This is a genomic window from Ruficoccus amylovorans, from assembly GCF_014230085.1.
Taxonomy (GTDB): Bacteria; Verrucomicrobiota; Verrucomicrobiia; order Opitutales; family Cerasicoccaceae; genus Ruficoccus; species Ruficoccus amylovorans.
Genome location: NZ_JACHVB010000052.1, coordinates 115,344 through 171,713, shown reverse-complemented (window position 1 = coordinate 171,713; position 56,370 = coordinate 115,344). Strand labels below are relative to the sequence as shown.

The following is a 56,370-nucleotide window of genomic DNA, read 5'->3' as shown; positions in this document are numbered from 1 at the left end:
CCATCACCGGGGTCGTGATCTCGATCTACTACTACTTTGGCTGGATGCGCGAAGCCTTCTTCCAGGAGCAATCCTGGCCCGAGGGCAAGGAGGAGAAGCTTGAACCAATCAAGGTTTGCCTCCCGCACAAGGTCACGCTGGCCGCGCTGGCCATCATCACCGTTGCGCTCGGCGTCTATCAAGGCAGCTTCGGCGGCTTCTGAAGGGCGCACCCTTCACCCGGGATGCTGCGTATCTGGATGGGGCTGTGCCCCATCGCTCGCAGTCAATACTAATTTGCCTACGGGTTTCGCCCCCTACCTGTGTGGGATATGCGAAGTTCGTTTGAGTTGGCGTCAATCACCGTTGCCCATGCCGTCGCCAAGGCGACGGCATCAGTGATGCGTGAGCATCACAGGTGCAGGACTCTGTCCTGCCTAGGCGCCGATGATTTTGATGAGGGCGCGCTTTTTGCGTTTGCCGTCAAATTCGCCGTAAAAGATCTGCTCCCACGGGCCGAAGTCGAGACGGCCCTCGGTCACGGCGACGGTGACTTCACGGCCCATGATGGTGCGCTTGAGGTGGGCGTCGGCGTTGTCCTCGTAGCCATTATGGGCGTATTGGTCGTGGGGCTTTTCGGGGGCGAGTTTTTCCAGCCAGCGCTCGAAGTCGGCGTGGAGGCCGGATTCGTCGTCGTTGATAAAGACGCTGGCGCTGATGTGCATGGCGTTGACCAGACAGAGGCCCTCCTGGATGCCGCTTTCGCGCAGGGCGGCTTCGACTTCGCCGGTGATGTTGATCAACTGGCGGCGTTGCGGGATGTTGAACCAGAGTTCCTTGCGGTAGGATTTCATGGGCGGTGGGGGCTGGCGGCTAAATGACGGCAACGGCCGGGACGGCGTGCGGGCGCGACCGGTCTGTGGTGCGCTTGCTTAACTCTCCGGCAAAAGCGCCTTGTTGCGGTAGCGGATGATTTTGATCTCGTCGTCTTCCTGCAAGGTTTCGACCGGATCAAAAAGCTGCTCGAAGGGCGGCAAAAAGGTGTCGCCCGCGTAGTCACCCTTGACGTGGGTGAGAAAGAGCGTGGCGCACATGGGCAGGGTCTCGGCGTAAAGCTGGGCGCCCCCGATGATAAACAGGTCACCCTTGGGCGCGAGGCCGTCGAGCTCGTCCAGGCTGTGGATAATCTGGAAGCCCGTTGCGGGCAGGCCCCGCTGGCTGGTGATGACTACGTTGTCGCGGCGGGGGAGGGGCTTTTTGATTTCCTCCATCGTGCGCCGCCCCATGACCACGGTGTGGCCGAGAGTGGTTCGTTTGAAAAAAGCGAGGTCGGCCGGAATGCGCCAGGGTAACCCGCCGTTGAGGCCGATGGCACGGTTCTTGTCGGCCATCGCGACGATGGCTTTCCAGGGCTTGATGGCGGAGGCGGGCAGCGGCATGAGTCGTTCGCGGGTTGAGGTTGGGGCTTAGACGGAGATCGGGGCCTTGATCCCGGGGTGCGGGTCGTAGCCGAGCAGTTCCACGTCGGCGTAGTCGAAGTCTTCCAGCCGGGTGATGGCGGGGTTGAGCTTGAGGCGGGGCAGGGGGCGCGGCTCGCGGGCGAGCTGTTTTTCCACCTGCTCGAAGTGGTTGCTGTAGAGGTGCAGGTCGCCGAAGGTGTGGACGAACTCCTTCGGGCGCAGCCCGGCCACCTGCGCGACCATGCAGGTGAACAGCGCGTAGGAGGCGATGTTGAAGGGGACGCCCAGAAAGAGGTCCGCGCTGCGCTGGTAGAGCTGGCAACTGAGGCCGCCGTCCTGTGAGACATAGAATTGGAACATCGTGTGGCACGGAGGGAGGGCCATCTTGCCCTCGGCGGCGTTGACGTGCGGCGGCTTGCTCTCGTCGGGCAGGTCGGCCACGTTCCAGGCCGAGACGATGTGGCGGCGGCTGTGGGGCTTGTTTTTTAAATTGTCTATCAACTCGTCGAGTTGGTTGACCTGGCGCCCGTCCGGGCACTGCCAGCGGGTCCACTGCGCCCCGTAAACCGGGCCGAGGCTGCCGGTTTCGTCCGCCCACTCGTCCCAGATGGTGACTTTATTGTCGTTGAGGTAGCGGATGTTGGTGTCGCCCCTGAGAAACCATAGCAACTCGTAAACGACTGAGCGCCAGTGGATTTTCTTGGTTGTGAGGAGGGGAAAGGTGTCCCGCAGCCCAAAGCGGGCCTGCGCGCCAAAGACGCTGCGGGTGCCGGTGCCGGTCCGGTCGGAACGGTCTTCGCCCTGGTCCATCACCAGCCGCAGCAGATCAAGGTAGCCTTGCATGGGGAACAGGTTTCGTTCAAAGCCGGCCAAAGTCAATAGAGCGTGTGGGCTTGCCGGAGTAATCGAGTACCTCAATGCTTGGAGCTCGCTGCCCCGGTCATTTATATCAAGGATTTGGCTAGCGGTGCCCTAGGGGAATTGCCGGATTGCATTGGGCGGCGGTTTAGGTGATAATGGGAATTATGTTTCGTTGGTTCCCCATTGTTTTTCTCTGCCTGACAACCCCGTTGTTGGGGTCGAACGCCTTGAAGAAAATCAACTACGGCCAGCGCAGCTCCCTGGAGGATGACAAGGCCGAGTTCGACGTGCAGAAGCCGGAAATGAGCACGCAGTTCGGCGGCACCAAGATGGACCTGACCCAGTGGCACTCGCAGTTCTCCACCCTCGGGCAGAAAAAATCCTCCCTGCTGACCGGAGGCAACCGCTTCTCCGGCGAGCAGATCGAGTACAGCATGCAGGACAAGAAGCTCAAGAACACAAACATGGCCCCGGGCAACCGCAGCATGGCCCAGATGCGCAACTGGAACAGCGCCATGGATACCGTCATGGCGAACAAGTTCCAGATGGGCGAGGTGACGGCCCCCGCCGGGCGCAAGATGCAGAATTTTATCGACGATGTGAACTTGCGCGACATCAACCGCTACATGTTCGCGAACAACAAGACTGAGGACGGCATCCCGGTGCAGCGTGCCGGTGAAGGCGCGTTGAACGAAATCCCGACCCAGATGCGTGACCGCGGGCGGATCGTCGCCCCTGACAGCGAAGAGGGTGACCCCTCGCGCCTCTTCCGCAACCCCTTCCAGCGCAACGGCTCCGAAGCCGAGGCCGAGGAGTAGGGCGGGTGATTTGCTGGTTTGCCTGATGCGGCCATGATCGAGCTTGAGTACACCTATGACCGGGCCTACGTCATTGCCCTGAACCGGGTGCTGGCTCGCCGCTACAACCGCTTTACGGTTCCGGCTTACTGGTTCTTTCTCGTCTTGGTCGCAGTTGGGGTTGTTTTCGTGACGGTTATGAATCTGCGCAACGGCACGGAATTCGATTCCGGCTATTTCGTGTTGGTGGGGATTCTGGCCTGGTGGGTGGCGGTCCCGTGGCTGGTGCGGATGCGGATTGTTGCGAATTTTAAAAAGTCACCTGCCGCCGGGGGCACGGTCAAGTGGGCCATCGACGAGTCCGCGCTCTGGAACGGCGTCGGCAACAGCGAGGGCAGGCTGTCCTGGCAGGATCTGTACCGGGTGGAAGATGTCCGGGCGGGCTTCCTGATCTATACGCAGCCGCGCTATGCCGTTCTGCTGCCTGCCGAGTCGTTTGTGACCGAGGCGGACCGGGAAACGCTGCGCGGCTACGCCCGTGCCGCGGGCAAGCTCAAGTAGGGCACGCCCGTTTTTAGCCCGGACCGCTATTTCATGATCTCGTTGATCTGGTTAAAATACCCGGCGTAGAAGCCGACGACCTGCACGACGACCAACCCCGCCACGACGAGGAAAATCAGCATCGGGTACAGGATCATGGTAACGGTCAGTCCGGTGTTGGCCTGGTCCTGATAGCGGCGGGCGAGCGCCGCGAGCGAGGAGTCGAGGTGGCCGGTGCGTTCGCCGGTGGTGTAGAGGGAGACGAAGTCCGCCGGAAAGCAACCCAGCCGCGCCAGATGGGCCGAGGGGGCTTCGCCGCGGTTGACCGCCTCGCGGATCGCCAGTCCGGCGGCTTTCAGCCGGGCGTTGCCGGTGACGGCCCCGGCCGCGGCCCAACTTTCCCCGATGGGCAGCCCCGCCTCGACAAAGCCCTTCAGCGCGGAGGCCAGGTCCGCCATCCGCTGCCCTGCGCCGTAGCCGCGCAGGCCGGGGAGAAACTTCATCACGAAGGGAATGGCCGGGCTGCCGGTTTTGACCAGAAAAACGACCAGCGCGATCACTGCCCAGAGCACACCCAGCGGCAGGAGCAGGGCTTTCAGGAAAACGACGGGCTCGAACTGGAACCCCGACTGTGAATCGACCAGCTTGAGCACGGCGCGGGCGAGGATGCCCAGGTGCAGTACGGCCAGCGGGTAAAGACAGGCCAGCAGGCACTTCATCTGTGTACCGGCGATGCGCTGGTGGCGCTCGGCGAGGTTGCTCAGGGTCTGTGGGAGCTGACCGGTCAGCGCGGCCGCCTTGAGAAAGAGCCGGTCGGCCCGTGGCAGCCATCCGTCGGTCTGCCCGAGAGCCTCGTCGAGGTTCTGGCCGCTGCGCAGGCGCGAGGCGAGAGCCGCGCGTTCTCGCCCGGAAGGGCCAGACGCGGTCTCCACGGCGTCGCTTATCAGCAGTCCGGCCTCCAGCATTTGTCGCAGTTGCAGGTACCACGCACTCAACTGTTTATGCGATAGGGTCATGGGGAGGGTGAAAATTGACAGCCGGTGGATGTGACTCCGGCCTTGACCCGGCGGCAAAGGCGGACAAGATGCGGAATCTTTTTCTCAACGATCCGCAATTCCCGTGAATATACAAGTCGCAGATATCAACGACACCCGCAAGCTCGTAACGGTTACCGTCACCCGTGACGAAATCGCCGAAAAAGAAGTCAGCCTCCTGGGCGACTTCGCCAAACAGGCGCGTCTGCCCGGGTTCCGTCCCGGGAAGGCTCCCAAGGACATGGTGAAAAAACGCTATGGCAAGGAGATCCAGAAGGAAGTTCGCCAGAAGCTCGTCAGCGAAGCCTACCAGAAGGCTATCGACGAGGCCGGTTTCACTGTGCTGAGCCTGGTCGAGCTGGCCGACCCCGAGTTTTCCGACGAGGCCGACACCGAGCTGAAGTTCACTTTCGACATCAAGCCCGAGTTCGAACTGCCCGAGTACAAGGGCCTCGAACTGAGCGTGCCCAAGTCCGACGTCACCGACCATGAGCTGGAGCACGCCCGCGAGCACCTGCTCAACCAGCGCGCCGAGTACAACGTCGTCGAGCAGCCCGCCAAGAAGGGCGACTACGTCAAGGTCTCCTACGAAGGCAAGATCGGCGACGAACTGGTGGCCGACCTCCTGCCCGAGCAGCCGATCTTCGGCACCCAGAAGAACACCTGGGAAGAAGCCGGTTCTGAGCAGGGCCCCGGCGTCAAGGCCGTGGTCGAAGGCGTTGTCGGCATGAAGGCCGGTGACGTGAAGGACGCCGACGAGACCTTCCCCGAGGATTACGAGCTGGAAGCCCTCAAGGGCAAGACCGTCACCTACCACATCGAGGTGCACGAAGTTCGCGAAAAGGTCCTCCCCGAGATCAACGAAGAGTTTCTGAAGACCTTCCAGGTCGAGACCGAAGAAGAATTTAACAACCGCATCCGCGACGACATCAAGTCGCAGAAGGAGCAGTCCGCCGAGCAGCAGAAGCGCGAGCAGGCCGCTGCCAAGCTGGCCGAGAAGGTGGACTTCCCGCTGCCCGAAAGCCTGATCGAGGGCGAAACCCAGAGCCTCCTGCGCGACTTCATGCAGCGCAGCATGGCCCAGGGAGCGACCCAGGAGCAGTTCGAGGAGCGCAAGGAAGAGCTCTTCAACGGTGCCAGCGATGCCGCCCGCGCCCGCGTCAAGGCCCAGCTCCTGCTGACCGAAGTGGCCAAGAAGGAAGAGCTCAAGGTCGAGAACGAAGACCTCAACCGCGCCATTTACATGGAAGCCATGTCCCAGCGCATGAAGCCCGAGGAACTCGTCAAGGAGCTCCAGAAGGATCGCCAGCGCGTCGTCGAGATGCAGCGGAACATCCTTATTAACAAGGCGCTTGATTTCCTGGTCAAGGAGGCTACCGTTACCGAAACGGAACCGGAAGAGGCTCACTCGCACTCGCATTCGCACTGAGCCGTTCCGGGCCAGCACCGAAGATAACCTGTGAGCTACATCATCCCTTTCATCACCGAGCGCGACGGACGTACTGAGCGCCGCGACGACATCTACAGCCGCCTGCTGCGGGACCGCATCGTCTTTATCGGCACGCCGATTTACGACGAGGTGGCCAACGCCGTGGTCGCGCAGCTTCTGTTCTTGCAGATGGATGACCCCAAAAAGGACATCCACATCTACATCAACTCGCCCGGCGGCAGCGTCACGGCGGGAATGGCCATCTACGACACGATGAACTTCCTGCACTGCGACGTGGTCACGTACTGCGTGGGCATGGCCGCCAGCATGGGCACCGTCCTGCTGGCCGCCGGCACCAAGGGCAAGCGCTACGCCCTGCCCAACAGCCGCGTGATGATTCACCAGCCCACGGGCGGAGCCACTGGTCAGACCTCTGACATCTCCATCGCCGCGAAGGAAATCCTGCGCTGGCGGCAGACGATCAACGGCGTGCTGTCCAAGCACACCGGCCAGACCGAGGATAAGATCAATCAGGACTCCGACCGTGACTTCTACATGACCGCGCAGGAAGCCTGCGACTACGGGATTGTGGACAAGGTGATCGAAAGCAAGCCCGCCCAGTAAGCGTCCGGACTGCGTTATTGCAGTTGCACAGCCAGGGGCTTTCCCTAAAACATCGGAATAACGCCTGATTCCGCAGGCTCTTTTTATCCATGGCCAAATCGACCAAGATGACCTTCTGCTCCTTCTGCGGCAAATCGCAGAACGAAGTGCGCAAGATGATTGCGGGCCCGGCCGGAGTGTACATTTGCGACTCCTGCGTGACAGTCTGCAAGACCATCATCGACCGCGAACTGAAGGAGGGCGGCGGCACGCAGGCTCCGGCCAGCGAACAGCAGTTCAACCTGGTCCGGCCCGCCGAGATCAAGGCCCATCTGGACGATTACATCATCGGCCAGGAGCACGCCAAAAAGGTGCTCTCGGTCGCGGTATATAACCACTATAAGCGCCTTCAGTCTCTCTCCGGTAACGTCGGTATCGAGATCCCGGAGGAGTTTGACGACGTGGAGATCGAGAAGAGCAACATCCTGCTCATCGGCCCGACCGGCAGCGGCAAGACTCTGCTTGCCCGCACCCTGGCCAAGCTTCTCGACGTGCCCTTTGCCATCGCCGATGCCACCACGCTGACCGAGGCCGGTTACGTGGGCGAGGACGTGGAAAACATCGTCCTGCGTCTGCTCCAGTCGGCCAACTTCGACGTGCGCAAGGCCGAATGCGGCATCATTTACGTGGATGAGATCGACAAGATTGGCCGCAAGACCGATAACGTCTCCATCACCCGCGACGTGTCCGGTGAGGGGGTGCAGCAGGCGCTGCTCAAGATCCTCGAAGGGACCGTGTGTAACGTTCCTCCGCAGGGCGGGCGCAAGCACCCAAATCAGGAATACATCCAGCTCAACACCTCGAACGTCCTCTTCATCTGCGGCGGGGCCTTCGTCGGGCTGGAAAAGCTCATTTCCGACCGCGCGGGCAAGAAAGTCCTCGGCTTCGATCCTGCGGCTGAAAGCGGCCGCACGCAGATGACCGAGCGCGATGAGCTGATGCACCAGGTGCAGCCCGAGGACCTGGTCCGTTTCGGGATGATTCCGGAGTTCATTGGCCGCCTGCCGATGATTTCCGTCCTTGACGAGCTGACCCAGGCCGACCTGGAGCACATCCTGCAAAACACACGCAACTCGCTCGTGAAGCAGTTCTCCAAGCTCTTTTCGATGGAAAACGTCCGCCTGCGCTTCACCAAGGACGCGGTCGGAGCCATCGCCAAGAAGGCGCTCGAACTCAAGACCGGTGCCCGAGCCCTGCGTGCGATCATGGAGCAGATCATGCTCGATATCATGTACGACATCCCGCAGGACGATACGATCGAGGAGGTCATCATCTCCGCCCCGGTCGTGCGCGGCACGCGCAAGCCCCAGATCAAGCGACGCGGCGAGGAATCCCCGGAAGCTGACGAACCGGCGGCGTAGTCGCTGTTCGGAGGCGGGGTGGAAATGATGCGCACGCGGCATCGCTCTGATAGGGCCGAACACGCGCTAAAGGCATAGGGCTTAAGCCTGGCTTTTTCTGCGTAAAACCTTCACTAATGATTTGCGCAGATCGTCTCTTTCGCTTTATCTGCGCCGAATGTATGTGCGTGCTGCGGTTTGGTGTCTGCTCCTGTGGCTGTCGGCAGTGCTGCCGGCGGCAGGGTTGGTCAACTGCGGCAACCCGGGCGGCAACCGCAACTGCCCCACGGGCGAGAATGGCGAACCGGCTGACCCCGGTTTCGCGTATGTGGGCTTTGTTGGAGGAGCGACGGGGGTTTACCTCGGCAATGGTTGGGTGCTAACAGCCCGGCATCTGCCCGCGCGCGATGTTCGCATCGAGGATACGGTTTACCCCTGGGACGGTGCCAGCGACTATAAATTTCCCAACGCCGAGCTGCGCCTGTTTCGGCTCTCCGAGTGGCCGGATATGCCCGCCTTGCCGATTACCAGCAGCACGCCCAAGCGCGGGCAACTGGTCGTCATGGTCGGGGTGGGGCGTGATTGCGCGGACCAAGTGACCTACTGGCAGGTGAACCGCGCGACTGAGCCGTGGACCTGGACCGAGGTCCCGAGCCGTGAGCAGGCTGACGCCGCCGGTATCCTTTCGCACCCTGCCAGTGCGAAAAGCTGGGGCACAAACCGCATTTCCGGGCTCACCGAGCACCCGAAGCTGGGAGCGCTGATTGTGACCGATTTCACGGAAGACCCGTCCATACGTACTCCCTACGAGGCGCAGGCCGTTTCGCACGATTCGGGAGGAGCGGTTTTTGTCGAAGACGAGGACGGCTGGAAGCTGGCCGGTATCATCGCGACCGTGACCAAGCTTTATCCCGGCCAGCCCGGCGTCGAGAAATCCGGCAAGGGTACGCTCCAGATCGGCTCCGGTGTCTTCGGCAACCTCACGCTCGCCGTCAACCTCGCCCCGTACCGCCACAAGATTCTCGAAATCACCGGCCTGGAAGCCGAGTAGGAGCGTTGTTTCAAGCTGGGATAAGAGATTGCCCGCGAAGAGACGCGAAGGAAGCGCGAAGATGAGGGAAGGGGAGAGGAGAACGCGAATCGCCGGTTTTTATGGAGCGCCAGAGTCGTTGGTTCTCCCTTCAGGGGGAAGCGGACGTTTTTTTTATATGAACCGCAAAGACACAGAGGCGCAAAGGGTGGGGCTCGACTCTATTTTCTCCTCCTTTGCGCCTCTGTGTCTTTGCGGTTAATAATTCTTATTCTTTATTGGGCGAAGGTGGCAGAGGAGGCGGGGGAGTGGCGGATGCGGTCCCAGATCAGGCTCAGAGACCAGCGGTCACCACGGGCTTCGCGGGGGAGCATGCGGGGCTGGATTTCCTTCCAGGGCGAGTCCGGGCCGTCTCGTTCGGCGACGGCAAAGTTGAACGCGTAGGAAGGCTCGGCCCCCATGCGCAGATCGCTCAGGACGAGCCATTGTCCGCCGTCGGGGGCGTGGTCGAGGATGTGGGCCTTGATGAAGCCGTTGGAGAACCACAGGAGCCGTTGGACGTTGGGGAAGTCCTGCACCGTGTCCAGTGCCGCCGTGTCCGAGGAATAGCGGCGGAAGCGGGTCGGCCCCTCGTCGGCCAGGAGGGAGCGTTCGGCTTCGAGGAAGCCGTCTTCGGTCAGGGCGACTGAGCGCCAAAGGAGAGTGTTCAGGGGCGTGGGGACGGAGAAGTAAGGAGCGTCGGCATAACCGAGCCGGGCCAGCTCCTCGCGGGCGTTGTGGTCGGCCTGGGCCTTGGCGGCGAAGGCCCACACCAGGTAGGCAGAGCTGAGAACCAGTCCCGCGATCAGCGCCTTCTGGGCGATGGGGCGGGCTCCGGCGATGAGCGCCACCACGCAGCCGAGCAACAGCCAGATCGTGTAGAGCGGGTCGATGATGAACAGGCTGGCCCACATGATCGGGGGAGGCGTGAAGGGCCACAGCAGTTGCGTGCCGTAAACAGTGCAGGCGTCGATCAGCGGGTGCGTCAGCAGGGCGGCCTGAATGGCCCAGAACCAGCGCGTCGGGGCCGCCTTGATGCGGTGCCCCCGCAGTTTGCACAGCCACCAGATGAGCCAGCCCAAGAGCGGCAGGATGAACAGCGAATGCGTGAAGCCCCGGTGGGAGGTCATGAGGGTGACGGGGTTGTCCGTGGTCAGGAGCAGCGGGATGCTGTCCAGGTCGGGCAGCGTGCCCAGCAGTGCGCCCGCCAGCAGGGCGGAGCGACGGTTCCTGGCCGGGGCGATGGCAGCCGTGAGAGACGAGGCCAAGACGATCTGAGTGAGGGAATCCATTGAAAAATCAGGCTTACCGGGCGGTGGACATGTGGTTTACGCTTCCGGTTCCCGCTGAGGTAATTCCGGAATGGCGCACCCTTGCCAGCTTGGATAGTTCACGGGCGGCGGCAATCTTCGAGCGAAGAAGCTTTCGTCTGCCGGTCGTGTGGGCGTTTTTTTCGCAGAGGGTGATGGTTAACCTATTCTTACAGTTCTCCAAAAATACCGGCCATTTTCCACTCGGGACAATTTTTTCCGCTCTTAGAGTCCTTTAATCTTGCAGGAGGGCGGCAGGTATTGTCTGCGTGGTAGGGGTATGGACGCGCAAACCCGGAGCAACCTGCGATATGGCATCGCGGATGGAGTTCTCGCCACGCCCTGGACCATTCTTTCGCTGCCGGCGGGGTTTATTATCTCCGCGCTTTTGAACCTGCATTACGGCATCCGACCGGGGATGTTCGGGCTGATCGTTTCGCTCCCGGCCTGGGCCAATGCCTCCCAGATCCTGCTCTTGCCGTTTCTGGCGCGTTTCTTTACCGCCCGCGACATGACGCTGGCCATGTCGTGGCTCAATGTCGGGCTGTGGGGCATGCTGGCGGCGGTCTTGCCCTTTTTGCCGGATGATAACCGGGTCGCCGCCGGACAGATTTTTCTGATTTTCTATATCCTGGCCAGTGCGAGCGCCTCGTTTCTGGGATTGGGCTGGCTGGCCTGGATTCGGCAGTGGGTGCCGCCGGAAATCCGGGGCGTGTACTTCGGGCGGCGCAACCGCTACATCGCGTTGGTCACGCTGGCGTTCCTGATCGTGAGCATGGTGCTGCTGGGGCGGTATCCCGATAGCGTCGCGACCTATCAGGCGATTCTCATCATCGGGGCGGGCATGCGTTTCGGCTCTGTGCTGATGCAGCATCGGATCATCGACGACCACTCCACTCACGAGCCGCTGGTACAGGGCCAGTGGTGGTCGCAGCTTCGGGTTGCACTCCGGCACCCCGGTTTTATCGCTTTCATCGGCTTCAATGCCTGGGTGAACTTCTGGATCAACATGACCGGCCCGTTCGGTACGGTCTTTGTCTATGAGCAACTGCACCTGAGCCCGGGGCAATTCGCGGTCTTCAACATTCTCTCGACGCTGACCGGCGCGCTAACGATGCCCTTGTGGGGTAAGTTCATCGACCGGCGCGGCTGCGTCCCGGCCATCGGGCTGGGGCTGCTCATGTGGCAGACGCAGAACTACCTCTGGGCGGTACTGACTCCAGAGACTTCCTGGATATTGTACCCGATGTGGCTCTGGGGTGGGGGGACCGCGGCGGCGTTCCTGCTGGGGTCGTTTAACCTCCTGCTGAAGATCATCCCGCAGGAGGCGAAGACAGCGGGTATCAGCCTGAACCTGGCCGCGACCTCGGTGGCGGCAGGGGCGGCCCCGATCATCGCGGGGGTTATCCTCGACCTGGGGCAGGACCGGGGGTGGTCCGAGTTGCTCATCTACCGGATAGGCTTTGTTCTCTGTCCGACAGCGATCCTGCTCTCGCTGCTGCTGCTCAAGCGCATTCGGGAGCCCGATTCTGACCCGCGCTACTCCACCGTGTGGGGGGCGACGCGCATGCTTCGCCAGTCGCTACAGAGCTTCGGGCTGGCCGCGCTGGCCAATACGACCCTTGTCGGTCGCAAACCCCGGCAGCCCGGCCCCGGTCCGGACAATTCCTCACCTGCGTCCCCGGAAAAAGGGGAAGAATAAATACCGATATAGGCTTGACGCAGGAGGGGGGAGAGGTCAATTTTCTCCACTTTTCACGAATAACCCTTTCCTACGATGGCACAACCCAAACGTAAGCAGTCCAAAATGCGCAGCGCGAAACGCCGCGGCGCCAATCGTTTCAAGGCCCCCTTGCTCGCCAAGGACCCGACCGACGGCACCGCCCATCTGCCGCACCGCGTCAATCCCGCCAACGGTATGTACCGTGGCCGCCAGGTCATCGAAGTCGATCTCTAGGATCGAACGGCTTTTTATGGAAACCGGTGCCCATGCGGTGCCGGTTTTTTTGTGCCCGGATGGCTGGGCGGGCGATGGTCTTGTTCAGTTAAAACGGGTGGCCAGCGATGCCACCCAAGAAGCGGGACGCTTATTTGCATGAGGGCTATTCAAAGACCGAATGGCTAAAATAGTTAAATGGCTAATTGTTGTTTTCTACGTTTCGCATCCAACAATTAACAATTAGCCATTCAAATGCTGTGGCTACAGTATTTTTTGAACAGGCCCTAATGTCCCGTGAGTTAAGTTACTCGCATAAGTTTTTGGGGTGCAACCCAGTTTGTATGCTCCTCAGGGATTGTTGCTTTTAGCAAAGCTAAAAGCAACAATCCCTGACGCGATGCGGCAGCATCGAAAGTGCAGGCTATGCCTGCTGCGGGGCTTGGGGGCGCACAGCCCCCAAAAATTATATCAAGAACTTAGCTCACGGCACACTAAGATAAAAACCGTTCGGTTTCTACGCCTTGATGACGGAGGAGAGCTGGAAGATGGGCAGGAACATGGCCATGACGATGCCCCCGATGATGACGCCGAGCACGCAGATCAGGATCGGCTCCATCAGCGAGGTCAGCGACTCGACGATGTTTTCAACCTCGGTGTCGTAGAAGTCCGAGATCTTGTTCATCATGCCGTCCACGTTGCCGGTCTGCTCACCGGCCCGGGCCATGTGCTTGACCATGGGAGGGAAGTACGGGGTGAGCGCCACAATGTCGGAAAGCTGCCCCCCCTGGCTGATGTGGCGGCTGATGTTCGTACAGGCCTTTTCAATAAAAACGTTGTCCGAGGCGCTTGAGCAGATTTCCAGGGCGCGCAGGATGGGCACGCCGCTGCGCAGCAGGATGCCATAGGTGCGGCAGAAGCGTGAGACGTTGATCTTGCGACTGAGGTTCCCGATGATGGGGAGCTTGCCGACGATGGTGTCGCGGGCCTCGCGACCGCGCGGGGTCTGGGTGACTTTTTTATAGAGGAAAAACAGCGCGACCCCCCCCCCGATGATGAGCAGGATATAGCTTTGCAGGAACTCGCTCAGGTCGATCAGCATCTGGGTCGGCTTGGGCAGCTCGGCCCCGAACTCGCTGAACATGCCTGCGAAAACCGGGATGACCTTGATCAGCAGCACCGAAACCAGGCCAACAGCGAGCAGGATCACCGCGACCGGATAGGTCATGGCGCTTTTGACCTTTTTTTGCAGGGCGAGGCTGTCTTCGAAATAGACGGCCACCTTGGCCAGAATGTCGGAGAGGGCACCGGAGGCTTCACCGGCCTCGACCATGCTGACAAAGAGGTTGGGGAAGGCGCGGGGGAACTTGCGCACCGCGTCGGAGAAGGAGGTGCCACTGGAGATGTCGTTGCGCACCTCGCGGATGATGATGCGGAATATCGGGTTCTCAGTCTGCTCCTGGAGGGCTTCCAGTGCCGAGACCAGTGGCAGGCCAGCCTCAAGCATGGACGAGAGCTGCTGGGTGAAGACCGTCAGGTCGTCGAGTTTGATCTTTTTTCGACGAGCCTGTTTTTCATAGGCCCGCTGCTTGGCCAAGCGCTGCTTTTCGGCAAAAGTCAGTTTCTTTTTTTTGCCTGCCGCCGGCGTGGCGGCTGCGCTTTGCGATAACATGGCCATGGGCGTTGCCTGGGATAAAGAGGGAGTTGAGCTTTCGCGACGTGCAACCCGGAAATATCCGGGCCTAATGATGGTATTAGCTTGACCGTTAAGCCCTTCCGGGTCAAGTCTCCTGCCCTACGTCATTAATGCGGGCGTAGTTTAGTGGTAAAACCTCAGTCTTCCACACTGATGATGTCGGTTCGATTCCGTCCGCCCGCACCAATTTTGTAAGTAGCTTTTGTTTGGGCGTTTATGTGTTTTGGGCTGGGTGAGGATGGCCCGGAATCCTAACAAAGTCCTAACACACCCCTGCTAAATCAGTATGGTTTTAGTGGTTTAGCGAAAGCGAAAGGGGTAGTAATACTGGGGGCAATCCTCTATGTTTTCGCAGCCTCGGCTATCCTGCCCGGAACACCCTGCATAAACTTTTCCCCTGACATTGCAGGTAAGAGAGACTGATGCCCCTTGCAGTCCTGTCTTTGTACGCCTCTGGCTGGCCTGTGAGCGCGTTTGATGTGGCATGGTTCCCCCCGGGCCTTGCCTACAGCCACCCGGCAATGTCTCCACGGCTCCCACGGCATGGGATAGGATGTACCTATGGAAGGGGGTATGATAATCTCTGGAGCCTATAGCTCTGACACCGTGTTGTAAGTGCGAAAAAAAACACACGGAGTTTTTAGGGGTACCCCCCTTATCCCCCCCCTCTGAAAAATTGGGCGAATTTTTAAATGACCTTCACGGTCGGTGTCAGGGCCGTTCCCTCTAGAGATTTGCCCACCCCACCAGAAAAACCCGATTTACCCGAAAAACTGGGGACACAAAAAAAGCCCCGCGCATGGCAGGGCTTCGGGGTTAGACTTCGGCCAGGTCTTTGATGATGTCCGGGCGCTTGTCGATAATACGGAACAGCTTGCGGGCCGTTGCGGGCGGCTTGCCCCGTCCCTGCTCCCAATTGCGGACAGATGAGGCGGTAACGCCTATCAGACGGGCAAAGTCCTTCTGACTCATTCCAAGGGCCTTGCGGGTCGGAATCACTTTGGGGGCGTCAAGGCGGCTTGGGGTACCACGCTTGGGCTGACTCTTGAGCTGCTTTAGCACGGCCTCCGGGGAAGGAATGCCAAGAGCTTCCTGTTCCTTTTTACTCAGGATACGCTCCCCGCTCGCTGTCGGCAGGGCTTCGCCGTTGATGTCGGTCATGCCAACCTGATAGCCTTCTTTGAATTTAGCCTTACCTGTTTTCATAGCGTTTCCTTCCTTGTCTCCAGTATCCCGCGCCAATGAGGCGGATTTTGCTGTCGCGGATTGTGAATCGGACAGTCAGCACACGCTCGGAAACCATCCCGTAGCAGAAATACCGGGTTTCGGTATCTGTGCTGTGGGCGGTGTCTTCGGTAATGAGCCTGTCCGGGTCCGCAAAGGCAAGCATGGCATCCTGAAAACTCACTTGATGTTTGCTCAGGTTGTCCGCCGCCTTTGTGGCATCCCATTCAAAATCCATCCCATTAAATGTGTTAAATTTGCGTACATTTGTCAAGGGCTGAAACTGTGTTTTTAAATACATACCTGCCTGCGTAGCCTGCATAACCTGCGAAACCTCTGTTCATTGCGGGGAATTAATACAGTTTCCCTTTATGAGCAAAACAGGTGAAGCCCTGCCGCCTTCTGGACCGGGCTGCCGCGTGGTGATCATGATCGAATCAGGATAGCGCAGGGCCAGGGCGTTTAATTGCTCCTGAGTGAGACTATTCCGGCGCTTGATTTCACGAATTGCAACCGTCACTCCCTCCGGCGTTTCTGTACCATAGCTGGAGGCGGTCGCCATAATGCGCTGTATGCTGTCTTCGTCCTGCCTCTGACGTGCGCTTTCCTGATGCTGCCTTGCGGCCTGCCCGTAGTAGGTCGCCAAGGCAAGGGCGGTCTGTGCGGTGCGCCCGCTCAAGGGGTGCTGGGCCGGGTTGTCGGGGCAATCTATAGCGTGCAGGACAAGAGCGATACGCATTGCCTGCTCAACCTTACGGGCCTCAAAGGAATCCCCTTCGGGTCGGATGTCGAAAGAATCGCAATAGGTGTTGTGTGAATCATCAAATTGCTGGCGAGCATCCAGTGACAGCTTGACGGCGGGTTCCCATCTCCCGGTATTGGATAATTTATACAGGCCCTTGATAACACCCGCCCATGTCTGCCAGATTTCCGGCGTCAAGGCAGGGGCTTGCTCTCCGGTATGACGCAAGCGGGGGCGGCTCCAGCTTTGGCATACCAGAATCCGGGGCATTAAGGCTTTCGTAACGCTTGTAAGTACCCGATGCTTTGCGGGTCTCTACGCTGGCCAGCCAAGAGCGGAGATAGTTTTCCGTCAGCGTATATTCCAGTTCCTCGCTGCTGTTAACTACATCTTCGGCAATCTCTCGCCAATGACGTGCTACCAGGTTGCCCCGGCAGGCTTCCTCTGCACGGTCAGCCATGCTTTTAGCCAGGCGTTTATTGGTAGCCGCTTTCTGTTTGCGCTCGCTTTCGGTTTCGCCGTCCGGGGTGTGTTCGATCTTCGTGGACTTGGCGACCTGCCGCCCGTTGGCATCCCTGAAGGCCATCTGCCAATAGCGGCTTTTCGCGGTCTTGTGAATCGAACTCATGTACAGACTCCTAACAAAGTCCTAACACGCTTATCAAGTTATATTGGTTTGTTTGGTTTATTGATTTATGTAAGATTATGTGGAATAGGGCATTATGGTTTTAAGTGTTTTTGATGGCAGCCCGGAATAAAAATGTCGGTTCGATTCCGTCCGCCCGCACCAATTTCGCCGGGGAAAATCGCCGACGGCAAGTCGGGATCCTGCGCTGGCGAAGGCCCGACGAAGTCGGCGTAGATGTCGCTGCAAGGCGCGGACTTAACGGCCTTTTTTGGGATTGAAAGAGCGGGGTTCACTCGTGTTGACTGAGGGGAACGTTTGATCCCGCGCACAAGCCGGGCGGGGCGAACCGTTGATTTTTCATGACAGAGAGGGAATTACGCCTGTGGATGCTGGAGGAGACCATCGAGGACTCCTGGTGGCTGAGCGTGGACGGGCAGAACAGCGAGGCCCCTGTCACCCTGAGCAAGGCGGCTGACTACACGGCGGCCAACGCCGACAAAGAGATCCTGGTGTTGCACGCCTCCCAGGCCGAGGTGAAAAACCCGCCCTGGATACCGCTCGAACCTTCTCCGGTCATGACGCCACAGGAGCGGGCGGATTTTCGCCTGCCCAAATCCTGGCTCGGGCGCGGACTCCAGTTGGGATTGCTAGTGGTGGTGGTCGCCGGACTCGTTTATTATTTTATGCCGGAGCCGGTTGTGGATGAGAGCCAGCAACCCCCGAAAGTGCTCGTTTCCCGTGAGGCTATGATTAAAAAGCTGGCCGTGGTCGAGGAACTGGGAGCAACCGCCGAACCGGTGATTGACGCGACCATCGCCCGCAGCGGACGCATCTTTTTTATCACCAATCACAACACGCAGGCCTGGCCGTCGATCACCATCCGGCTTGAGGACGGCTACACCTGCGAGTGGACGCAGCGGGTCGAACCGGGGATCACCATGCAGATTCCCTTCCGCTTCTTTACCCGCGACGGCAAGGCCCTGGCCGATGGAGACGTCAATCTCTCGCGTATCGTGCTGGAGGTGCCCGGCCTGCGCAAGTGGGAGAAAAACTTTTGAACCTGATCCTGCTGCACTCGTGTGAGGAATCCGCCCGCCTGCCCGGCGGCGACCCGCGGACGCGCCATGTGCGCGATGTCCTGCGGATGGGAGCGGGGGATCGCTTCTACGTCGGCCTGCCCAATGGCCCGCGCGGACGGGCCACCATCCTGGCCGATGAGGGCGCGAAGGGGCTCTGGCTGAATGTCGAGTGGGAGCCATCGGCCCCCGTTGCCCAGCCCCTGGAGCTAGTGGTCGGCTTGCCCCGGCCACAGACGGCACGGCGCGTCCTGCATGATGCCGCTTCGCTCGGGGTACGGGCGATTCACTTTTTTCAGGCGGAAAAGGGCGAGCGCTCCTACGCCGAGAGCCGCCTGTGGCACAGTGACGAGTGGCAGCAGCGACTCCAGGAAGGAGCCGCGCAGGCATTCAGCACCGTTATCCCCGAGGTGACGCATGCCGACAGTCTGGAGCAGTGCGTCGGTCAACTGGAGGCTTCGGGGCGGATGCGCTACGCGTTGGATATTTACGAGGCGAGCTCGCCGCTGGCCGCAATCAGCCCGGCGGAACTGCGGGCACCAGGTCAGGGACGGCTAACGCTGGCCTTGGCGATCGGGGCCGAGCGCGGATGGTCGGAAGCCGAGCGCTCACTACTGCGGGCGGCGGACTTTGAACTGGTCCACCTCGGCGAACGCGTGCTGCGCACGGAGGCGGCGGTCATCGCCGGGGCCACGCTCGCGCTGGCCGCACTGGGGGCGCTCGACCAGCCATATCTGGTCGAGGACTGAGGGCGGCTCTGATCTCTTTTTAACAGGAAGGCCGGGAAGGTCGTGGCCGGGAGGTGTGTCCCATCGCAGAGCCGGAGCAGCCGGGGCACCAAATTGATGAGATATAATTTGATGGCACACGCTGGCGACAGATTAAAGCGAACATCTCTAGTTATACCGCTTCTATCCGGGGTTGAAGGTTGCCGTTCTTGCAAAGGAACAGAAGTTCCGTCTCAAGCGTTTTCTGGGCAGAGGGCGAGAGGGTATTTTTTCAAAAAAACACCCTCTCGCATAACCCTCAAAGCAACTTCGAGCCGGTATTCCCGCTCTTCTCGGCCTTCCTGTTAAATCTTTTTTTATCGGTGAAAGCCGGGGAGAAGGGGGCGCGATTACTCCCCGTGCCCGAAAATCCAGGCGGCAGGCTGGGTGGCACCTTTGCCGATGCGCTTGCGCAGGCAGAAGCCGGGGCCGGGGCGAGGCTCTTCGTTGCCGGGGGCTTCCAGCACAAAGCAGGCAGCGGGGCAAAGTCCGGCCAACTGCCCCAGCAACGTGGCCATGACGGCAGTCTGGTCGTTCCAGAGGGCGTAGGGCGGGTCGGCGAAAATCAGGTCGAAGCCAGCCGTCGGGGGCCAGCGCAGGACATCCCGCCCGTCGATTTGGGCCACGTCCTCGCTGATGCGCAGGGATTTGGCGGTGGCGGCGAGGTTGGTTTTCAGGCAGGCCAGGCAGCCCCGGTCCTTTTCCACAAAGACAGCGCTGGCGGCTCCCCGGCTGAGGGCTTCCAGCCCGTAGGCTCCGCTGCCCGCAAACAGGTCGAGCACGCGTGTGCCGGGGACTGTCGCCGCGAGCGACGAAAATACCGCCTGGCGCAAGTAATCCGTGGCGGGGCGGATTTCGCCCTGTTTGGGAGTTTTGAGGGGGATGCCCCGTGCCTGTCCGCCAGTGATACGCATGTCCCGAGTAGAAAATACGCTCGCTGCGCCGGATTCAATCCCGCTCTTCGATAACTCGAGCGCTCCCGGCGAAAAAATGCCACGCTCAAAGATGGATTTACCCGCGAAGACCCGCGAAGACACGCGAAGGGGGATAAAAGCCAGTGCCATGTTTTCTCCCTTTTGGGGTGTCAGGCCAGTTTTAATTTTTCAACCGCGGAGACGCAAAGACGCAGAGAAGGCACAGGGGGAGGCAGAAGAAGGAACCACGGATGACACGGATTTCGCGGAGGCTGCGTGACCCCACACCGCATTCATGGCTTTGCCTTAGCAAAGCCATCAGTGATGCGAAGTATCACAGGTGCAGGACTCTGTCCTGCCTTCGCGGGCAACTCTTCCGGTCCGGTTGGCCGCCCAAGAATAACCTCGCCTTCGGGGCTGATGTTTCAGAGACGGTAGGGGCTTGTTTTTAAAGATACACAACGCGTGTCGCCGGGGGATCTCGGTCCTTGCATTGGCCGGGGCTGCCGGGGCGCTCGCCGCCGACACGGTGGTCGAAGACCTCTCTCCGCTGTGGCGGGAAACCGTCGGAGAAGGGGAGAGCCGCCGCGTGCAGATGCTGGGACCGATTTTCGAGAGCCAGCAGAGCGGGGCCAAGCTCTGGGAGGCGTTCCGACCCTTCAGTGTCAAGTTCACCGACACGGAGACCGAGACGGTGGACTCCTACGTCCTGCCGCCGGTTTTTCTCTGGCACGACACCCCGCGCCAGACGACCTGGCGGCTCTTCGGGTTCATTTCCGGCACGGAGGAGCGCCGGGGCGGCGAAGTCGAGGAGACGACTTTTTCCGTCTTTCCGCTGGTCTTCCGCGACCGTGACAAGGTCAACCCCGACGAGGACGCCTTCGCGGTCTTTCCGCTCTACGGCACGATTAACAACAGCCTGCTTTTCGGTGATGTGTCCTTCGTGCTCTTCCCCTTCTACGCCAACTCCCACCGCCCCGAGGCCGAGCGCTACGCCGCACCCTGGCCCTTCGTACAGTGGCAGGAGGGACCGGCCGCCGAGGGTGGGGCCTTCTGGCCGCTGGGCGGGCACTTCTCGGCCGAGGGGCTTTACGATCACCAGTACTATTTCTGGCCCTTCATTTACCGTTCGGTGGATGGCCTGAGCGATCCTGTGCCCCGCGTGCGCGAGGGCTTTTTACCCTTCTATGCCATCGAGCGATCCGCCACGGTCGAGGATGTTTCCATCGGCTGGCCCTTCGGCGGCTGGCGTGAGGAATATGACACCGGCTACCGCGAGACGCGCTACTTCTGGCCGCTGTGGATGCAGGGCTACGGCGAAGACCAGACCACCGAGCGCTGGCTGCCCTTTTATATGGACGAACGCTCCAGCGAGCGCCGCGACTCCTGGTACATGTGGCCGCTGGTTTCTTACTCGGAGGGGCAGGACGGGAAGTACGCCTTTGAGCGCAGGCAGTTCCTCTACATCCTGTACTGGGATAAAAGCGTCTGGAGCCTGACCGAGCCCGAGGCCGCGCCCTCCCGACTCGTCCACCTGTGGCCCTTCTACACCGAGTACCACGACGGCCACGGCAAGACCCAGGCGCAGTTTTTCAGCCCATTCGCGGTCTTTTTCCCCAACAGTGAGCCGGTGAAAAAGCTCTACGCGCCCCTGTTTACGCTTTTTCGGCTGGAGAGCGATGCTGCGACCGGCGTGACCGAGCAGGGCTGGTTCTGGGACTTTATCCACGAGACAAAAACCGAGGAGAGCACACGCTTCACGGTCGGCCCACTGCTGGAGCACGATGTCGGCCCGGGCCGGGCGAAGTTCGAGCTGCTCGGCGGCCTGCTCGGTGTTGAACGCAAGGACGAGAATGTCGCCTTCCGGTTTCTGTGGTTCACCATCGACTGAGCCCGGCCCGGGCCGGTGTCGCAACGTGCTGGGCAGTGTCGCAAAGCGACCACCGGGGGCGTCATTCGCCGCTTGCCTTCGCCCGGCCCGATGTCTCATGCTCGTCCCCGATTTTACGCCCCGCCCGGAACACACTCTCACGCATGACATTTTTACCCGAAAAGGCCGCCCGCGGCCCGCGCGTTTTTTAAGGTATGCAGGCGATCCGCGACTTTCTGGACTATATTGGCGAGTGCATTCTCGTGTTCCTGCGTTCGATCTACTACCTGCCGACGGTGCCCCGGCAGTTCGACCGGGTGATTTTCCACTGCTACCACATTGGCTACCGCACGATGCCGATGGTGCTTATCATGACCTTCTTCCTCGGAGCAGTGCTTGCGCTCCAGACCGGGTACAGCCTGCAGGACATCCCTGGGATGAATGTCTATCAGGGCTCGATCTCGGGGCAGGGTATGTCCCGGGAGCTGGCCCCGCTGATTACGGCGCTGCTGCTGGCCGGGCGCGTGGGCTCGTCCACCACGGCGGAAATCGCCTCCATGAAAGTTTATCACGAGGTGGACGCCCTGCGCACGATGAATATCCCGCCGGAGCGCCTGCTGGTCATGCCGCGCCTGGTAGCGATCATCCTGATGATGCCGATCATGGTGGGGATGGGGATCTTTGTCGGTTGGTACGGCGGGGCCCTGGCCGCCTCCAAGGTGCCCTTCATTAACCTGAGCACGGAAATGTACTGGGCCAACCTGAAGGATGTGGTCGGCTTTCAGGACATTATCGACGGTCAGATCAAGGGTATGGTCTTTGGCGTGGCGGTGATTCTCGTGGCCTGTACGAGCGGCCTGCGCACCAAAGGCGGGCCGCGCGAGATCGGCATGTCTGTGACCTCGGCGGTCGTGGCCTCAATGGTTATCATCCTGTGCCTGGACTTCGTGTTAACCCTCATGCTGATGTGAAATGGGACGCAAGAAACACGATCTGATCGATACAAGCGAACGCCGCGCCGTCGGGGTGGACATCCAACACGTGAACAAGCGCTTCCGCGAGCAGGTGGTGCTCGACGACGTGCATTTTACCATCAATCCGGGCGAAATCTTTGTCATCATGGGCCCCAGCGGTGCGGGCAAAAGCACACTGATGCGGGCGATTGTCAACCTGGAGGGGGTGGACAGCGGCGACATCCTCATCAACGGCGAATCCGCCTTCCGCCAGCAGACCCACGTGCGTATGCACACGGCCATTGTTTTCCAGGCCGGAGGGCTTTTCAACTCGATGTCGGTTTACGACAACCTCGCCTTTTACCCGCGCGAACACCGCCTCTACGATCGCAAGACCCTGCACGACAAGGTGCACTACACCCTGCAAATCCTGAACCTCAAAGGTTGCGCCGAGAAGTACCCCGCGGAGCTGTCCGGCGGGATGCGCAAGCGCGTGGCCATCGCCCGTTCGCTGCTGATCGAGCCCCGGCTGCTCCTCTATGATGAGCCGACCTCGGAGCTGGACCCGCTCTCGGCTGCCAATATCGCCGAGGTCATCGGAACGCTGAAGGAGGAGTTCGACGTGACCAGCATCGTCGTCTCCCACGACCGCGACCTGGCCACCAGCATTGGTGAGCGCGTCGCCCTGATGGAGAAGGGCCGCGTCGTCACTATCGACACCCCCGAGGGCCTGTGCGCCTCCACCAACCCCATCGTGCGCGAGTTTCTCCAGCCGAACATCGACTGCCAGAAGCCGCGTTTCCGACAGGCCGCTAGTGGCTCTCCCGTGCCGCTGTGAGCGCCATCCGCCCTGCAACCTTGAGTTTCTCTCACCACCGCCTATAAACTGACATTATGAACCAAAGCTCGCAATCCATCCGCGTGGGGCTGTTTTTCCTTTTTGGCGTCGCGCTGCTGACGCTGATGTACCTGACCCTCACGGACCCGAATATCCGCAGCGACGATGGTTACCGGGTGGTGGCGACGTTCAAGGACCTGCGCGAGCTGAAAGTCTCCGACGAGGTTCGCATGTCGGGCGTGCGCATCGGCAGCGTGCTGGAGACGGACCTGGTGGACGGCAAGGCCGTGGCCGTGCTCGCCGTGCGCGCGAAGTTCCCCATCCCGGCCAATTCCGAGGCCACCATCCAGACCGCCGGGATCATTGGCACGAACTACATCAGCATCACCTACGGGGATTCGGAGCAGTTCTTGGCCTCCGGCGATGACATTCGCACCTTTGAGACGCCGGGATTCGCTCAGGTCGTGTCCGAGATCGGCCGACTCGGTGAACAGATGGACGAGGCGTTCAGCCAGTTGCACGAGTCGCTCAGCGTCTTCGCGGGCGAGGACGGGCAGGATTCGCTTTTCGTCACGCTCAATCACATGCTCTCGGATAATCGCGAGCGCCTGAACAAGACGCTGACCAACCTGGAGCAGATCAGCGACGACCTGGCCAACTCCCGCGGCGCGCTGGGCAAGCTGATTCAGGACGACGAGGCCTACGACCGCCTGCTCACCGTGGCCGAGAACTTCACCGAGGCCACCGACCGGGCCAACGCCTTTCTCCAGCAACTCCAGTCCACCAACTCTGCCCTGGGCGCGATGGTGTACGACGATCAGCTCGGGGCCAAGGTCCGCACCTCCTTTGACAACATCGAGGCCTTCACCATCAAGCTCAACTCGCCCAGCAACTCCCTGGGCCGCATCCTGGGCAATGACGCGCTCTACCTCCAGGCAGAGGAAACCCTGCAGGAAGTCGATGACGCCGTAAAAAAATTCAGTGGAGGTAGTGTCGGTTCTGCCGCCGGAGCACTTTCCAATGGTTTATTTTGATGATTATCAGTGGCTTAAGTTTTTATTCGAAAAACTTTGTTTTTTTTGAACGAAATCCGCCCGGCCCCCGTCTTACTTATTGCAACCCCTCAAGATTTGAAGTTGCAGCGTATAGTTTCAGTCTAGTTTGTAGTTTGCATTTAGGTTAAAGAGGCACCGTCCGGCTGGGCGGTGTTTCTTTTTTTTCCGGGTTACACCCGGTGGCAATGAGGGGGGCAAGCCCCCTGCACGTCCAAAAGGCCGCTACCCTGCACAGCGAAGCGCAGCATCGAAAGTCGAGCGCGGCCACGCACCGCGGGTCCGGAGCGCAGAGCCCCGGTCTTAGCTGTTCTTGGACCCAGGCACTCTTCGCGTGACTTCGCGGGCGGCTCTTCTTAAAACGGTGAACATGAGCGGATTTCGCGTCTACCTGCCGGACGGGGCTCCTGAATCAGGCCCGGTCGAACTGCCTGCCACCGAGGCCCACCACCTCGTGCGGGTGCTGCGGGCGCGCCGGGGAGACCCGGTCACGCTTTTCGACGGACGCGGTGAGGCCTGGCAGGCCAGTCTTGCTGTCGTAGAAAACCGTCGCGCCGTGGCGGAAGTGCATGGACGGGAAGCGCTTGAGTCTCCGGGCCACAGGCTGATCCTGGTGCTCGCTCTAGTCAAGGGGAAAGCTTTTGATGAGATCATTCGCCAGGCGACTCAGCTCGGGGTGACCGAGATCCGGCCCGTGGCGACGGCGCACTGTGAGGTCAAGCTCGACGGCGGGCGGGCGGCGTCCAAGCTCGACCACTGGCGGGCCGTGGCGGTTGAGGCCTGCAAGCAGTCCGGCAACCTGCGGCTGCCGGAAATTCTCGAACCGCTCCCGCTGTCCGAGGCCGTGAGGCTGCCCGCCGGGCTGAAACTGGTCGCCTCACTGGAAGAGGGGACGGTGCCGCTGGTGGAGGCGTTACAGGGCGCTTCGGCGTCTGCCCCGTGGGAAATCGCCATCGGCCCGGAAGGTGATTTTTCCCCGGCTGAATACGGCCTGTTGCGCGGAGCCGGTTACCGCCCGGTTTCGTTGGCGCGTCACGTTTTACGAGCCGAAACTGCCGCCCTCTACGCTCTTAGCGTGATGGATGCCCACCGCTGAGCGGGGGCAACACATCTGCGTTGGAAGAGGGATTTTAACCACAGAGTACACAGAGGGCACAGAGCGCTGACGCTGTTTGACGAAAACGCTTGCGATCACTGTGCGCGTTCGGCGCAGGCGTATCTCCAGTAGCACTGTTTTCGGTTTTTTATTCTCCAGACATTTCCACGGAAAGAATCCAGATTTTACGAAATCTCAGGCAAGCAATGTGGCATTGAGAAACAGCGCCAGCGCTCTGTGCCCTCTGTGTACTCTGTGGTTAATCTCTTCCCCCCCAAAAAAAAGAGCCGGGCGCGTTGGGCGGCCCGGCTCTGGAAAAGGTCACGCGCGTGGTGCGCGGAGGGTGCTACTTATCCTGGGTGGTGATGACCCAGTCGTCGGTGCGGAAGGGCGTCAGCGGGAGGCCGTTGCGGTCCTGCACGTTGACCACGGGGTTGTCGGCCCAGCCATAGCGGACGGCGACGGGCTCGGAGACTTCGTCGCTCCAGACTTCAATCTGGTTTTTGCCCACGAGCTTGCCCTTGGCCCAGACGAACTGCTGGTCCTCCCCGGCGATGGAGAAGCCGATGGGCTCGTTCACGTCAAAGGTGTAGAGTCCCTGGTCGATATTGTCGAAGGTCAGCAGGACCTTGCCGTCTTCCTTGACTTCCATAGACTCATAGACCGGGCTCTCGGCGGCGAAATCGTAGCCGTAATCGTTGGTCAGGGCGAGCATGGCGAGGCGGTTGGCGACGACCTGCTTGTTGCGCGGGTGGATGTCGCGGCCTTCGCCCACATCGATGATGACGGCCTGGCCGGTGTTGGGCAGGTCGAGGGTCATGGTCTGGGCTTCGCGCAGCTCAGCCCAGTTACTGTCGCCGGGTTGGTCTGTCTCATCCCGGAAATCGGCGAGCTGCACCCAGTAGAAGGGGAAGTCGCCCTGGTCCCAGAGTTCACGCCAGGTTTCGATCATGAGAGGGAAAGAGGTGCGATAGCGGTAGGCGCGTCCGGCGTTGGATTCGCCCTGATACCAGATGACGCCGCGGATGCCGTAGCCGACGGTCGGCAGAAGCTCGCCGTAGTAGATGTTGCCGGGGCGGTGCTTGTCGGTGCGGGGATCGACGGGCTTGCGGGGAGCGCGGCCCTGGGAGCCATTGGCTTTCCATTGGGCGGCGGCGGCCAGCCATTTGTCCAGCTCCTGCTGGTAGTCGGCATCGGTGTAGTTGGCCATGCGGTCTTGCCAGTCCTTGAGATAGTTGGCGTGGTACTCGTCCACGTCGAATTTTTCGGGAGGAATCCACCCTTCAACGGAAGAGCCTCCCCAGGCGTTGTCAATCAGCCCGATGGGCACGCCGAGCGTGTTGTAGAGGCGTTGGCCGAAGAGGTAGCCGACGGCGGAAAATTCCGGCACAGTCTGGGGAGAGCAAACTTGCCACTGGCCATCAAAGGTGAACTGCGGCTCTTGCGTGCCCTTCATCGGGACGGTGATGAGGCGGATCTCCGGATAGTTGGCCGAAGCGATTTCCAGCGGGCCGAAGTTGGTGTTCATGAGCGACCACTGCATGTTGGATTGGCCGGAGCAGATCCAGACTTCGCCCACGAGCACATCGTCAAAGGTCAGGGTATTGTTGCCCTTGACGGTGAGGGTGTAGGGGCCACCAACTTCGAGCGGGTCGATCTTGACTTTCCAGTTGCCGTTGGCGTCGGCGGTGGTGGTTTTGCTCTGGGTGTCGATGGTGACGGTGACTTTTTCACCCGGATCGGCCAGGCCCCAGACGGGGTTGGCCTGTTCCCGCTGGAGGACCATGTGGTCGCTGAAAATAGCGGGGACTTTGACATCCGCATGCGAAGCAAGCGTTGCGGAGGCCAGCGTTAGAAGGATAAGGGTACCAGACTTCAAACAAGACATAGTACCCGAGACTCGCATGTTTGGCTGACACCGTAAATCTTTAAAAACCTTCAAAAGACTAACGCTCGCGATTTTCAAAAAAAAAAGCGGCAGTCAAAAGCCTGCCGCCGGTAAAGACGTGTAGCGTGCTCGGTACGGTAGGCATCGAAAGTGCAGGGACCGACTGGACCAGCTACCGATTGGGGTAGCAGCCTTTCTGGACGCGTAGGGGCGCAAGCCCCTCATTGTCCAGTGCGGGCACGCACTAGATGAGAGTTGAACTCTTGCCCCAGGTGACGCCGAAGACCCATTCCTTGAAGGGCTTGCGCTCGCGGGCGCCCTGATCCCGTTTGGCCAGTTCGGGGTCTCCGTTTTCAGGCTTGTCGGCGTAGCCGATGGCGATGGCGGTGAGGGGGACGTAATCCTCGGGTACCTCGTAGCGCTTGCTGATGGCGTCGGCGTCGATCCCGGCCATCATGTGTACATGGAGCCCGAGGGCTTGCGCCTGAAGCGTCAACGTCGCCCCGGCCAGTCCGAGGTCGTGATGGTACGTCGGGTTGGGAGCACCGTTGTAGGTAAAGGTCTTTTTCGCGCAGGCGAGGATGAGCACTCCGGCGTTTTTCGCCCACGCCTGATTGGCCTCTACGAGGCAGGAGAGCGCCTTTTTCCAGGTTTCGCTGTCACCACGATCAGCCACGATGTAGCGCCAGGGCTGCTCGTTGAATCCCGAAGCGGCCCAGCGGGCGGCCTCCAGACAGGACAAGAGCTTGTCCTTTTCAACAGGGTCGCCGCTGAAGATATAAGGGCTGTAGCGCTCCTTGATAACCTCCATGACGGGGTGCTCGGTGTGGGCAGTACGTTCGGGATTGACGGTGTTCATGAGAGAGAAACTTAATCCTCTGTGCGCACAGAGTAAAGCGGCCCCGGTGTTTTTATCGCTTATTCGCCGAGGATGGTGCTCCAGTCGTTTTTAATGCTGACGACGGTCCAGCCGCGCTTCTTGGCCATGGCGAGGATGTCCTGGTCGGCATAGGCATATTCGCGAGCCTCGTCGTCGTGGTTGATGATGAGGCAAAGGCTCTTGAAGGGGCTGTGGACGGCGTAGGATAGCATTTCGTAGTCGGCCATGGAGTTGCCGACGACAAAGACAGGCCCCTTGCCGAGATGCTCGCGGATGTTCTCGGCCTTGCCGGTGAGCCAGTTATCGGGCTCACGGAAAAACGACCCCTGGATGAACTGCGGCCCTTCGGCCTCGAACTCCACCGCGACGCGGCTGCCGATGATTTCGTGGGGGTAAATGTTGCGGAGCTTTTGGGACTGGAGGGCGCGGATGAACTCGCTCTGCGTGCTTGAGACCAGATAGACCATGAAGCCGTGTTCGCGCAAGGTGTCGATCAGCTCCATCATCGGCTTGTAAACCGTGTCCTGATATGGCACCCCGAAGCGGGGGTGGTGCTCGTTCTTCAGAAAGTCGGCGCTGGCCTTCCGGTACTCATCCAGGCTCATGCCCTCGACGGCTTTGAGGAGGATCTCGGTGGTGTTTTCCCGGATGTAGGTTTCGTCGTTGTTCACGGCGGCTTTCCAGGGTTCCTTATCCCGGAGGCCGGGCTTGGCCTTGGCCTGTTTACGCAGTTTCTCCAGCGCGAGCGCGAGCTGGGCGAACTGCGGCTTTTCGACCATCAGGGTGCCATCCAGGTCGAGCGTGGCGATTCGGTCCTGCTGGGGGATGAAGCCGGGATTGGTCGGATTGTCCGCGTTTTTGATGAAGGCGAGGATTTGCTCCTTGGTGGCGTTGTTGTTCCAGCTCGGGAGCGGGTCCAGGCTCTGGCGTGAGAGATTACGGAACGCGAAAGCCGTGTCGGCGCATGTCAGCAAAACAAGCAGGCTCGCCAACAGGGGCATGTACGCAGCAAGGCGGAAGTGTCGCATGTGGGCCATGTGCAGCATAAACTAGGCCGGAGCCGCTGGTGAGAGAAGCCTAAATTTTAAACCGTATAAGTTGAAAACGCTCTTGGCCTTGAGGACATCTGCGGTTAACATGATGCCTGTTTCATGCATACCCGATATACCCCCAGCTTGCTAGTTGTTGCGCTGCTGCCGTTTTTCCCCCTGTTAACCAGCGCGCAGGAAACCGACCTTAACTCGATCCTGCGCATGCACCGGCGTGCACAGGCCGACGTCACAAAGCTCTATGGCGCGGATTCCCTGCGGTTACAGGGAGACACCGACCAGCAGGGAACGAGCTACAGCTTTACGCTGTTCAAGAAATCTCCCAACCTGCTGCGCTACGAAATCGCCTACAAGGAGCGAAACTTCGTCGTCATTTTCGACGGCTCGGACGGCTATTTCTGGTCGCCGGACGAAGCTGATCGCCCGGCGGAGAAAGCCACCGGTTTCATGGCGCAAATGCTGCGGCAGGAGGCCTGGTTCGAGGGACCGCTGCTGAGCGCTTCCTCCAGAGGTTTCTCGGCGGATTACAAAGGAAAGGTGGAATTGCCCGGACATTCGCGCCCGCTTTACCATATCCGTCTGACGAGCACCCGTGGCGAGGAACTGATGGATATTTATCTGGATTCAGTTTCCGCGCTTGAAGTGAGACGTGATTTCCGCCCCAGCGAAGGGTTGCCTCCGCTGGTGACGCGTTTTGAGGATTACCGTACGGTGGACGGATTTTCGATTCCCTTTCTGATCGAGAACTCCTACGAAGGCGAGGTCATCTCAACCACCCGCGTGCGCGATGCGAGCCTCAACGCCGGCATCCTTGGATTCTTCTTCAAGCTGCCCAAAGGCAAGAGTGTCCAATAAACCTCCCCGGGGTAGGAGCCTTTCTGGCTCCGGTGGGGCGATTAGCTGGTCCAGCTTGGGCTCCTTCAATGTCCAGTGCGGTCACGACACCTCCGTAGGGGGCGCAAGCCCCCTTATTGTCGTGTGCGGCGACGCACCTAGTCGAGTTGGTTCTGGTCGTTCTCGCGGAGGATGGTTTCATTGCGGTGGCGCTGGTCGTCGGCCTCCTGCATGAAAATGCTCTGTGCGGAAAAGACCGGCTCGGTCTTGGCGGAGGGGGACGGGCGGTAGGCGCCGTTGGGCTGGAGGAAAGTGGCGGTGGTGTCCTTGAGGAAGGCGGGCAGGATTTTGTCCGTGATCTCCTGTTTGAGTTCGGGGTCGGCCACGGGGAAGACGCACTCGATGCGGCGGAAGAAATTGCGGGGCATCCAGTCGGCGCTGCCGAGGTAAACCTCGGGCGAGCCCCCGGCGTTCTCGAAGTAGTAGATGCGGCTGTGCTCCAGGTAACGGCCGAGGATGCTGCGCACGGTGATGTTGTCGCTCAGGCCCTTGACACCGGGAACGAGGCCGCAGATGCCGCGCACGATCAGCTCTATTTTTACCCCGGCCTGGGAGGCGGCATACAGGTTGTCGATGGTTTCCTTTTCGATCAGGCTGTTGGTCTTGGCGACGATGCGGGCGGGCTTGCCGGCCTTGGCGTTGCGGGCCTCGCGCTTGATCAGGGCCTGCATGCGCGAGTGCAGGTTAAAGGGGGCGACCATCAGGTTCTTGAAATGCGGGGAGCGGGAGAAACCGGTCAGCGTGTTAAAGAGGTCGGCCACCTCGGAGGTGATCTCCTCGCGCGCGGTGAACAGGCTCAGGTCCGTGTAGAGACGGGCGGTTTTGGGGTTGTAATTGCCGGTGCCCAGGTGGACGTAGCGGCGCAGGCCGTCGGCCTCGCGGCGCACGACCAGGCAGCACTTGCAGTGGGTTTTCAGGCCGACCAGCCCATAGACGACGTGTACGCCGACCTCCTCCAGTTCGCGGGCCCACTGGATGTTGTTGGCCTCGTCGAAGCGCGCCTTTAGCTCGACCAGCGCGGTGACCTGTTTGCCGTTTTCGGAGGCTTGCTTGAGCGCCTCGATGATGGGCGAGTCGCCACTGGTACGGTAGAGGGTCTGCTTGATGGCGAAAACCTGCGGGTCGCGCCCGGCCTCGCGCAGGAAGTCCACCACCGGGTTGAACGAGTCGTAGGGGTGGTGCAGCAGGAAGTCCTCCTGCCGGATGTTTTGGAAAAGCTTGGCGGGCACGGCCAGTTCGGCAGGCGTGTTCGGCTGGAAGGGGGCGTCCTTGAGGTCGGGGCGCTCGATCATGCCGTAAACGCTCATCAGGCGCAGCAGGTTGATCGGTCCGTCGATCCGGACCACGAACTCCGAGGGCAGGTCGATGGCCTTGGTCAGGTGGTGGAGCATGTCGTCGTCCACCTCGTGCTCGATCTCCAGGCGCACGGGGTCTCCCTTGCGCAGCTTGTGCAGTTCCTCCTCGATTTGTTTGAGCAGGTTCTCGACTTCTTCTTCATCGATGTAGAGATCGCTGTTGCGGGTGATGCGAAAGGCCCACGCGCCCTGCACCTTGAAGCCGGGAAAGAGCTGGTCGTAGTAGAGCTTGATAACATCGCTGAGGAAAATGTAGGTCTGCGGTCCCTTTTCCGCCGGGTCGATCCGGACCACGCGCGGCAGGATGCGCGGCACCGGGATGATGGCCATCTTGGCCGGCTGGCGGCGGGCGTTGGGCTCCTTCAGGCTGACGAGCAGGTTGAGCGACTTGTTGACCAGTTGCGGGAAGGGGTGGGCCGGGTCGATGGCCATCGGTGTGAGCACCGGGTACACCTCCTGCTCGAAGTATTTGCGCAGCCAGCGCTTTTCGCCCACGGTCAGCTCGTCACGGGTTTTGAATACAATGCCCTCCTTTTTCATCTCGGGCACGAGCTGGTTGTGCCAGCAGGCGTACTGGTCGGAGACGAGGCTGCCCGTGATGCTGTGAATGCGCCGGAGCTGCTCCTTGGGGCCGAGGCCGTCGAGCCCGACTTCGATCACGCCGCTATCGACCTGCTGGACGAGCCCGGCCACGCGGATCTCGAAAAACTCGTCCAGGTTCGAGCTGACGATGGAGAGGAACTTTAACCGCTCCAGCAAGGGCTGGGTGGGGGAGGCGGCCAGGTCGAGCACCCGCCGGTTGAAGGCGAGCCAGCTCAGTTCGCGGTTGAAGTAGGGGTACTTGCCCTTCTTGGCTTTGGCCGGGCGGGTGGCGGTGGTGCGGGTCGTGCGTTTGCGCGGAGTCGGATCTGCCATGTCGGAAAACGGAAGAGTTTAGTCGGAGTGTTTGAACCAGGTTTTAAGTTTTTCTTTGGCCAGGGTGCGGTGTTTTTCGGAAATGCAACTGGCAACGCTGGCCGCTGCGGCCAGGAGTGCCGCCGCGTCGTCGGCGAAGCCCACGCCGGGCGTGATGTCGGGAATCGTATCGAGAGGAAGGATAAGGTATCCGAGCGCGGTAAACAAGACGGTCTTGGCCCACTTGGGCGTTTTTTCGTCGATACCGGTGTAGTAGAGCACGAGCGCTTTCTCAAGCACCTCGCGCCCGATCTGGCGGGCGTACTTGCGGAGCTTGTCCCAGAGGCCGTCCTCGGAGTAGTGCTGCTGGAAGTTTTCGTCCATGATGGGTTCCCGGTTAAGCCTTACTTGATAACCACAGTCTTGATATTTACAAACTCGCGGATGCCGAAGTCCGCCAGTTCGCGGCCGTAGCCGCTCATGCGGATGCCGCCGAAGGGCAGGCGCGGGTCGCTGCGCACGAAGTCGTTGACCGCGACTGTGCCGCTCTGGAGTTCCTCGCGGGCGAGCTTGCGGGCTCTTTCCACGTTGTGCGTAAAGACCGCCCCGCCCAGGCCGAAGCGCGTGTCGTTGGCGACCTTGATGGCCTCGGCCTCGTCCCTGACCGGGATAATGGCCGCGACCGGCCCGAACAACTCGTCGGAGTAGGCGGGCATGCCGGGCTTCACGTCGGTCAGCACGGTGGCCGGGTACCAGGCGCCCGTTTTTTGCGGGATCTCGCCCCCGAGCAGGAGCCGCGCCCCCTCGGCCAGGCAACGGCTAACCTGCCCGTGAAGCTCGTCGCGCAAGTCCTCGCGGGCCATCGGGCCGAGCCGGGTGTCCTTGCTCGCGGGGTCGCCCATCGCGTACCCGCGCATGGCGGCGACGACGGCTTTTTCAAATTCCTCGCGCACGCCCTCGACCACGATGAAGCGCTTGGCCGCGATGCAGCTTTGGCCGCCGTTAATCATGCGCGAGGCGACGCAGCACTGGGCGGCGTGATCGATGTCGGCGTCGGCCAGCACGAGGTAGGCGTCGGAGCCGCCGAGTTCGAGCACGGTCTTTTTGAGCTGGGTGCCGGCCTGGGCGGCGATCTTGCGGCCCGCCTCCTCGCTGCCGGTCAGGGTGACGCCGTGCACGAAGGGATGAGCCACGGCCACGGCGGCATGGGTCGAGGTCAGCATCAGCGTGCGGAAAATGTTGAGCGGGAACCCGGCGCGGTGGAAAATCGCCTCGATGGTCAGGGCGCACTCGGGGACGTTGGAGGCGTGCTTGAGGACGACGACGTTGCCCGCGATGAGGGCGGGCACGGCGGCGCGGAAGACCTGCCAGAACGGGAAATTCCACGGCATCACGGCGAGGATGATTCCCAGCGGCTGGAAGGTGACGAAGCTCTCCGTCGCCTCGGTCTCGATGGGCTGGTCGGCGAGGAAATCCGCTCCATGTTTGGCGTAGTACTCGCAGACCCAAGCGCATTTCTCCACCTCCGAGACGGCCTCGGCGACGGGCTTGCCCATCTCCTTTGTCATGATGGCGGCGAAGGCTTCCTTCTCCACGCGCAGGATCTCGGCCACGCGGGCGAACATCCCGGCCCGGCGGGCGACCGGGCGCTCCCGCCACTGCTCAAAGTCCTCCTGCGCCTTGTCGAGGATGGAGAGGATTTCGGGCAACTCCATTTCGGGGTATTCGCGTAAAAGTTCGCCGGTGGCGGGATTGACAGTTGCGAGGGCCATAGGGGAGAACAGGGGTTGGAGGTTGCTGCCGGGTGGATAGTTCGTTGCCCGTACAACTCGGGTTGGAAATACGCGCGCGGTCAATTGCGGCGTTGACTCCCAGTCTGGCGCATGAGGCAATTTAACCGCAATGCGAATCCTCGTCGGCTCCCATGTTTTTCACCCCAGCGTGGGCGGGATCGAATCGGTTTCCGCCATGCTGGCGGAGGCGTTTGTGAAGCTCGGGCACGAGGTGCAGGTGGTCACGCAAACCCCTTCCGGCCAACCCGACGCGGCCCCGTATGCCATCCACCGCCAGCCCGGCGGGGGCGAACTGCGTTCGCTGCTGGGGTGGTGCGAGATTTTCTGGCAAAACAATATCAGCCTGAAAACTCTCGGCCCGGCGTTGCTCAAGGGCACGCCGACTGTCATCACCCACCAGACCTGGCTCATGCGGCCCGACGGGCGCACGGGCTGGCAGGATGTTTTGAAAAAGCTGGCCTCGTCCCGCGTGCGCAATGTGGCCATCAGTCGCGCCATTGCCGAGGCCCTGCCGGGCGAGCCGGTCATCATCGGCAACCCGTACCGCGACGAGCTTTTCCGCCGCGACACCTCCGTGCCGAAGGACCGTGACGTGGTGTTTCTCGGGCGTCTGGTTTCGGACAAGGGGGCGGACCTGCTTATTGACGCGCTCGACGGGCTGGAGCAACCGGGCGGGGCTCCCGTCTCCTGCACCATCATCGGCGACGGTCCCGACCGTGTCGCGCTGGAGGCGCGGGCGAAGGGGCGCGACATCGTTTTTACCGGCGCGAAGTCCGGCCCTGAACTGGTCACTCTACTTAACCGGCACAAGCTCCTCGCCGTACCCTCGCGCTGGAATGAGCCCTTCGGGATCGTCGCGCTGGAAGGGCTGGCCTGCGGCTGCGTTCCGGTGGTCTCCGCCGGGGGTGGGCTGCCGGATGCTGTCGGGCCGTGCGGGGTCACTTTCCCCAACAACAATGCCGGGCCGCTGCGCCAGCAGTTATGCGACTTGCTTGGCAACGCCGCCCGCCGCCAGGCCCTGCTGGCCAACGCGCCCGAGCATCTCTCCCGGCACACAGCAGAGGCTGTCGCCCACCAGTACCTGGCGGTTTTCGAGTCGATGCGGGCGGGGCGCTGAGCGTGCCCGTTGGTGGCTATGATAGGATCGGGACGATTTCCGGATCGGCTGTTTTTTTACCGGGAAGGTCAGGAAGTGCCGGGATATGCGCCTCCGGTCTTCCTTCTCGTTCTTTCCGGCCTTCCTGTTAAACGAACATGCTCTCTATCCCTGGGCGTCCGCTCTGGCTTTGGCGCTACGCTGTTTGACCCAGTTGATGATAGCGCGGTCGTCGTGCTCGTGTTCAGCGACGACGCGCAGGAATTCCGCCGGATGGATGTCGTGCTCCTTGAGAAAGGCGCGGTCACCTCCGCAGCAGTACATGGTGTCGTCGTCGAGCTCGCCGTGGAGTTTGGCTTTGGCCTTTTCGATGATGCGGGGGAGCCAGCGGATGCCCTCGACTTCCGCGTCCTTGGGGGTGTAGGAATCCATGCGGACTTTGTTGTCGCTTTGCTGGCCGTGGAGTTTTTCCAGAAAGTAGTTCCGGCGCACGTCGCATATCATGGCAAAGGTGGGGAAGTCTGGCTCGCCCGAGCTGACGTAGTCCTCGGCGAAGTCGTAAATCTCCTGCGGGGTGATGCCGTTGGCGCGCAGCCACATCTCCTCCTCGGTCTCGAAATAGGTGCCCGAGCCGCGCTGGCCGGATTCGTATTGCTTGACCGCTTTTTCCCAAAGACGGTGCAGGTGCTTCTGGTAGTCGTAGTGTTTCATCGGTTACGTTTGTTGCGGCGTTGCTTTTTGTCCTTCTGCTTTTCCTTGGGCTTGTTCTCCTTGGGCTTGCTTTTGGAGGGAGGCGCGACTTTCTGCGCGGGCTCGAAGCCGAGCTTCGGGTCCTCCTCGACGAGGTGGAAGTCGATCTGCCGTTTGAAACGGTCCACGCGCTCGACGGCTACCTTAATGTATTGGCCGACCGAATACTTCTTGCGGCGTCGGCGGCCCTGGAGGGCGGAGCCGTCGTCGGTGAGCGTGTAGAGGTCGTCACGCAGGGTGGATATGTGCACCATGCCGAAGGCGAGCGACTCGGTCAGTTCGATGAACATGCCGTGGTTTTTGACATCGGTCACGATGGCCTCGAAGACGGTCTTGTCCTTCTTTTCGACCTCGCGCTCGAAGAACTCCAGCAACTTGATCTTGACCGATTCGCGCTCGGCCTCGGTCGAGTTCTGCTCGGTCAGGGTGAGGTGCTCGGAGAGCCCGTCCAGGTCTGCCTTGGTGTACTTGAGCGCGACGCGGGCCGGAGCTGTATCGAGTCCGTGCTTGGCCAGGTAGTAGTCAAAGGTCCGGTGCTGCACGAGGTCGGAGTAGCGGCGGATGGGCGAGGTGAAGTGCCCGTAAAAGGTCTTGTAGAGCCCGTAGTGTCCGTCGGTCTGGGCGCGGTAGCAGGCCTGCTTGAGGCTGCGCAGGAACTGGATTTTTAGCGGATAGCTCTGCGAGTGCTCATTGATTTTCTTGAGCAGGCGTGTGACCTCGGCGCGGTTGGTGAGGTCGCCCACAGCGATGCCGACCGTCATCATGTGCTCGCGCAGTTCGTAGAGCTTGTCGGGGTCGGGCTCGTCGTGGACGCGCGAGATAAACGGGATCCCTGCCTCGAAAAACGCCTTGGCCACGGCCTCGTTGGCCGCGAGCATAAACTCCTCGATGAGCTGGTGACTCTCGTCATTTTCAATGCTCTCGATGCGGTCGGCGTAGCCGTTTTCATCGACGAAGATTTTCACCTCCGGCATGTCGAGGTCGAGGCTGCCCTTGGTCATGCGGGCGTTGCGCATCCTGGAGGCGATGTCCCAGAAGCGCCGGATGGTTTGCTGGATCTTGCGCATCTCGGCGTCGTCCAGCTCGGTCAGAGCCCGGCCGGTGGAGCCGGTCTGGTGCGCGGGCGGCAGCGGGGTGCCGCGGATCTCGTCGATGTCGTCTTTTTTGAGAAAGGCGTAGGCCTGCCGGTAGGTCAGGCGCTTGGCGCTGCGGATGACGGTGTTGGCAAAGGTGGTGCCGGTGTGCTTGCCGTTGCGGTCGAAGTCGAGGAAGACGGTTTTGGTCAGCCGGTCCTGATCCTCGACCAGTGAGCAGATGCCGTTGGAGAGCGCCTGCGGGAGCATCGGGATGACACAGCCGACGAGGTAGGTCGAGTTGCCGCGGCGCTTGCCCTCCTTGTCCAGCGCGGAGCCGGGACGCACGTAGGAGGCGACGTCTGCGATGTGCACGCCGATGCGGCAGCCGCCCTTGCCGGTATCCTCCAGCGAGAGCGCGTCGTCGAAGTCCTTGGCGTCGTCCGGGTCGATGGTGAGGGTGAATTTTTTGCGGCAATCGAGCCGGCCCTTGATGTCCTTTTTGCGGACGGTATCGGGGACGTCGGCCACTTCGTTGAGCACGGCGTCGGGGAAAGTTGTCTCCAGCTTGTACTTGTGGAGGATGGCCTTGAACTCGGCGGCGGGCTCGTGGGTGCGACCGAGGACTTCGGTGATGACGCCCTCGGGATTGAGGTGGCGCATCTTCCACTCCAGCAGGCGCACGACGACCTTGTCGCCCTCCTTGGGCTTGGGGAAGACCTCGGCCTTTTCAGGCGGAGGGACGAGGATGTCGTGAATGATGCGCGGATCGTCCGGCACGACGTGGTGGTACATGCGGGACTGCTTGAGCGTGCCAGTGAGCGTCGGGTGGGCGCGCTGGAGCACGCGAATGACGCGGGCCAGTGTCTCGCCCTCGCGGGGGCGGTTGCGGCGATCACGGCTGCGGCGGCGCTTGTTCTCGTCGCTGAGGCGGACGAGCACCTTGTCCTCATGCAGGGCCACGCCGGTGTCTTCGGCCAGAATAGTGAGCGGCTCGCGGGGCGGCTTGCCCGGTTGTGGATCAGGCAGGAGGAGGGCTCGTCCGCTCTGGCGGAACTTGATCGTCCCGCTGACCAGGTCGGCGTCCTTGGGCTGGACGAAGCGGTCGCCCTTGACCTTGGCGATGAGGCCCTGATCAAGCAGCTTGTGCAGGGTGCGGCGGAACTGCTTGTTTTCGCGTTTGCTCAGATCGAGCGCTTTTACCAGATCCTGCTGATTTAGCGGGACGTAGTCCTCGCGGGAAAGATGGTCGAGAATCTTGCGGTCGAGTTCCATAAGGGAAATATATACGCCCACGGCCTGCGGGAGCGAGTGGAAAGAACCTCGCGCCGTTAGCCTTCCTTTTCAAGTGCGCGGCAGTTTTTCTCTGGGAGAAGGTGCGCGAGACGCTGCGGGGGAATCTGTTTCTTTTTTAACCGCAAAGACGCGGAGGCGCAAAGCGCTGTCGCTGGATGACGGCAGTTTGTCGATCGCTGTATGTCATTGCAGGAGGCGTTTGCCCAAGGCCACCGCTGCTGGTTATTTTATTTCCTAAACGAGACCGGCAAAGATGGCGTGTTATTTCAAGCACGCTCAGCCCAACGCAGGTGGCGCGGAGAAACAGCGACAGCGCTTTGCGCCTCCGCGTCTTTGCGGTTAAAAAGAAACAAAAAACCGTCCGTCAGCGCGAACCCTCAACCACCGGCGGCGACGCCCATGCCGCTGAGCAGGTTCGAGAAGTAGGGGATGACCTGTTTCTTGCGGCTGACGATGCCCGGCAGTTCGAAGATGTGATGCGAGCTGCCCACGGGTGAGAAGGATATCTGCTCGATGCAGGCTTCGTCGCCCTCGACCAGCAGGAGCGAGTTCTGGGTGTTGATGTCCGTGACCAGCAGGCACGAGAAGGAAAGCCCCTCCTGCGTCTGGTAGTCGGAAAGCGCCTGCTGGATGTCGGCGGACTTTTTCCAGAAATTGTTAAAGCCCAGCTCCTCGACCTGCGAGACGGAGTAGCGGATCTCACCCTGCTCGTACTGCTTGCAGTCGGAGGTGATGACCTTTTCCGGCGATTCACTGACCACGATGGACCCGGCGGTGAAAATCAGCGTGGCCAGCGCGTCGGTCTCGACCCCGGCGATCTTCGAGAGCCAGGGCAGGAGGTTTGCGTCGCGCTCGGTCGTGGTCGGGCTCTGGAGGTTGAGCGTGTCGGAAATGATCCCGCCCATGAGCACCCCGGCGATCTGCGGGGTGGGGTCGATCCCGCGACTGCGGTAAAGCTCGGCGATGATGCTGCAGGTCGAGCCGATGATCTCGTTGCGGAACAGGATCGGCTGCGCGGTGGGCGGATTGCCGAGGCGGTGGTGGTCCACGATCTCGACGATGTTGACCTCGCCCGCGCCGTTGACGGCCTGGCCCAGCTCGTTGTGGTCCACCAGCACGAGCCGGGTGTTGACGGGCTTGAGCAGATCGGTCTTGGTGAAAACGCCTTCCAGACGGCCCGAGTCGTCCACCACGCAGTAGATGGGGGAGTTGTTCTGGGCGATGCGGCGGCGGACCACGCTGAGCTTTTCCTCGCGGTCGAAAGTGGTGATGTTCTTGCTGTCAACGAGCGGCCCCAGCTCGGTCGCGGTGCGGATGATCCACGAGGTCGTGGCCGAGTCGAAGCGGCTGACGATGAGGCCGATGTTTTTCTCCTTCGCCATCTGCACGACATCGTCGTCGATCTCCAGTCCGCCGGTGACGACGAGCAGGCGCACGCCGCTCTGGATCGAGCGCTGCTGGATGTCGTAGCGGTCGCCCACGATGATGATGCTCTGCTCGGGGCAGATGTCCTCGGTCTTGGTGAACTTGCCAAAGGAGCGCAGGTCCATGGCCGCGATCCGGACAAAGAGGTCCTCCACGCGCTCGGGTTCGACCATGTTGATGACGTCGGCCTGGAGCGCCTTGACGATGTTGTCGATGCTGGTGTGGACGTGGCGCATCTTGCGCGGCTCGGCCGGCTTGGGGATGAAAAACTCGCCCAGGTCGAAGATCGAAACCACGCCGACGACATGCTCGTTGTCATCGACGACGGGGAGCGCGCGGATGTCGTAGCGGTCGATCAGGTCAAGCGCCTCGGCGCAGGTCGCGTCCACATGGGTCTTGCGGATGTCGCGGCGCATGATGTCCTCCACGCGCGGGATAACGTCCCCGACGTACATGGGCAGGGGGACGTTGAACTTCGACAGGATCGAGTCGATGCGGGCGTTGCTGTTGCCGCAGCGGGCGGCGACATAACCGCTTTCACCGGTCGCTTCCTTAAAGGCCGCATAGGCGATAGCGGAGCAGATCGCGTCCGCGTCGGGGTTCTTGTGGCCGATAATATAAGTGCTGGCTGACATCTGTATTAGGAATAACGATCCGCAGAGTTTCCCGTATTTAAACGGATTCGTCAATGCCGCGAAAAAAAAAGAGGCCCGGCAAAACGCCGGGCCTCTTGAAGGAAATCTTGTTTTTGGCCGATTAGCTGCCGGTCACGCCGCCATCAGCAGGCAGGATGGCTGTGGTGGTGGTGGTCCGGATGGCTTCCTGGATATTGGAAGTCGAATCTCCGGCGCTGGAGTTGGAGCCGGGAGTCAGCTTGTTTTCGTCGTCGGTCAAGTTGTCGAACCATTCGACGTGGCCGTCCATGAAGGCGATGTGACCACCGGTGCCCTGCCAAGGGGATGCGGGCTGCCATTCGCCGGCGGTGTCGAGACCCTTGGTCCAGAGCAGCGGGGTGGTGGAGGTCGGGGCGTTGGCGCTCATGTTGACCACCACGACGTAACCGATGGCATCTTCGTCAAGCGCCTGCCAGTCGGTGTTGACCGTGAAGTCGGAACCAGTGCCGGTGCCGATGGAACGGGGAATGGTGGTCGTGGCATTGGAGAAGCCTTCGTCCGAGTCGATGAACCACAGGGAGGCGTCCGTCAGCTCGACGTTGTTGGCCAGAACCTGCGCCCATTCCTTGACGCTGGAGGCGGTACGGCCACCAGCAGTCCAGGCAGCGTCGGTGATGGTCTTGGTACGGCTGCCGGCGTTGGAGAAATTGCTGTAGCCCATGGCGATCTGGCGCATGTTGCTGGACGACTTGGTCTGGGCAGCACGACGCTGCACGCTACCGACGGTCGGGATGATGATAGCTGCCAGAATACCGATAATCGCGATAACGGTCAGCAACTCGATGAGGGTGAAGCCCTTACGGGGCAGGGTATGATTTTTATATGTCATGATGTTTCGGGAGAGTTTTTGGGTTAAAAGCGCCGCCCGCAGAACGCGAAGCGAGGGAGAGTGAGACTTCTATGAATCTACTATATCACCTCAGAGCGCCGTTTGGGTCAATTCTTTCTTATGAAAGGGTTGGAGTTAATATTTTCCTCAATCCTTGTAGGGAAGGGGGAAGCGGGCGGCCAGGGCGAGGAGCTTCTCACGGGTGGCGGTGATTTTAGCCTCGTCCTCCACATTGTTGAGCACATCGGCGATGGCTTCGGCGATGACGGGCATCTCGGCCTCGGTCATGCCGCGAGTGGTGACGGCGGGCGTGCCCAGACGCAGGCCCGAGGTGTAGTAGGGCTTGCGTGTGTCGCCGGGGACCGAACTGCGGCTGGTCGTGATATTGGCCAAGTCGAGGGCGCGCTGGGCTTTGAGGCCGGACAGCTCGGGGTGGCTGTTGCGGAAGTCGAGCACCATCAGGTGGTTGTCGGTGCCGCCGCTGCAAAGCTCGAAGCCCTTCTCGATCAAGCCCTTGGCCAAAGCGCGGGCGTTGAGTACGATCTGGTGCTGGTACTTCTTGAACTCCTCGGTGGCGGCGTCCTTGAAGCAGACGGCCTTGGCCGCGATGATGTGCATGAGCGGGCCGCCCTGGTTCATTGGGAACACGGCCATGTCGATGGCCTTGGCGTGCTCTTCCTTGCACATGATGAGGCCGCCGCGCGGGCCGCGCAGGGTCTTGTGCGTGGTGGTGGTGACGAAGTCGGCGTGCGGGACCGGGTTGGGGTGCTCACCGGCGGCGACGAGGCCCGCGATGTGGGCGATGTCGGCCATGAGCAGGGCCCCGACGGAACGGGCGATTTCGCCCATTTTGGCAAAGTCGATGGTGCGCGGGTAGGCCGAGGCACCGACTGTGATCATCTTCGGCTTTTCGCGGACGGCCATTTCAGCCAGCTCATCGTAGTCGATCTGGCCGGTTTCCGGGCTGACGCCGTAGTGGACGACCTCGTAGTTGATGCCGGAGAAGTTGACCGGGCTGCCGTGGGTGAGGTGGCCGCCGTCGGAAAGGCGCATGGTCAGGATCTTGTCGCCGTGCTTGAGCATGGCGGTATAGACGGCGATGTTGGCCTGGCTACCAGCGTGGGGCTGGACATTGGCGTGGTCGGCACCGAAGAGGGCCTTGGCGCGGTCGATGGCGAGCTGTTCGACGGTATCCACATGGGTGCAACCGCCGTAGTAGCGCTTGCCCGGATAACCCTCGGCGTACTTGTTGGTCAACACGCTGCCAGCGGCTTCCATGACCGAGGGCAGCGTGAAGTTTTCCGAGGCGATCAGCTCGATGTGCGTCTGCTGACGGTGGCACTCCTGGCTGATGGCGTTGTAGATTTCCGGATCAAACTCGGCCAGAGGCGCGGGATTGAGGGTCGAGAACTTGGCTTCGGTAGGCATGATGTGAAAAGCTGTTCTAAATGCCGTCAATACGGCCCGGAGTCAAGCCGACTTGCGCAAACCGCCCGGTTTGCGCAAGGAAGTTTGAGAGTTTGAAGGTTTGAAGGTTTGAGAGTTCAGGCGGTTCGTGGATCGTCACTGCCTGACGGGCACTTTATCGCCATACCGCCCCCTCCTACTTCAACTCTCAAACTCTCAAACCTTCAAACTCTCAAACTTGTTCTGGCGGGCCGCAGGCTCGTCAGAACGTCCGGCCTACCGCTCGTTTTCCAGCTCGATGGCGGAAATCTTGTCGAGACGGATCTGGTGGCGACCGCCGTCGTAGGGGGTTTCGAGGAAAATCCGGGTAAATTTGGCCGCCTCGTAGGCAGTCTGGTATTTCTGGCCGAAGCAGATAATGTTGGCGTTGTTGTGGCGGCGGGAGAACTCGGCCCCGTCCTCGTTGGAGACGACGGCGGCGCGGATGCCCCGGACCTTGTTCGCGCTGATGGAGATGCCGATCCCGGTCGTGCACACGAGTACCCCGAAGTCGGCCTCGCCCTTGGCGACATCCTCGGCCACGGCCTTGCCGTAGTCCGGGTAGTCCACCCGCTGGTGGTCGTAGGTGCCGCGGTCGATGGCCTCATGGCCCATATCCTTAAGCACTTGGAGGACGGCGTTTTTCAGGTCAACGCCGCCGTGGTCGGAACCGAGAGAGATTTTCATGTTCAGGCAGGGGTCGGGTTTTTCAAATCGTCGTAATGCGCTTTGAGAAAGGCCACGATAGACGGGACGGCCTCGACCATGCTGTCGCGGGCCGCCTCATAGGCGGGGAGGCTGCTGCCGAAGGGGTCGGGGATTTCCACGTCGGCTCCGCCGCCCATCAGCTCCCGGAAAAGATAAACGTGGGGTGTGGTTTGCGCAAACTGCATTTCGATCATCGCCCGGTGCGTCTGGGTCATGCAGAAAATGGCCAGCGACTGATCGACAATGGCCTGCGTCATGCCCTGGCTGCGGTGCCCGGAGAGATCGAGACCGACTTTTTTCACGGCGCGCACGGCGTTGGCCGAGGCGGGTTCGCCGCAAAAGGCCGACACGCCCGCGGACTGGACCGTGATGGACGACAGGGGCTGACCCTCTGCCTGAAGCGCGTGGGCGAGGAGCTTTTCTCCCATGGGGCTGCGGCAGATATTCGCTGTGCAGACGACGGTGACGTGGTTACGGTCGGACATGCGTGATCAGGAAGGTGGCAGCAGACCCATCACTTGTAAAGCGACAATCACATCCATTCCGCGTTGCAGGACGGCGTCGATGGTCGCTGCCTGGTCTTTCTCGGGGCTTTCGGCACTGGTGCCGTTGCGGGGGGCGAACTGCATTTGCAGGACCGACTCGACGGCGGTGCCGCGCTCGACCAGGTGGTAGGCCAGGTAATCGGCCTGCGGGTCGGCCTCGACGGCGACGGAGGGCGTCAGGCCCTTGCCGAGCAGGGATTGCCCGTCGGCGGTGAGGATTTCGCTCTCCAATACGTAAAAGTGCATCATTCCCGGCACGGGAATATAGGTGCCGGTCTGTCCGGCGGTGGGGGTGCCCACGGTGAGGATTTTTTTCTTCGCCTGGAGGTCGGCCAACTGGATTTCGATCTCCCCGGCGGTACGTCGGTTGACCAGCACGATGACGGGGCGCTCCTCTCCGAGCTTGTTCAGGCGGTTGAGGAATTTCTTCGGCGCAGGCGTGGAGCAGAAGCGCAGGTCGAGGATGAGCTTTTGCGGGTCCTTGACGGTGTCCAACATGGCAAGCCCGAGCGAGGGGTCGTAAATGCGCAGGTAGGTGACGCCGCGCGGCAGGTCGGCCTTGAGGGGCGGGGCGGGGGAGTGGCCGGGAAGTTCCGGCGGCGGGACGGTCAGGACTTTTTCCGGGTAAAGCGCGGCCAGCCCGCGCCAGACCAGTTCCTGTTGGGAGTGGGCCGCCAGTTCTTCGGCCATGAGCGACTCGGCGGAAGGCAACCCCTCCGCCGCACCGCTGGCAGAATTGTCTGCGGCCTCGGTGGCGGCCGCAGCGGTGACAGCCGGGGGCGTCCCGGACGCCGAGGCGTCGCCTTCCGCCGCGGGGGCGGCAACCGCCCCCGTCAGGGGAAGCGCCAGCGCGCCCAGAGCTGTCAACAGAAGGTTCATTCGCGGGCGAGTTGGCGATAGCCGATGTCGCGGCGCAGTTGCGCACCGTCAAAGTGGACCTGATCGCAGAGGGCGTAGGTGCGTTGGGCGGCTTCGCGGAGGGTTTTTCCGGTGCCGGTGATCCCGAGCACGCGGCCCCCGCTGGTGACGATGGTGCCGTCTTCAAGCTGTTTGGTCCCGGCGTGGATGATGGCCGTGCCCGGTTCGACTTCGGCGGGGAAGGAGATGGGCTTGCCCTTTTCGTAGCCGCCCGGATAACCGGCGGCGGCCATGACCACGACCAGGGCGTAGTCGTCGCTGATCTTGACCTCGGCGGGCTTGAGCGTGCCCTTGGCGCAGTCGAGCATGATCTTGACCGGGTCGTCCTTGAGCAGGGGTAGGAGCACCTGCGTTTCGGGGTCGCCAAAGCGGACGTTGAACTCGACCACCTTGGGCTGGCCTTTTTCGATCATGATGCCGATGTAGAGCGTACCCCGGAAAGTGATGCCATCGGCCTCCAGCCCCGCGAGCGTCGGCTCGATGATTTCCTTGACCACCTTTTCGTTGATGTCGGGGGTGACGACCGCCGCCGGGGCGTAAGCGCCCATGCCGCCGGTGTTGGGCCCGGTGTCGCCCTCGCCGATGCGCTTGTGGTCCTGGCTGGGGGGCAGCATGACGTAGTCGCGTCCGCTGACCATGAGCATGATGGAGGCCTCCTCGCCGTCCATGAACTCCTCGATCAGGATCTCGTGGCCGCTCACGCCGAAGGTGTTGCGCACGAGCATGTCGTGGGCGGTGCGCTCGGCGTCCTCGAAGCTCTGCGCGATGATCACGCCCTTGCCCGCGGCCAGGCCGTCGGCCTTGATGACGACGGGGTAGGACTGGGTTTTTAAATACGCCAGCGCCTCGTTGAGGTCGGTGATGCGCTTGCCCATGGCGGTGGGGATGTGGTGGCGCAGGAGAAAGTCCTTGGTGAAGGTCTTGCTGGCCTCCAGGCGGGCAGCGGCCTTGTTCGGGCCGTAGGCGGGGATGCCGACGGCCTCCAGGGCATCGACGACGCCGAGGCTGAGCGGCACTTCCGGCCCGACGATGACGAAGTCAACCCCTTCGGCCTGCGCCAGCTTGACGGTGGCGGGGATGTCCTCGACGTTCAGGGGCACGCAACGGGCTTCGGCCTGCATCCCGCCGTTGCCGGGGGCGGCGAAAACCTCGTCCACCAGATCGCTGGCCAAGCAGCTCTTGAGCAGGGTATGTTCGCGCCCGCCGGAACCGATAATCATCACTTTCATAACAAACAAATCGCTAAAAGGGTTATTTTTGCTTCCCGCCATCGTGCTTATCGGAATAAGCCTTGTCTAGGCCGTTTCTCGGAAAAACTCGGGGGCGGTGGAAAGACTCTTTTTTATATTCATCTCGCACGGAGCCACGGAGGATTAAAAAGTATTTCATGGATGACGCTTCAATATTTATCTCCGTGCCTCTGTGCCTCCGTGTGAGTAAAATTCTCTTTATTCTTCAAACGCTTTGAAAATCTACTTCATGGGAATCTGCGGAACCGCGATGGGCAACGTTGCGGTCCTGATGAAACGCCAGGGGCACGCGGTCAGCGGCTCCGATACTGGCATTTACCCGCCGATGTCCGACCTGCTGGCCGGGGCCGGGATTGAGGTCATGGAGGGCTTCGACCCGCAACGGCTGGAGGCCCTGGCCCCAGACACCGTGGTCATTGGCAACGCCATGAGCCGCGGCAACCCCGAAGTCGAGTGGCTGCTGGAAACGCGCAAAATCCCCTTCGTCTCGCTGCCGGAGCTGGTCAGCCGGGAAATCCTCTCGGCCCGACGCAATATCGTGGTTTCCGGTACACACGGCAAGACCACCACCACTTCGCTGGCCGCCACCTTGCTGACCAGGAACACCCCGGCGCACGCGCCCAGACCCGGCTGGATGATCGGCGGCGTGCCCCGCGATCTGCCCACCGGCGCGGAACTGGGGGAGGCCGGCGGCCCCTTCGTCATCGAGGGCGACGAGTACGACTCGGCCTTTTTTGACAAGCGCAGCAAGTTCATCCACTACCAGCCGCGCGTGCTCGTGATGAACAACCTGGAGTTCGACCACGGGGACATCTTCCGCGACCTGGAGGACATTATCCGCAGCTTTCGGCACCTGACCCGGCTCGTGCCGCAGGGCGGGGCCATCCTCTACAACGCCGACGAGCCGACGCTCGCCGCCATGATGCCCGTGCCGTGGACGCGTTGCCTCTCCGTCGGCACGGGTGAAAACGCCGACTGCCGGATAGTGGATTTTTCCGAGGACGCCGAAGGCTCGCGCTTCACCCTGCGCTGGCCCGGCGGTGAAACCACCCCCGTCGCCTGGAGCCTGCCCGGTCTCTTCAACGCCCGCAACGCCGCTATGGCCGCGCTCGCCGCCGGGCTGATCCTCGATCCGCTCAAACCCGCCTCGCTCGACCTTTCCCCACTGAGAGACTTCCTCGGCGTCAAGCGTCGTCAGGAGGTCCGGCTGGCCCGTCCCGGCCTGACCGTGCTGGAGGACTTCGGGCACCACCCGACCGCTATCGCCCAGACCCTGGTTTCTCTGCGGGCGCGCTACCCTGGCTGGCAATTGACCGCCTGCTTCGAGCCCCGCAGCAACACCGCCTGCACCGCGCATTTCCAGAGCGCCTTTACCGAGGCCCTCGCCGGGGCCGACGAGTGCTTCCTCGCGCCCGTGCACCGTCCCGACCGCTACGCCGAGGACAACCGGCTCGACACCGACCGCATGGCCCGCGACCTCAGCGCACAGGGCACGCAAACCCGCGCCTGCACCTCCTTCGACGACCTGCTGGATTCCCTTACCACCGCCACCCTCCAGGACACATCCCGCCCGCGCTGCGTCGTGGTCTTCTCCAATGGAGCCTTCGGCGGCAAACTGCCCGAGTACCTGAGCCGGGTGGAGTGATTTTATACCGACCCTAAGTAGCTTTGAGGATTATGTGAGAGGGTGTTTTTTGAAAAAAACACCCTCTCGCGCTCTCTCTAAAAAACTTTTGAGACGGGACTTCGTTCCTTCGTGAGAACGGCAACCTACAAGCCCCAAACCACCATTGGCGGGCCCGTGTCAGTGATGGCTTCAATGTCGGTCCGGCGTTTGGGCGAAGCCCGGACGCCGGACCGGGGGTGCAGCTAAAAAGCTGGTCCAGCCGGACCTGCCGCGGGGTGTGGGGGCGCGGAGCCCCACGCTTCCCTTCTTCTACCAGCTCTCCCTCCCGGCCCGGCTCACTCGCGCACCTGCTTGCGGCGGGGGTGGAACTGGGCGTGCTGGGTGGCGAGGGATTCGGTTTTGACGGCGGTGTAAATCTGGGTGGTGGAGATGTCGGCGTGGCCGAGCATTTCCTGGATGGCGCGCAGGTCGGCCCCGTTTTCGAGCAGGTGGGTGGCGAAGGAGTGGCGCAGCAGGTGGGGTTTGACGGGCTTGGTGATCCCGGCGGTGGCGGCGTGTTGGCGCAGGTTGACCCAGAAGGTTTTCCGCGAGAGGGCGCGCCCCCACTGGCTAAGAAAAAGGTCGCTCCCGGTGCGGGGTTTGACCAGCTTCGGCCGGGCCACGGAGAGGTAGCGTTCGAGGGCCTCAATGGCTTTGGAGCCGACGGGCACGATGCGCTCCTTTGAACCCTTGCCGAAGATGCGCACAAAGCCGTGGTCGAGGTCCACCGCCTGCAAGGGTAACTCGCATAGTTCGGAAACGCGAAGCCCGCTGGAGTACATCAGCTCCAGCATGGCGCGGTCGCGGATGCCCTGCGGGCTCTCTTCGTCGGGGGCGTCGAGCAGGCGCTCGACCTCGTTGGCACTGAGCGTGCCGGGGAGCTTGCGGTGCAGCTTGGGCGTGTCCAGCAGTTCGCAGAAGTCCTTCGCGCAGACGCGTTCGCGTACGAGGAATTTGGCGAACATGCGCAGTGCCGAGAGCTTGCGGGCGACGGTGGCCGGCTCGTAGTCGAGCTTCGAGAGTTCGCTCAACCACCCCTCCAGGTGTTCCCGGTCCACCCCCGACCAGTCCCCCACGCCCTGTGCTTTGAGGTAATCCCAGGCGTGCGCGAGGTCGTTGCCGTAGGCCTCCACCGTGTTGGCCGACAAGCCGCGCTCAGTCTGCAGGTAGAGCAGAAAGTCATCGACCACCGGGTCGCTCACGAACGGGGCTTTCGTCGGCATGAAGCGACCAATAAAAAGCGTGCCCGCCCGCACCGCAAGCCAATCAGGATTTTTTGAATTTACCCCAGAGGAAGTAGGCCATATTGATGATGTTAACCATGCCTTCGGACACGAAGACCACCCTCAAGCCGACCGACTTGCGCGGCATCCTCGAATACGTGCCGCAGTTCCGCGACCACGTGTTTGTGATCGCGCTGGACGGCTCGATCATCGACGACGAGAACTTCTCCAACGTCATTACGGACATCGCCGTGCTGCGCAGCCTGAACATCGACATCGTGCTGGTGCACGGGATCGGGCGGCAGATCAAGCGTCTGTCTGAGGAGTGCGGCATCCCGATCAGCGACGCCCACGGCAGCGGAGCCACCGACGGCCCGACGCTGGAGATGGCGACGGCGGCCAGCTCCGAGGTGCTGGAGGTGCTCACCCGCGCGTTGACCCAGAACGGCCTGCGCTACGTCGTCACCAACGCCGTGCGCGCCACCGAGACGGGCGTCATCCGGGGCAAGGATCTCGGCTATACCGGCAAGATTGAGAAACTCGATGAAAAGCTCATCCGGCTCATGCTTTCCGAAGGGGTCGTACCGGTTTTTTCTCCGCTGGCCTGTGACCGCGACGGGCAGCCCTACCGGCTCAACTCCGACCAACTCGCCAGCGAACTGGCCATCCGCCTGAAAGCCTCCAAGCTTATTTACCTGACGCCTTTCCCAGGTCTCGTGGTGGACGGGGAGCCGGTCATGAACATCCCGCTGGACGAGCTTCAGTCGCTCATCACCAAGCACAAAAAGAGCCTCGACGAGCGCCTGCTTTCCAAGGCCGCCTACGCAGCCCGGACGCTTGAGGCGGGCACCCCGCGCGCCCACATCCTCGACGGGCGCATCTTCGGCGGACTTTTGACCGAGATTTTCGACAAGGTCGGCCTCGGCACCATGATCCACGCCAACGATTACCAGCAGATCCGTGCCGCCCGCAAAAAAGACGCCGCCAGCATCTTTGCCATCACCCGCAATGCCGCCAAAAGCGAAACCCTGCGCACCCGCACCCGCCACGCCATCGAAGAGGCCATCGGCAACTTTTATGTGTACGAAATCGACGAGAGCATCGTGGGCTGCTTCAGCCTTGTCCCGCTCGATGGCAAGACGGTCGAGCTTGGGGCCGTCCTCGTGCAGCCCTTTTACCAGGGCCGGGGCGTGGGCAAAAAGCTGGTCGAGTTTGCCTGCCTCGAAGCCCGCCGCATGAAGGCCGACCGCGTCGTCGCGCTCAGTACGCAGGCGGGGAATTTCTTCCGCGATTCGGCCGGATTCGCCGAAGGCACGCAGGACGACCTCCCCAAGGCCCGCCGCGAGGACTACATCGGCAACTCCCGCCACTCGAAGGTTTACGTCAAACGTCTCGCTCCCGCCCGCAAAAAACGCGCCCGCCGGGCCTGATTTTACTTTTTTTAACAGAAAGGGCGGGAAGTGAGAAAGGCTGCGTTTCCGAGCGGACTTGGCGTTCTTTCTGGCCTTCCTGTTAAAATCCCCGACAGGGCAAGGCCGTTTTAAAGTGGGATCAGAACTGCTCCAGCCTGAGTCATTTCCAGAGCACAGCGAAGAGCAGGGCGATGGCGGCGGTGGGTATCCAGATGCCGAGGCCGAGCAGCGCGGGGGACCAGCCGACTTTGCGCAGGGCGAGCGGGCTCAGGCCCGCGCCGATGAGAAAGAGTGAGGCGCTCAGGCAATGGCGTCCGGCCAGCGCGATCCAGTCTCCGGCGGGCGCGAACCCCGGCAGCGTCCAACGCAGGGCGGCCAGCGCGATAAAGCCGAGGATGAACCACGGGAACTTGCTCCCGGCCGCTGTGCCCGAAGCGGGTTCGCGGTTGTCGGCACGGTTCTGGCGGTTTTCCAGGTGCGCGATGAAAAACGCCACCGGGACGATCCACAGGGCGCGGGCGAGTTTGATCGTTGTCGCCAGGGTCAGCGCCTGCGGGCCGTAGGCCAAGCCCGCCCCGACGACCGAGCTGGTGTCGTGAATGGCCAGTGCCGCCCACCAGCCAAAGGCCGGTTCGCTCATGTGCAGGAGGCGCCCGATAAAGGGAAAAAGTACCAGCGCCACGGCGTTCAGGATAAACACAATCCCCAGCGCGGCGGCTGTCTCGTGCTGGCGGGGCTTGAGCACGCCGGCGACAGCGGCGATGGCGCTCCCGCCGCAGATGGCCGTCCCGGCGCTGATTAATAGCCGGGTGTGACGGGGGACGCCCAACGCTCGCCCGACCAGGTTCCCGATCACGAGGATGGCGCTGATGCTGACCAGGGTGACGCCCAGCCCGTCCAGCCCGGCTCGTGCCACCGCTGGCAGTTCGATTCCGGCTCCCAGTGCGATGACCGAGAGCTGAAGCAGCCAGTGGGCGCGGTGATGCCAGCGCTCCGGGGCGGTGTTGGCCCCCGCGAAGGCCGCCCCGATCCCGAGCGCCAGAGCGAGCGCCGCCGGAGCGCCGAACCCGGCGCAGGCCAATGTCCCGACGGGCAGCAACCAAGCTGTGCGGGGCATGTGTCCCGGTGCGTCTGTGTCTTCTGGCATGAGCGGGAGTATATCCGCTTGCCAGCCGGAGGTGGTAATCGTAAATTTCGATAAGCTATTTGAATCATTTATAATCATGGTAAATTCCCTCCCCAAGGTCGATCCGGAGTGGCTGGTCACATTCCTGACCATCGCCGAGTGTGGTGGTGTGCTGGCCGCTTCACGTGCCATGCACGTTTCCCAGCCTGCGCTCTCGGCCCGGCTGCGGCGGTTGGAGGATGCCGTCGGGCAGGCGCTGTTTGACCGCTCGGCGCAGGGGATGACATTGACCGAGGCGGGGCGGCGTCTGCTGCCGGTGGCGCGAAAGTTGCCCAAGGTCCTGCGTGAAGCGGTCGAGGCGGTCGATCCGGCGGCGGGGATGCGCCTGGCCGGGCCTCTGCGGCTATCGGCCAGCACGACGCTGGCGGATTTCGTGTTGCCGCAACTTCTGGCCGAGTATGCCCGCACGCGGGGCGTGCCGGGGCTGGAGTTGCGCGTCGGCAACACCGACGAAGTCCTTGGGGCCGTGCGCAGCGGACGCGTTGCGCTGGGCGCGGTCGAGGGGCTGAGGCGGGCGGCGGGCCTTCACCTGGAGCCCTTTGCTAACGACGAGATTATCCCGGTGTACTCCCCGGACCGGTTGCCGCGCGACCTTCAGAAAAAGCTGCAAAAAGTGACCCGTGTCCGCGACCTGGCGGGTCTCCCCCTTCTATGGCGTGAGCCTGGGTCGGGGACGCGCCGGGTCGTCGAGGACGCTTTCCGTCGCCGGGGCGTTCCGGTTTCGGAACTGAGGACCGACTTCGTGCTCGGGGGGACGCTGGCCCTGCGCGGTGCGGCGCTGGCCGGACTGGGGGTCGCCTTCCTGCCCCGGCGCACCATCGGGCAGGAGTTGGCGCTGGGCCGTCTGGCCGTGCTGGAAAAACCGGGACTGCGCGTGCGGCGGACGTTTTCCTGGGTGATGGTTTCGGGCACGCTCCCTGCCGAACTGGAAGCCTTCCGTCACTGGGCCAATGCCCGCGTCCGCAGCGATGACGCGCTTTAGCGTCCGCTTATCGAGATTAGCTCGTGTCCTCAAATTTTCTAACGCTCCTTATTTTGCCGAAACGGATCTTGCATGTCGACCGGTGGGGCGGAGGACTCCGGGCTTGCTGTGTGGGGTGCGGCTGGCATGCTCCATCGGTATGGAGCGCATGGTTACCCCCTTTCCGCTTTGGCGTGATGTTTGCCGTTTTACCCGGCGACTGTTGCCGACTTTTTCCCTGTCGTGGATTTTGAATACACGTCTGTTGGTATTGGCGGTTGGGCTCGCAGGGGCTGGATTGCCGGTAGCTCTGTGCGGGCAGGATTTCGAGCGGGTGCCGGGGACGGTGATTGGCTATATTGAGGCTCCACGCCGGGTGTTTAACGAACCGATGTTCCCGGTCTATGTGTGTGACCCGTGCATTGTGGTGCTGCCCAACGGCGACTACGTGGCCACGCACGCCTGTTTCGACTGGGGCTCGTCGGCCAAAACGAGTGGTACGACCTGGGTTTACCGCTCGTCCGACAAGGGGGAGACCTGGACGCTGCTGACCCGGTTGGAGGGGATTTTGCGGGCCAGCCTGTTTGTACATGACGGCGATCTCTATCTGCTTGGGCCTGAGGCCGAGGGCAAAGCTGCCAACATCCGCAAATCCACCGACAATGGCGAAACCTGGACCGAGCCTATTGATGAGTTCACGGGCAAACTCGGGTTGGGGCGGGTGGGGACGCCCGGCACGCCGGTAGTCCACGGCGGGAGAATCTGGATCGGAGCGGGGCGCGGGTTTATTTCGGCCCCGGTCGATGCCGACCTCATGCGCGCCGACTCGTGGACGGGCAGCAACATGGCTGATGGCAACAAGGGCCAGCCTTTCGGCGATCGCTGGCTCAACAAATGGGGCGAAGGACAAGTGGTGGCCGCGCCGCGAACGCAGGTGTATGTCCTGCCCATGATCCGCAACCTTCAGAACACGGCGTTGATCCGCGCTCAAAATCCGAAGCGGGTGGACTTTGACGCGTCGGCCCCCGATGCCTTCCCGTCGCTGCCGGGTGCGGACAAGAAATTCGGAGTCGGCTACGATGAAGTTTCAGACAAGTTCTACGCGCTGACCAACCCTGTATTGAAAATTCATGAAGGGGTGACGACTGCCGCCCTGACCCGTACGGGGGCCGCGGTGGTCAGCTCGCACGATCTCATTCACTGGGACGTGGAAAAGCTGTTTCTCTACACGCCCAATATCGACAGCGCCGAGTTCGGCGAGGGCTTCCAGTATTTCAACTTCGATTTCGACGGCGACGACATGGTGGTGGCCTCGCGCACGGCTTTCGATGTCGGCGACGGCGAACGCAAGCCCCCGCGCGGGCACGACAGCAACCTGATGACCTTTCACCGGATCGCGAATTTTCGCCAACTCAAACCGGAGTTCGTGCTTGTGCTCGACCCGGCGACCGGGCGCGTCAACCGCTACGAAAAGACGCAATACATGGACGCCCCTTTAGGCGCTTATGCGCTCGGGGAGGATTTTGCGGAAGAGCCGTTGGGGAAGGTCGTCGCGATGGGCGCGGCGGATGACGGCTCGGTTTATCTGTGCGAGGACGGCGGGCGCACGCTGCGTTTTGACCGAATGGGGAACTTTTTGGCAGTCGTGGACAGCGCCCCGGTCAAGCTCGGGACAGGGCCATTGGAGGTTGAACCACCCGAGCCCGGCCAGCGAGCGTGGACGCGAGCGGGCTCAGGGGATTGGGCCGAGCTGGACAACTGGTTTTACTGGGGGCGCCCCGACACCCTGGAGGAGACCGTCTGGCTGGGAAGTGCCAGCGGCGAACAGTGTAGTGTTAAAATGGATACGCTGTTCGCGGTGGGCGGGATTAACTTTAGGAATCCCCACGCCTATGTCATTGAGGGCGCTGGGGCACTGAGCATCGGCGGGGAACGTGGTGGTGAGCTTCGGGTTGTGGAGGGCGCGCACCGGATCAATGTGCCCGTCACGCTGGCGGCGGATACCGTGTGCGCGGTGGCGGCAGGGTGCGATCTGACGCTTGCCGGGCCTCTTGATCTGGCCGGGCACACACTGACGGTTGACGGCGAGGGGACACTCACCGTGGCGGGCGAAATTATCCCGGCGGGCGGGCGGCTGGTGGTGCGCGGATCGTCACTGCTGAGCTTCGCGTCGGGGGCGACGTTAAAGCCGGGCTGTGAGCTGGTTTTTGAGCCGTCGAATGTGACTGAATGGGCTGCCGGGGAGACGTCCCGGCTCTGGCAGGCGGCGGGACCACTGGCGGGGAAATTCAAGGAAATAACCCTGCCCCGGCTCCCCAAGGGGCTGAGCTGGGACCGATCCAAGCTCTATCCGAGCGGCGAAATCCGCGTCGTCCACTCCGGGGAAGCCCGCTCGGAAGACGCCGACGTCGCGAGGTAGTCCGCGCCCGCCTTGCTGTCCGCTGCGGCGACACGCGCCACGCCACCGCGCACCTCGCTTGGGGGTCAGCTTTTGACCGCGACGAGTTGGACAACGGAGGACAGGCCCTGATGGCAGGAGCCTTCGTTGACCTCGCGCTCGACCTCCCGGCCGATGACAAAATCGAGTGCGGGCAGCTCTCGCCGCAGGACATCCAGTGACATGAAAAACTCGCGCTGGGCGGCGGGCGGGCCGCCCTTGCCGGGCATGTCGAGCTGGCGCGGGGTGTAGGCTTCGAGGATGTAGGCGCCGCCTTCTTTTAGCGCGAGCGGGATGGCCTCGTGGATGCGCTTGCGGATGGGCGGCGGGGTGTGCCCGAAGATCGAGACGATGCCGTCCCAGCCGTGGCCCAGGTCGTAGTCGGCCAGGTCGGCGGTGACGGTTTCGATGTTAACTCCGTGGGTGCGCGCCAGTTCCTCGGCCCGTTGGAGGCCGACGGGGGACTGGTCCAGCGCGGTGACGGCGTAGCCTTGCCGGGCGAGGAAAACGGCGTTGCGTCCCTGGCCCTCGGCCAGACAGAGCACGCGCCCGCCGGGAGCGATGCGCGTGTACTCGGCGCGAAGGAAGTCGTTTGGCTCGGTGCCGTAGGCATAGCCGGATTCGCTGTAGCGTTCGTCCCACATCGTGGTGGTATCATTAACCGGACTGCCACCGTTGGCAAGCGCCAGTGGAAAATGTCGGTAACGTTTGGCGGGTGTGGCTTACTTGTCCGCTGCGAGCAGGGTGGGGTCAATGCGGTTGCGATTGTCGTAGTAGTGGCGGTAGAGCCGGGCGATGGATTCCTCGATCGGGGTCTCGCGCAGGGCGTGCTCGGCCAGGAGACGGGCGTTGCTGCCGTAGTAGTCCTTGCCGTAGCCGGGGGTCTGGATCTGCACCTCCGCCTTGGCACCGGCTGTTTCACGGACGATTTCGGCGATGCGGGCCAGCTCCAGGTGGCGGGAGCCGACGATATTGTAAAAGCGGTGTCGGGGCTCGCCCTCGATGAAAAACTCCAGCACGGGCATGAGGTCGGCCACGTCGATGTAGCTGAAGCGGCGATTCTGGCGCAAGGTGATGGGCAGGCCGTGGATGGCCTTGCAGATGGCGTTGGAGATGAAGCGGATCTCGAAGTCCTCGTAACGGCCGAAGATACCAAAAATGACCAGGTCGATGAAGCCGGGGAGTTGCTCTATCCGTTTGCCCACGATGTGCTTGCAGAAGCCGTGCTCGTCCTCGGGGATGCGGGTAAAAATATCCGCTTCGGTCGCGCCGGAGATGTCCCCGGCAGTGCCGTAGATCGCGCCCGAGCCGAAGTTCAGGAACCGCCCGTAGTGGTCGCGGTGGCGTTCGAGGTTTTCGAACATCCGGAGGTTGCTGTAAAGGAGCCGGGAGTGGTCGGGGGCGTTGCGGTGGCCGGGCTTGACCCCGGCGTGGAGCACGCAGTCGAA

Annotated in this window: 52 protein-coding genes and 1 tRNA gene (2 of these 53 running past the window's edge); 23 read left to right on the top strand and 30 right to left on the bottom strand. The window is 61.7% G+C overall.

Annotation, left to right across the window (positions count from 1 at the left end):
* A protein-coding gene (locus H5P28_RS16305) for an NADH-quinone oxidoreductase subunit N (protein ID WP_185676758.1) crosses the window boundary here: on the top strand, window positions 1-203 show its 3' end. 1,318 nt of this gene lie to the left of the window's left edge; the window shows 203 of its 1,521 coding nt (coding positions 1,319-1,521); its start codon lies off the left edge, out of view; it ends in the stop codon at window positions 201-203.
* A 213-nt stretch (window positions 204-416) separates the two neighbouring features.
* Here H5P28_RS16305 and H5P28_RS16300 read toward each other — a convergent pair whose 3' ends face one another.
* From H5P28_RS16300 to H5P28_RS16290, 3 genes are all read right to left on the bottom strand, one after another.
* Entirely contained in the window at window positions 417-833 is a 417-nt protein-coding gene (locus H5P28_RS16300) for a secondary thiamine-phosphate synthase enzyme YjbQ (RefSeq protein ID WP_185676757.1), read from the bottom strand.
* A gap of 78 nt (window positions 834-911) precedes the next feature.
* A complete protein-coding gene (locus H5P28_RS16295; RefSeq protein WP_185676756.1) occupies window positions 912-1,418 on the bottom strand; it encodes a dihydrofolate reductase in 507 nt (168 codons plus the stop codon).
* Between the two features lie 27 nt (window positions 1,419-1,445).
* A complete protein-coding gene (locus H5P28_RS16290; RefSeq protein ID WP_185676755.1) occupies window positions 1,446-2,282 on the bottom strand; it encodes a thymidylate synthase in 837 nt (278 codons plus the stop codon).
* Between the two features lie 182 nt (window positions 2,283-2,464).
* On the opposite strand from H5P28_RS16290, the gene H5P28_RS16285 reads away from it, so the two are divergent.
* Both H5P28_RS16285 and H5P28_RS16280 read left to right on the top strand, forming a co-directional pair.
* The gene (locus H5P28_RS16285) at window positions 2,465-3,118 is read left to right on the top strand and encodes a hypothetical protein (RefSeq protein WP_185676754.1); all 654 of its coding nucleotides are present in this window, start codon (window positions 2,465-2,467) and stop codon (window positions 3,116-3,118) included.
* A gap of 33 nt (window positions 3,119-3,151) precedes the next feature.
* Window positions 3,152-3,658: a YcxB family protein gene (locus H5P28_RS16280; protein ID WP_185676753.1), complete on the top strand. Its 507-nt coding sequence runs from the start codon at window positions 3,152-3,154 to the stop codon at window positions 3,656-3,658.
* Window positions 3,659-3,684: 26 nt separating this feature from the next.
* Here H5P28_RS16280 and H5P28_RS16275 read toward each other — a convergent pair whose 3' ends face one another.
* Window positions 3,685-4,653: a type II secretion system F family protein gene (locus H5P28_RS16275; protein WP_185676752.1), complete on the bottom strand. Its 969-nt coding sequence runs from the start codon at window positions 4,651-4,653 to the stop codon at window positions 3,685-3,687.
* A 103-nt stretch (window positions 4,654-4,756) separates the two neighbouring features.
* Here H5P28_RS16275 and tig point away from each other — a divergent pair, with 103 nt between their 5' ends.
* From tig to H5P28_RS16255, 4 genes are all read left to right on the top strand, one after another.
* Window positions 4,757-6,100: a trigger factor gene (gene tig, locus H5P28_RS16270; protein WP_185676751.1), complete on the top strand. Its 1,344-nt coding sequence runs from the start codon at window positions 4,757-4,759 to the stop codon at window positions 6,098-6,100.
* Between the two features lie 30 nt (window positions 6,101-6,130).
* Window positions 6,131-6,724 carry an ATP-dependent Clp protease proteolytic subunit gene (locus H5P28_RS16265; RefSeq protein ID WP_343075485.1) on the top strand — a complete coding sequence of 198 codons (594 nt, stop codon included), beginning with the start codon at window positions 6,131-6,133 and terminating at the stop codon, window positions 6,722-6,724.
* 89 nt (window positions 6,725-6,813) lie between these two features.
* Window positions 6,814-8,124: an ATP-dependent Clp protease ATP-binding subunit ClpX gene (gene clpX, locus H5P28_RS16260; RefSeq protein WP_185676750.1), complete on the top strand. Its 1,311-nt coding sequence runs from the start codon at window positions 6,814-6,816 to the stop codon at window positions 8,122-8,124.
* Between the two features lie 163 nt (window positions 8,125-8,287).
* Window positions 8,288-9,154 carry a hypothetical protein gene (locus tag H5P28_RS16255; RefSeq protein WP_185676749.1) on the top strand — a complete coding sequence of 289 codons (867 nt, stop codon included), beginning with the start codon at window positions 8,288-8,290 and terminating at the stop codon, window positions 9,152-9,154.
* Window positions 9,155-9,408: 254 nt separating this feature from the next.
* Here H5P28_RS16255 and H5P28_RS16250 read toward each other — a convergent pair whose 3' ends face one another.
* Window positions 9,409-10,464 (bottom strand): metal-dependent hydrolase, encoded by a 1,056-nt coding sequence (locus tag H5P28_RS16250; RefSeq protein WP_185676748.1) that lies wholly within the window; start codon window positions 10,462-10,464, stop codon window positions 9,409-9,411.
* Between the two features lie 298 nt (window positions 10,465-10,762).
* Between H5P28_RS16250 and H5P28_RS16245 the strand changes: the two genes are divergently transcribed.
* Together H5P28_RS16245 and rpmF are read left to right on the top strand one after the other, a co-directional pair.
* Entirely contained in the window at window positions 10,763-12,184 is a 1,422-nt protein-coding gene (locus H5P28_RS16245; RefSeq protein WP_185676747.1) for an MFS transporter, read from the top strand.
* A gap of 75 nt (window positions 12,185-12,259) precedes the next feature.
* Window positions 12,260-12,439: a 50S ribosomal protein L32 gene (gene rpmF / locus H5P28_RS16240; protein ID WP_185676746.1), complete on the top strand. Its 180-nt coding sequence runs from the start codon at window positions 12,260-12,262 to the stop codon at window positions 12,437-12,439.
* Between the two features lie 496 nt (window positions 12,440-12,935).
* Here the strand turns inward: rpmF and H5P28_RS16235 are convergent, their stop codons facing one another.
* A complete protein-coding gene (locus H5P28_RS16235) occupies window positions 12,936-14,096 on the bottom strand; it encodes a type II secretion system F family protein (protein WP_185676745.1) in 1,161 nt (386 codons plus the stop codon).
* Between the two features lie 130 nt (window positions 14,097-14,226).
* Here H5P28_RS16235 and H5P28_RS16230 point away from each other — a divergent pair.
* Window positions 14,227-14,300: transfer RNA gene (locus H5P28_RS16230), tRNA-Gly, on the top strand.
* Window positions 14,301-14,930: 630 nt separating this feature from the next.
* Here H5P28_RS16230 and H5P28_RS16225 read toward each other — a convergent pair.
* Genes H5P28_RS16225 through H5P28_RS19795 form a run of 4 tightly spaced genes read right to left on the bottom strand, consistent with a single transcriptional unit; the run spans window position 14,931 to window position 16,708 of the window.
* Window positions 14,931-15,320: a helix-turn-helix domain-containing protein gene (locus H5P28_RS16225; protein WP_185676744.1), complete on the bottom strand. Its 390-nt coding sequence runs from the start codon at window positions 15,318-15,320 to the stop codon at window positions 14,931-14,933.
* A complete protein-coding gene (locus H5P28_RS16220) occupies window positions 15,307-15,660 on the bottom strand; it encodes a BrnT family toxin (protein ID WP_221773459.1) in 354 nt (117 codons plus the stop codon). The genes H5P28_RS16225 and H5P28_RS16220 overlap by 14 nt, the downstream gene beginning before the upstream one ends.
* An 18-nt stretch (window positions 15,661-15,678) precedes the next feature.
* Entirely contained in the window at window positions 15,679-16,308 is a 630-nt protein-coding gene (locus H5P28_RS16215; protein ID WP_246456429.1) for a YfjI family protein, read from the bottom strand.
* Window positions 16,226-16,708, bottom strand: a complete 483-nt coding sequence (locus tag H5P28_RS19795) for a hypothetical protein (protein WP_246456426.1) — start codon at window positions 16,706-16,708, stop codon at window positions 16,226-16,228. The genes H5P28_RS16215 and H5P28_RS19795 overlap by 83 nt, the downstream gene beginning before the upstream one ends.
* 359 nt (window positions 16,709-17,067) lie before the next feature.
* On the opposite strand from H5P28_RS19795, the gene H5P28_RS16210 reads away from it, so the two are divergent.
* Together H5P28_RS16210 and H5P28_RS16205 are read left to right on the top strand one after the other, a co-directional pair.
* A complete protein-coding gene (locus H5P28_RS16210; RefSeq protein ID WP_185676742.1) occupies window positions 17,068-17,766 on the top strand; it encodes a hypothetical protein in 699 nt (232 codons plus the stop codon).
* The gene (locus H5P28_RS16205; protein ID WP_185676741.1) at window positions 17,763-18,533 is read left to right on the top strand and encodes a 16S rRNA (uracil(1498)-N(3))-methyltransferase; all 771 of its coding nucleotides are present in this window, start codon (window positions 17,763-17,765) and stop codon (window positions 18,531-18,533) included. The genes H5P28_RS16210 and H5P28_RS16205 overlap by 4 nt, the downstream gene beginning before the upstream one ends.
* A gap of 368 nt (window positions 18,534-18,901) precedes the next feature.
* On the opposite strand, the gene H5P28_RS16200 is transcribed toward H5P28_RS16205, so the two are convergent.
* Window positions 18,902-19,465 carry an RsmD family RNA methyltransferase gene (locus H5P28_RS16200; RefSeq protein WP_185676740.1) on the bottom strand — a complete coding sequence of 188 codons (564 nt, stop codon included), beginning with the start codon at window positions 19,463-19,465 and terminating at the stop codon, window positions 18,902-18,904.
* 442 nt (window positions 19,466-19,907) lie between these two features.
* Here H5P28_RS16200 and H5P28_RS16195 point away from each other — a divergent pair, with 442 nt between their 5' ends.
* From H5P28_RS16195 to H5P28_RS16175, 5 genes are all read left to right on the top strand, one after another.
* Complete coding sequence (locus H5P28_RS16195) at window positions 19,908-21,356, top strand: hypothetical protein (protein ID WP_185676739.1); 1,449 nt, start codon at window positions 19,908-19,910, stop codon at window positions 21,354-21,356.
* A gap of 194 nt (window positions 21,357-21,550) precedes the next feature.
* Entirely contained in the window at window positions 21,551-22,306 is a 756-nt protein-coding gene (locus tag H5P28_RS16190) for an MlaE family ABC transporter permease (protein WP_185676738.1), read from the top strand.
* A gap of 1 nt (window position 22,307) precedes the next feature.
* Window positions 22,308-23,126 carry an ABC transporter ATP-binding protein gene (locus H5P28_RS16185; RefSeq protein ID WP_185676737.1) on the top strand — a complete coding sequence of 273 codons (819 nt, stop codon included), beginning with the start codon at window positions 22,308-22,310 and terminating at the stop codon, window positions 23,124-23,126.
* 56 nt (window positions 23,127-23,182) lie between these two features.
* Complete coding sequence (locus H5P28_RS16180) at window positions 23,183-24,160, top strand: MlaD family protein (RefSeq protein ID WP_185676736.1); 978 nt, start codon at window positions 23,183-23,185, stop codon at window positions 24,158-24,160.
* Window positions 24,161-24,548: 388 nt separating this feature from the next.
* Window positions 24,549-25,274, top strand: coding sequence for an RsmE family RNA methyltransferase (locus H5P28_RS16175; protein ID WP_185676735.1), 726 nt, complete (start codon window positions 24,549-24,551; stop codon window positions 25,272-25,274).
* A gap of 346 nt (window positions 25,275-25,620) precedes the next feature.
* Here H5P28_RS16175 and H5P28_RS16170 read toward each other — a convergent pair whose 3' ends face one another.
* From H5P28_RS16170 to H5P28_RS16160, 3 genes are all read right to left on the bottom strand, one after another.
* A complete protein-coding gene (locus tag H5P28_RS16170) occupies window positions 25,621-27,162 on the bottom strand; it encodes a sialate O-acetylesterase (protein WP_185676734.1) in 1,542 nt (513 codons plus the stop codon).
* Window positions 27,163-27,406: 244 nt separating this feature from the next.
* A complete protein-coding gene (locus H5P28_RS16165) occupies window positions 27,407-28,021 on the bottom strand; it encodes a nitroreductase family protein (RefSeq protein ID WP_185676733.1) in 615 nt (204 codons plus the stop codon).
* A 59-nt stretch (window positions 28,022-28,080) separates the two neighbouring features.
* Window positions 28,081-29,070, bottom strand: a complete 990-nt coding sequence (locus H5P28_RS16160) for an HAD family hydrolase (RefSeq protein ID WP_185676732.1) — start codon at window positions 29,068-29,070, stop codon at window positions 28,081-28,083.
* Window positions 29,071-29,193: 123 nt separating this feature from the next.
* On the opposite strand from H5P28_RS16160, the gene H5P28_RS16155 reads away from it, so the two are divergent.
* Window positions 29,194-29,946, top strand: a complete 753-nt coding sequence (locus H5P28_RS16155) for a hypothetical protein (protein ID WP_185676731.1) — start codon at window positions 29,194-29,196, stop codon at window positions 29,944-29,946.
* A gap of 137 nt (window positions 29,947-30,083) precedes the next feature.
* Here the strand turns inward: H5P28_RS16155 and ppk1 are convergent, their stop codons facing one another.
* The 3 genes from ppk1 to H5P28_RS16140 are packed head-to-tail and all read right to left on the bottom strand — an operon-like array spanning window position 30,084 to window position 34,006.
* Window positions 30,084-32,255: a polyphosphate kinase 1 gene (gene ppk1, locus H5P28_RS16150; protein ID WP_185676730.1), complete on the bottom strand. Its 2,172-nt coding sequence runs from the start codon at window positions 32,253-32,255 to the stop codon at window positions 30,084-30,086.
* An 18-nt stretch (window positions 32,256-32,273) separates the two neighbouring features.
* Complete coding sequence (locus H5P28_RS16145; RefSeq protein WP_185676729.1) at window positions 32,274-32,618, bottom strand: YkvA family protein; 345 nt, start codon at window positions 32,616-32,618, stop codon at window positions 32,274-32,276.
* A gap of 20 nt (window positions 32,619-32,638) precedes the next feature.
* Window positions 32,639-34,006, bottom strand: coding sequence for an NAD-dependent succinate-semialdehyde dehydrogenase (locus H5P28_RS16140; RefSeq protein ID WP_185676728.1), 1,368 nt, complete (start codon window positions 34,004-34,006; stop codon window positions 32,639-32,641).
* Window positions 34,007-34,136: 130 nt separating this feature from the next.
* Between H5P28_RS16140 and H5P28_RS16135 the strand changes: the two genes are divergently transcribed.
* On the top strand, window positions 34,137-35,144 hold the full coding sequence (locus H5P28_RS16135) for a glycosyltransferase family 4 protein (RefSeq protein ID WP_185676727.1): 1,008 nt from the start codon (window positions 34,137-34,139) through the stop codon (window positions 35,142-35,144).
* A gap of 144 nt (window positions 35,145-35,288) precedes the next feature.
* Here H5P28_RS16135 and H5P28_RS16130 read toward each other — a convergent pair whose 3' ends face one another.
* From H5P28_RS16130 to purD, 9 genes are all read right to left on the bottom strand, one after another.
* Complete coding sequence (locus H5P28_RS16130) at window positions 35,289-35,834, bottom strand: DUF5069 domain-containing protein (RefSeq protein ID WP_185676726.1); 546 nt, start codon at window positions 35,832-35,834, stop codon at window positions 35,289-35,291.
* Complete coding sequence (locus H5P28_RS16125) at window positions 35,831-38,221, bottom strand: ribonuclease R family protein (RefSeq protein ID WP_185676725.1); 2,391 nt, start codon at window positions 38,219-38,221, stop codon at window positions 35,831-35,833. Before H5P28_RS16125 ends, H5P28_RS16130 begins: the two co-directional genes overlap by 4 nt.
* 398 nt (window positions 38,222-38,619) lie before the next feature.
* On the bottom strand, window positions 38,620-40,302 hold the full coding sequence (locus tag H5P28_RS16120) for a putative manganese-dependent inorganic diphosphatase (protein ID WP_185676724.1): 1,683 nt from the start codon (window positions 40,300-40,302) through the stop codon (window positions 38,620-38,622).
* 121 nt (window positions 40,303-40,423) lie between these two features.
* Window positions 40,424-41,170: a type II secretion system protein gene (locus H5P28_RS19930; protein WP_281398252.1), complete on the bottom strand. Its 747-nt coding sequence runs from the start codon at window positions 41,168-41,170 to the stop codon at window positions 40,424-40,426.
* Window positions 41,171-41,317: 147 nt separating this feature from the next.
* Window positions 41,318-42,598, bottom strand: coding sequence for a serine hydroxymethyltransferase (locus H5P28_RS16110; protein ID WP_185676723.1), 1,281 nt, complete (start codon window positions 42,596-42,598; stop codon window positions 41,318-41,320).
* A 255-nt stretch (window positions 42,599-42,853) separates the two neighbouring features.
* Window positions 42,854-43,303 carry a ribose 5-phosphate isomerase B gene (gene rpiB / locus H5P28_RS16105; protein WP_185676722.1) on the bottom strand — a complete coding sequence of 150 codons (450 nt, stop codon included), beginning with the start codon at window positions 43,301-43,303 and terminating at the stop codon, window positions 42,854-42,856.
* A 2-nt stretch (window positions 43,304-43,305) separates the two neighbouring features.
* Complete coding sequence (locus H5P28_RS16100; protein WP_185676721.1) at window positions 43,306-43,809, bottom strand: arsenate reductase/protein-tyrosine-phosphatase family protein; 504 nt, start codon at window positions 43,807-43,809, stop codon at window positions 43,306-43,308.
* A gap of 6 nt (window positions 43,810-43,815) precedes the next feature.
* Window positions 43,816-44,748, bottom strand: coding sequence for a S41 family peptidase (locus tag H5P28_RS16095; RefSeq protein WP_185676720.1), 933 nt, complete (start codon window positions 44,746-44,748; stop codon window positions 43,816-43,818).
* The gene (gene purD, locus H5P28_RS16090) at window positions 44,745-46,016 is read right to left on the bottom strand and encodes a phosphoribosylamine--glycine ligase (protein WP_185676719.1); all 1,272 of its coding nucleotides are present in this window, start codon (window positions 46,014-46,016) and stop codon (window positions 44,745-44,747) included. The genes H5P28_RS16095 and purD overlap by 4 nt, the downstream gene beginning before the upstream one ends.
* 235 nt (window positions 46,017-46,251) lie before the next feature.
* Here purD and H5P28_RS16085 point away from each other — a divergent pair, with 235 nt between their 5' ends.
* A complete protein-coding gene (locus H5P28_RS16085; protein ID WP_185676718.1) occupies window positions 46,252-47,682 on the top strand; it encodes a UDP-N-acetylmuramate--L-alanine ligase in 1,431 nt (476 codons plus the stop codon).
* Window positions 47,683-47,999: 317 nt separating this feature from the next.
* On the opposite strand, the gene xerD is transcribed toward H5P28_RS16085, so the two are convergent.
* Window positions 48,000-48,926 carry a site-specific tyrosine recombinase XerD gene (xerD, locus tag H5P28_RS16080; RefSeq protein WP_185676717.1) on the bottom strand — a complete coding sequence of 309 codons (927 nt, stop codon included), beginning with the start codon at window positions 48,924-48,926 and terminating at the stop codon, window positions 48,000-48,002.
* 98 nt (window positions 48,927-49,024) lie between these two features.
* Here xerD and argA point away from each other — a divergent pair, with 98 nt between their 5' ends.
* Window positions 49,025-50,356 (top strand): amino-acid N-acetyltransferase, encoded by a 1,332-nt coding sequence (gene argA, locus H5P28_RS16075; RefSeq protein ID WP_185676716.1) that lies wholly within the window; start codon window positions 49,025-49,027, stop codon window positions 50,354-50,356.
* Window positions 50,357-50,498: 142 nt separating this feature from the next.
* Here the strand turns inward: argA and H5P28_RS16070 are convergent, their stop codons facing one another.
* The gene (locus tag H5P28_RS16070; protein WP_185676715.1) at window positions 50,499-51,485 is read right to left on the bottom strand and encodes a YeiH family protein; all 987 of its coding nucleotides are present in this window, start codon (window positions 51,483-51,485) and stop codon (window positions 50,499-50,501) included.
* Between the two features lie 76 nt (window positions 51,486-51,561).
* Here H5P28_RS16070 and H5P28_RS16065 point away from each other — a divergent pair, with 76 nt between their 5' ends.
* Complete coding sequence (locus H5P28_RS16065) at window positions 51,562-52,506, top strand: LysR family transcriptional regulator (protein ID WP_185676714.1); 945 nt, start codon at window positions 51,562-51,564, stop codon at window positions 52,504-52,506.
* A gap of 148 nt (window positions 52,507-52,654) precedes the next feature.
* On the top strand, window positions 52,655-54,904 hold the full coding sequence (locus H5P28_RS16060) for a sialidase family protein (protein WP_185676713.1): 2,250 nt from the start codon (window positions 52,655-52,657) through the stop codon (window positions 54,902-54,904).
* Window positions 54,905-54,969: 65 nt separating this feature from the next.
* On the opposite strand, the gene H5P28_RS16055 is transcribed toward H5P28_RS16060, so the two are convergent.
* Together H5P28_RS16055 and H5P28_RS16050 are read right to left on the bottom strand one after the other, a co-directional pair.
* The gene (locus tag H5P28_RS16055; RefSeq protein WP_185676712.1) at window positions 54,970-55,566 is read right to left on the bottom strand and encodes an SAM-dependent methyltransferase; all 597 of its coding nucleotides are present in this window, start codon (window positions 55,564-55,566) and stop codon (window positions 54,970-54,972) included.
* Window positions 55,567-55,644: 78 nt separating this feature from the next.
* Window positions 55,645-56,370: the 3' portion of an NAD-dependent epimerase/dehydratase family protein gene (locus H5P28_RS16050; protein ID WP_185676711.1), read on the bottom strand. Its footprint extends 156 nt past the window's final position; the window shows 726 of its 882 coding nt (coding positions 157-882); its start codon lies beyond the right edge, outside the window; the stop codon is at window positions 55,645-55,647.

Coding starts and splice junctions, on each gene's coding strand:
- H5P28_RS16125 (WP_185676725.1), bottom strand. CDS start 38,221: ATGGAACTCGACCGCAAGATTCTCGACCATCTTTCCCGCGAGGACTAC.
- H5P28_RS16070 (WP_185676715.1), bottom strand. CDS start 51,485: ATGCCAGAAGACACAGACGCACCGGGACACATGCCCCGCACAGCTTGG.
- H5P28_RS16300 (WP_185676757.1), bottom strand. CDS start 833: ATGAAATCCTACCGCAAGGAACTCTGGTTCAACATCCCGCAACGCCGC.
- H5P28_RS16295 (WP_185676756.1), bottom strand. CDS start 1,418: ATGCCGCTGCCCGCCTCCGCCATCAAGCCCTGGAAAGCCATCGTCGCG.
- H5P28_RS16220 (WP_221773459.1), bottom strand. CDS start 15,660: ATGCAGGCTACGCAGGCAGGTATGTATTTAAAAACACAGTTTCAGCCC.
- H5P28_RS16065 (WP_185676714.1), top strand. CDS start 51,562: ATGGTAAATTCCCTCCCCAAGGTCGATCCGGAGTGGCTGGTCACATTC.
- H5P28_RS16095 (WP_185676720.1), bottom strand. CDS start 44,748: ATGAACCTTCTGTTGACAGCTCTGGGCGCGCTGGCGCTTCCCCTGACG.
- H5P28_RS16210 (WP_185676742.1), top strand. CDS start 17,068: ATGACAGAGAGGGAATTACGCCTGTGGATGCTGGAGGAGACCATCGAG.
- H5P28_RS16290 (WP_185676755.1), bottom strand. CDS start 2,282: ATGCAAGGCTACCTTGATCTGCTGCGGCTGGTGATGGACCAGGGCGAA.
- H5P28_RS16175 (WP_185676735.1), top strand. CDS start 24,549: ATGAGCGGATTTCGCGTCTACCTGCCGGACGGGGCTCCTGAATCAGGC.
- H5P28_RS16055 (WP_185676712.1), bottom strand. CDS start 55,566: ATGTGGGACGAACGCTACAGCGAATCCGGCTATGCCTACGGCACCGAG.
- H5P28_RS16285 (WP_185676754.1), top strand. CDS start 2,465: ATGTTTCGTTGGTTCCCCATTGTTTTTCTCTGCCTGACAACCCCGTTG.
- H5P28_RS16155 (WP_185676731.1), top strand. CDS start 29,194: ATGCATACCCGATATACCCCCAGCTTGCTAGTTGTTGCGCTGCTGCCG.
- H5P28_RS16120 (WP_185676724.1), bottom strand. CDS start 40,302: ATGTCAGCCAGCACTTATATTATCGGCCACAAGAACCCCGACGCGGAC.
- H5P28_RS16235 (WP_185676745.1), bottom strand. CDS start 14,096: ATGGCCATGTTATCGCAAAGCGCAGCCGCCACGCCGGCGGCAGGCAAA.
- H5P28_RS16110 (WP_185676723.1), bottom strand. CDS start 42,598: ATGCCTACCGAAGCCAAGTTCTCGACCCTCAATCCCGCGCCTCTGGCC.
- H5P28_RS16185 (WP_185676737.1), top strand. CDS start 22,308: ATGGGACGCAAGAAACACGATCTGATCGATACAAGCGAACGCCGCGCC.
- H5P28_RS16280 (WP_185676753.1), top strand. CDS start 3,152: ATGATCGAGCTTGAGTACACCTATGACCGGGCCTACGTCATTGCCCTG.
- H5P28_RS16170 (WP_185676734.1), bottom strand. CDS start 27,162: ATGTCTTGTTTGAAGTCTGGTACCCTTATCCTTCTAACGCTGGCCTCC.
- H5P28_RS16140 (WP_185676728.1), bottom strand. CDS start 34,006: ATGGCCCTCGCAACTGTCAATCCCGCCACCGGCGAACTTTTACGCGAA.
- H5P28_RS16275 (WP_185676752.1), bottom strand. CDS start 4,653: ATGACCCTATCGCATAAACAGTTGAGTGCGTGGTACCTGCAACTGCGA.
- clpX (WP_185676750.1), top strand. CDS start 6,814: ATGGCCAAATCGACCAAGATGACCTTCTGCTCCTTCTGCGGCAAATCG.
- H5P28_RS16160 (WP_185676732.1), bottom strand. CDS start 29,070: ATGCGACACTTCCGCCTTGCTGCGTACATGCCCCTGTTGGCGAGCCTG.
- H5P28_RS16200 (WP_185676740.1), bottom strand. CDS start 19,465: ATGCGTATCACTGGCGGACAGGCACGGGGCATCCCCCTCAAAACTCCC.
- H5P28_RS16165 (WP_185676733.1), bottom strand. CDS start 28,021: ATGAACACCGTCAATCCCGAACGTACTGCCCACACCGAGCACCCCGTC.
- rpmF (WP_185676746.1), top strand. CDS start 12,260: ATGGCACAACCCAAACGTAAGCAGTCCAAAATGCGCAGCGCGAAACGC.
- H5P28_RS16100 (WP_185676721.1), bottom strand. CDS start 43,809: ATGTCCGACCGTAACCACGTCACCGTCGTCTGCACAGCGAATATCTGC.
- H5P28_RS16180 (WP_185676736.1), top strand. CDS start 23,183: ATGAACCAAAGCTCGCAATCCATCCGCGTGGGGCTGTTTTTCCTTTTT.
- H5P28_RS16250 (WP_185676748.1), bottom strand. CDS start 10,464: ATGGATTCCCTCACTCAGATCGTCTTGGCCTCGTCTCTCACGGCTGCC.
- rpiB (WP_185676722.1), bottom strand. CDS start 43,303: ATGAAAATCTCTCTCGGTTCCGACCACGGCGGCGTTGACCTGAAAAAC.
- H5P28_RS16190 (WP_185676738.1), top strand. CDS start 21,551: ATGCAGGCGATCCGCGACTTTCTGGACTATATTGGCGAGTGCATTCTC.
- H5P28_RS16135 (WP_185676727.1), top strand. CDS start 34,137: ATGCGAATCCTCGTCGGCTCCCATGTTTTTCACCCCAGCGTGGGCGGG.
- H5P28_RS16245 (WP_185676747.1), top strand. CDS start 10,763: ATGGACGCGCAAACCCGGAGCAACCTGCGATATGGCATCGCGGATGGA.
- H5P28_RS16225 (WP_185676744.1), bottom strand. CDS start 15,320: ATGAAAACAGGTAAGGCTAAATTCAAAGAAGGCTATCAGGTTGGCATG.
- ppk1 (WP_185676730.1), bottom strand. CDS start 32,255: ATGGCAGATCCGACTCCGCGCAAACGCACGACCCGCACCACCGCCACC.
- purD (WP_185676719.1), bottom strand. CDS start 46,016: ATGAAAGTGATGATTATCGGTTCCGGCGGGCGCGAACATACCCTGCTC.
- H5P28_RS16145 (WP_185676729.1), bottom strand. CDS start 32,618: ATGGACGAAAACTTCCAGCAGCACTACTCCGAGGACGGCCTCTGGGAC.
- xerD (WP_185676717.1), bottom strand. CDS start 48,926: ATGCCGACGAAAGCCCCGTTCGTGAGCGACCCGGTGGTCGATGACTTT.
- H5P28_RS19795 (WP_246456426.1), bottom strand. CDS start 16,708: ATGAGTTCGATTCACAAGACCGCGAAAAGCCGCTATTGGCAGATGGCC.
- argA (WP_185676716.1), top strand. CDS start 49,025: ATGCCTTCGGACACGAAGACCACCCTCAAGCCGACCGACTTGCGCGGC.
- H5P28_RS16060 (WP_185676713.1), top strand. CDS start 52,655: ATGGTTACCCCCTTTCCGCTTTGGCGTGATGTTTGCCGTTTTACCCGG.
- H5P28_RS16130 (WP_185676726.1), bottom strand. CDS start 35,834: ATGAAACACTACGACTACCAGAAGCACCTGCACCGTCTTTGGGAAAAA.
- H5P28_RS19930 (WP_281398252.1), bottom strand. CDS start 41,170: ATGACATATAAAAATCATACCCTGCCCCGTAAGGGCTTCACCCTCATC.